The following is a 55,074-nucleotide window of genomic DNA, read 5'->3' on the forward strand; positions in this document are numbered from 1 at the left end:
AACTACATCCTCTCCCACCCGGAATAACGGAAGGAAGAATTCTTTGCCCTCCTTCTTCCTTCCGTTATGGAGGGCGCAAGGAGGCCACTCCTTGTTTACCTTGCCCCGCCAAATAAACAAGTAAAAAAACAATCACCTGTCCCCCCTCACACTCGACCGAAGTTTGACAATCCAGCGGGGGGCTTAGTTTATCTTACCTCCCTAACTACATCCTCTCCCACCCGGAATAACGGAAGGAAGAATTCTTTGCCCTCCTTCTTCCTTCCGTTATGGAGGGCGCTAGCTCTCCATGCCTTTTAGACCTTATCAAACCGACCCATAATAACACATCACAATCCAACTCACCCCCTCAATCACGACTGAAGCCTGACAATCCGGCGGGCGAGGCTTAGTTTATCTTACCTCCCAAACTTCACCTCTCTCTCCCGGAATAACGCAAGGAGGCAACAGCTTGTTCTATTTGCCTCCCGCCTACCTGTTCCTCTCAACCCACAAAAAAAAACGCACTCACTCCTAAAAGGGGAAAGTGCGGGCTTTTCATTCTGACAACTCTTTCCGATACTGACTCGGTGTTTTGCCTTCATACTCCTTAAAAATTTTAATAAAGTACTTTGACGTTTGATAGCCAACTTCCTCCGCAACATCAGCTATCGGCAATTTCGTTGAAAGTAAAAGATTTTTTGCATTTTGCAGCTTACGCCGTGTTACGTACTCGCTAAATGTCATATTCGTTTGATCCTTAAATAGCACACTAAAATAACTTGGATTCAAATGAACATACTCTGCTACCTCACGCATACTTAGCTTTTCTTTCGCATTCTCATTCACATAGTCCATCGCTTTTTTAATTGGCGATTCTGTTTGAAGGCTCCGTTTCTCCAAATCAATTAGCCGCTCATCGACGACTTTCTTAATAATTCCTTCATGTTCACGACTTTCTCCGACTTGTAAAGCTTGTTCAACTGCTTCAATTAGCTTAGATTTCATAACCGGTTTTAGCAGATAGTTTAATACACCAAACCGAATCGCTTCTTGCGCATAGTCAAATTCTGAATAAGCTGAGATCACAATTGCGACTGGTTTATGCCCTTCGTTTTCAATGAGTTTCAATAACTGTAATCCTGTCATCTCCGGCATCCGAATGTCTGTAATAAGCAATTGAATTTTTGCATCTCTTATGACTGCTAATGCTTCTTCTCCACTAGCTGCGGTGATGATCTCAAATCGACCGTCTGCCCAATTGTCTAACGTTTTCTTTAAGCCTTGTCTCGTTCGTGGCTCATCATCAACTACTAAGATCGTTTTCGCCCGCATCATTAACTCCCTCCCTCACTCGGTATTTCAAAAAAGACTCGGGTCCCTTTCCCTACTTCGCTTTCAATCGTAATTCCCTTGACCGTTTCCCCGTTATAAAATAACTCCAGCCTTTTATTTACATTGACCATCGCGATCCCATTGCCTTTTACCGATGGTATTCTGTCATTTTTAATTAACTTCATGACAGTCTCAATAGATGTCTTGTCCATTCCCGGTCCATCGTCGACAACTTCTACCAAAAGGGTTTCTGGGTTCTCAGACTGCCCGACACGAACAGATACTTCCCCTTGTCCATTTTTATTTCCAACTCCATGTAAAATTGCATTTTCCACGAGTGGCTGAATTAATAATTTGGGAATTTTCACTGCTTCATATTCAATCGGCACATTAATTTTCCATGTTAACCTGTCACCAAACCGTATTTTCATAATGTGCATATATCGTTCAATATGATCAACTTCCTCTTTTAAATAAACCCAGCCATCATCCATTGGATGGCTGATCGTATATCGAAACAGCTCGGACATTGCAATCACGTATTCAGCTAGCTCATCTTCCCCTTTCTCATCAAGGGACCAATAGAGCGCTTCTAATGTATTAAATAGAAAGTGTGGATTAATTTGAGCTTGCAACGCCTTTAACTCTGATTGGCTCCGAATAAGTTCCTTTTCATAGACGACTTCAATTAAATGATTCATCGTTGTCACCATATCATTATACGTCTCGTTTAATTCATTTAATTCAACGGTCGAATAGGTTTCAGGATTTGGTTTTAACGCACCTAACTTTCCATAATGCATGATCTTTGTTAGCTTTTGAATCGGCCTCGTTACTAAGTTGGACAATCCATAAGAAAAAAACAGGAAGATCAAAAATCCAATACCAGCAGAGTACATCAAGGTGGTTTGCAGAAAGACCACATCTTCAGTAACCGCAGCAATCGGCATTAAGATGAATGTTTGCCAGCCGGTTAACCGAGAATCCTCTTTTACTAACATGTATTCCGTCTCATCGATCATGACACTTTCCTGATCGTGGGTGACCATTCGTTCAATATCCCCTTGATAGGTAGAAGCGATCATCTTATCATGCTCATCGACTAAAATCATAAAGTCTTCTACTTCATCCGACTCTTGAAACTGAAAATAATCGGACCTGATTTGAACGACTAAATACCCACCTGGTGAAAACCAACGATCGATTAAATTCACTTGCCGTAAAGCTAAGAAGATATTAGGATTCAGACGGTCTCTTCCAATCCATACGAGTCTTCCTTTTGCCTCTTCCGCTTGCCTAATCGACTCTTCTTCAATCCTGCCAATTAAATTAGCTTCATTTAATGGAAAGACCCTTTGTCCATCATGTAAATACAATTCAAATAAATCAATGCCATTTGAATAGGCTTGATAGTTATTCACTATATTCATAAGAGCTTGTCTCTGATTAAACGTTGCCGGTTGCCCGAGTTCTTCTTCTAGTAATAATTGCTGCACAGAAGGGTCCGTTGCGACTTGATTCGTTAAGCGATCAATATGCTGATAAAGCTCGTCCATTCTACCACTCGCTTGAACGGCTGTTTGCTGAATTTGCCTTTCCGCATTGTTTTTGAGCAAAGTTGAAACGGCATTATAGGTCATCCCCCCAACTACGAATAGAACAATGGCCATAACAATAACAAAAACAAGTAATATTTGATTCCGTAATGTGCTCCACTTTCGTAACTTTTGTTTCATTGGTAGCAATCCTTTCTAGAGGCTGTTAAAAAAGACGTTTTTTCTTTTTCAACAACCTTTGAACACACTCTTCAAGAAGGTCGTTTCGGTCACACATAATAAAAAGTTCTCGCACATGATTATAGCATTATTGAAACGGTTTCCATATGAAGAGTCAAGGAATATGTACTTGGAAAACAACGCTTCTTCATACCAAAAAGACAGAGAACCAGTCTCTGCCTTATTATAATCAGTATCAAACTAATTCGGGGCGTACCAGGTACCTCACTCAAACAGTGAGCCTGCTTTTAGCAAAAATCCAGCTGCTGTCGCTCCTTCAATGATTCGTTCTTTATCATAGTACGTAGGCTTTCCAAGTCCGCCGTCCCCTAAAATAAATACTGTTACGATCTGATCGATTGGATGAACGAGCCAGTACTCTTTTACGCCATGGTGTGTTCATATAACTGATGCTTTCGGATATAGATGGGCTGCAGTCGCAGGCGAGAGGACCTCGATAACCAAGCTTCTGCAGATCACAAACAACACTGACATCAGGTTGAACGACTGTCTTAATCTCTTCATCTGATTCATCAGTACTTTCACCTAGCCGTACGTCACAAGGAGCAATATAGACGTCACAAGGTTGATCTTTTAAAAAGTTAGCAAATTACCTCCAAGCTCAAGTACCAAAAGTTGATGTTCACTAGAAGGAGCAGGTCATCGCATCAGTAGAAAGTCAGCTCTCCCGCTCTACCCGTTATAACTCTCAAACCGCTTAAACCTCCACACCGCCAACGCAAAAAACAACACTGACAAAGCAACAGTACACGACACAACCATCCAAACGTCCTTGCTCCAAACTCCTTCTAATAAAACCATCGAGGCCGCAGCGCGAAGATTCCCAGGACTCCATTCCATAAATCTTGGTAGCAACGATGTCAAAAGACTAATCGCTCCTAAAAAGAGGATGCTTGCTCCGGCAATGCCTCCATTATTTTTCACGACGGTCCCTGTAAAAATCGTCACGGCTACAACAAACACAATCCAAAGGCTATAGACAATGAAACTGCTGATTATAACAGTCCATGCCACATCCGAAAAAAGCAAATTCGTATAATACCATGTGAAGCCATAGCTTAAGAAAAAGGCGACAAGCAAAAGAACCAACTGAGCCACATACTTACTCCCGATATATTGTAGGGCGCTGATCGGCCTTACCATGACAAGAGTGAGCGATCCATTTTGTCGCTCTTGTGCAATGACGCTCATAACAGCGAGCACAAAGAGAAGGGTCCCAATCATTCCGAATTGAGACAGTGTCCCCATTAACACTTCCTCTCCCGATGGCGTCGGAATATCAATCGTTGCTCCATCTGGAATGTTGCCGGCCATTTCAAGAATTTGCGGCATATAATAACTCGTAAGCGGCTGGGAAATGCCAATGATGATTAGAACGATTGGCAACCAAATCCACTTGCCATTGCGAATGCTTTCAGTCATTTCCTTTTGAAGTAAGACGATAAATTGATTCATTGTTCCATCACCTTCATATATGCGTCTTCTAGTGAATCTTGCATCATCTCATAATGAACAACTGTGACGTCTTTGCTTATGAGTGTTGCAAGCAGCTCATTTGATTGAGACAAATCTTTCAAATACACGACGGCACTCGTTTGATCAAGATAGTCAATTGATTCGATAAAATCGATTTGATCAAGCGTTTGTTTAATTGCCTGTTCCGTGCGAAGCTTAATCGCTAAGGACGTAAACTCTTTTCTCAACGCCTCTAGCGTCCCATTCCATCTTAGATGTCCACCTTTTACCATCAAAATTTCATCACACACTTGTTCAGCATCATGCAAAATATGAGTGGAGAAAAGAATCGTCATATCTGTTTTTAATTTTTCAATGAGCTGCAACACATCCCGCCTTCCTGCTGGATCTAATGCTGAAACAGGTTCATCCAAAATAAGCAGCTCTGGCTCATGCAAAAGCGCCTGCGCAAGACCTAATCTTTGCTTCATTCCGCCGGAGAATCCGCCAATTTTTTTATTCTTTGCATCTTCTAAACTGACGAACGCTAACGTTTCTTCTACTCGCTTTGCTAAGCGTTGTTTCGGTACTTCCGATAACTTCCCAGCAAAAAACAAAAATTCTTTTGCCGTCATCCAATTAAAAAAAGACGGATGCTGCGGCAAAAAGCCGATCAATTTCCGGTAATCCTTGTTTTCATAGCCAGTGAATACAATGGAACCAGAACTAGGTGTAAGCAAGCCCGCTAGCATTAGTAACGTCGTTGTCTTGCCTGCCCCATTTGGTCCAAGCAATGCGATGCATTTTCCCCGCTCAATCGTAAACGATACACGAGTAACCCCCTTTTGTTCCTTGTATTGTTTTGATAAGTCTTTTATTTGTACAAGCATCTCTCTTCCCCCTTACTCGTTTTTCCGCCCAAAGACAAAGTACAAGATCGCCCCGAGCAAATTCACAAACAAAATAATTAGTAACCACACCCATTTCGGTCCGTTCGTTTCCTCTTGCTTAAACAAACTGACCAACGCCGCAATCGTCAAAATAGCTTGTAGCACTACAATTGGTGCAATTAATCCCCAGTTAATCTCTTGAAGTATCTCCATGCTCATCTCTCCTCTTTAGCTTATTCCTATAGGGACGAACTACAAAAAACAAATAAAACAAAGTCGGCAATGGAAACTGAATTAGCCCCCAAATCCCCCAAAACCAAGCGTAACTCCCTTTTTTCTTCGCATCGACAAACAACAATGTGCTTTGTACAAGCAATAGAACAACAACAAGTGGCAAGATCACGTACAGCTCAAAGTCGGTCATGCTACCTCATTCCCTTCCTTCTTCTCACGCTTAGCAAGCACATAACAAACGAGCGGAGCCACCACAATTGCACAAACTTGGATGACGATAAACATGTAAGGAGCTTGAAACACACTCGTCACAAATACACTTAAAATCAATACTGCTGTCAGCAAAAATAAGCCAAGCTCCTTATAAAAAGCTTTCTTCTTTTTCGCTTCAAAAAGGATGATTTGATCTTTGATTTCAATAAGAGAAGGAGTACGATCTCCAAGCTCATCTAGTTGTTCCCAATCTTGTTGTAGCTTTTGAATTACCCTTTCTTGATCCTCATGATTCACGATCTTTCCACTCCTTCCGTATTTCTTTTAACCCATTGTGTACACGCGATTTCACTGTTCCGGAACGAATCTCAAGCATCCTGCCAATTTCATCGTACGTATATCCATAATAATGACGCAGCAGCACCGGCACTCTGACATCTGCCTCTAACTGATTAAAATCAGCGAACACATCGCTCCAACTCATTCCTTTCGTATCTGCTTGCCAAGATAACTGGCGAGAAAGAGTGAGCTTCACTTGTTCGAGCCATCTTCGCTCACGCTTCTGTTTTCTTAAATGATCTATATACAGTCTTGATGCGATCGAAATCATCCACGTTGAAAACTTTCCATCTCCTTTAAACGATGCAAGATGGGTATAACATTTCAGCATTGTCTCCTGAGCAAGATCTCCACTTACGTCTTCATCTAACGTCAGCTTTAAGAGGTATTTATATAAAAAGGGATAATAGCGTTGAAAAAGGTGAGCGAACGCATCTTCATTGCCTGATCGTGCCTTTTGAATTAAACTTACGTCCTCCTCTTGTTCCATAACAAGCCCCTCTCTATTGGCGATCAACTATATGACGTCTGGCACAATCGAATCGTTCAAAAAAACTTAAATTTTTTAATCAAACGTTTATTTCATACCGCCATTAAGGATTTTCTGCGTATTAAATTCAGTTGTATTCTGATACGGATAATCTCAGAAGTCAATTGATCCATTTCTTTGTGTCCTAACGAAATAAACAACTTAAAACAAAAAAATTCCCCACTCAAACGTTGATCACGTTGCGGGGAGTTTCTTCTTATTGATGCTTCAATTGAGCGATATCACGTTTGTTTGTCTGGGTTTCTTGGAATAGGAGGTCAATGTCTGAGTTCATTTTATAAAAGGCGAGTTCAAGTTTGTCAAAGCGTTGATTCGTTTCTGTTCGAAGGGAAGTGAGGTCTTCCGTGTTTTTTGCGGTCATTGTAATTAGAGTTTGCAATAGTCTTTCATGCTGATCTAATCGAGATTCAACTTTATCTAGCCTTAATTCAACTTTGTCTAGTCTTGATTCCACATTATCTAATCTTAATTCAATTTTATCTAACCTGGCTTCCAACTTATCAAAGCGTCCCTCAATTTGTTCAAACTGCTTGTCCATTTTTTCGTTCATATTCTTTAGTAGAGTTAGAATTTCATTTTCCATTGAATTGCACACCTCCTTTTGATCATTTTATGTCGAATAGGAGAGAAAGTAAAGGTAAGCAAGCGAAAAAGAAAGAAGGTAGATTCTCCAAGGGCACATCAAAGGTTGCTACTTACCTTTGATGTGCCCTTTTAGCAATGAGCGTAGCCATTACCATTGATGTGAGAAGTGTCTTGTCTTACACCTTAAAGCCCACTATGAGTGTGGTTTCTCATAGCAGGCGCGCATCGTGCGGAGCCATTGCCGCTTCCTCGATGGACTTTTTCAGTTGCTTCGATTCTCCTTCAACCTCGGTTCACTTTCCTCTTTTTCCAAACCCCTTCAATTCATCGTTGTCACCTCGTTTTATTTAGAAGCGGTATCATAGTTATCTTCTTGTTCTTTAGTACAAAGCAGTGGGCTCCTTATCTAGCAACGGTCAAGGAAGCAACCTTCTTTGCTCCGTTTTCTTTTAGTACCGATGCGGCTAACCTGACGGACGTTCCAGTTGTATAAATATCATCAATAAGCACAATGTTCTTCTGGCTGACGTCTGCATCCTTTCGAATCGAAAATGGATTTTGGTGAAGCTGCTTTATTCGTTGTTTGCGATTTTTCTTGCTTTGCTTTTCTCCTGACGTTCGAAAGAGAATGGCCGGATCGTCCGCCCAGCCTTGCATGAGTAATCGGGATTGGTTAAATCCTCTCGCAATTAGCCGTTCTTGACTTAGCGGGAGTGCAACCGGAAGATATCCGCAGAATTCTCTTTCATACACTTCAGCTAACTTTTCAGCAAAAAAGAAAGCAATGACTGCGTCCCCACGGAATTTAAATGTCGCAAACCATTCCTTTAAAAAGGCGTTGTACTCATAAAGCGAAACATTCCGTTCAAGCACATGGACGATATCACTTCGCCGAGCCCAACGCAAACAGTCTGAACATTGATTTCCTTTTTTAAATGCAGGCGTTAAGGAATCGAGCGATCGTGAACAGCTCGAGCAACGATTGCCGTGAATCGGCGTCAGTTTTGACTCACACGGCGGACAAAGCTTAGTAGTTGATTCGAGCATTAGCAGTTTTCGCCAAATCGGCTGCTCATAAAATGTCGTATGACAGGCTAAACACCTCATTTAATCCCTCCTTCACTATTCATTGCTTCAATATGTTTTCGCGCTGCTCTCATCGCTTGTGAAATGCCATAATGGCAAAAGACAATATCTCCAGCGGGCGCCTCCACTTTTCGTCCAACTCGTCCAGCAATTTGCACAAGTGCCGCTTCTGTAAAAATATCCTGCTCTGCACCTAGTACTGCTACTTGAACATCGGCAAACGTTACTCCTCGCTCTAAGATCGTTGTCGTCACTAGCAACGGTATGTTTTGATCTCGAAAGGCTTGGACGGCTTGATGACGATTCGGATCATCGGCATGGACAGATGCATGGACGAAGGATTTTTCGGTTAATAAAGAGGACACTAGATGCAACGTGGAAATTGACGGGACAAAGAGGAGAATCGGCTTTTTCTTTTGTTGATGGGCTTTGATCCACGTCATAAGTACGTGCGGGAGTTTCATTTTTCGTAAAGCTTTTTGCCAATTGCCACACCATTGAAACCGTGGAACTGGTAGCGGAAACCCATGAAAGCGCCTCGAGATTTTCATGACTGTAAGATTTGGGGTTGTAAGGAGGCTTGAGGATGGAGTCGCACTTAAGTAAATCGTTGAGGCGCATTCTTTTTTGGCGTGGTGTACAGCGTATTGCAGGCTTTTATCATAGGAAAATGGAAAGGCATCGACTTCATCGATGACGACAAGATCAAAGGCTTTGTAAAAACGCATCGTTTGATGAGTTGTCGCTAGCACTAGTTGTGCGTTCGGCTGTTTGTCTTTGCTTCCCCCATATAAAGCGGAAATTGGGATGTTCGGGAACGATTGCATGAAGCGCGGGTACAATTCTTTCACGACATCTGTTCGTGGAGTAGCAATGAGGACGCGCTTGCCTTGCGAGAACGCCGCTTCTAACCCGTGAAAGAGCACCTCAGTTTTTCCCGCTCCACAAACCGCCCATACGAGTAACTCTTGTTGCTCGTGCGTTGCCTTAATGACAGCTTCTGACGCTTTTTTCTGTCCAGGAGAAAGGTCACCCCTCCACTGTAGCGTTTCTTGCCTAGAAGGAACCGTTACCTGAGGGGCTATCCAAAGATAAAGTTGCTGACAACTACTGACTTTCCCTAAAAGCAAACAATGACGACAGTAGGAGCAAGTTGTTTGACAGCGGGCGCAATGATGTTCGCTAAATAGCGTTTGATCATCATTTCCGCAACGCCGACACGTCCAACGCCTACCAATCATTTCTAGTCCAGGCTCAGCCTTTAGATAGCCATGCTTTAGTGCTTGTTTTATCAATTCATTTTGTAAGGGGATTTCTGAATGGAGCAATCGTTTTCCGTGAAGATGTTGCGCTACGTTTTGAATATGAGCAGAGTATTTCATTCGGGGCACCTCATTTCTTTGGAATGTACACCTGCCTTATGCAGGTCTTCTGCTTGAGCTAAACGACGCTAATAAAAAAAGAGCATGACAACGTTGCGTTGTTGTCATACTCTAAGATGTGTAAAGGATGTCTACTTTTTTTTCCAACAAATCGCTAGGCTTCCAGGGCCTAAATGCGTTCCGAGAACAGGACCTAAATGACTAATATCGACTGTGACGTCTTCAAATTGTCCTTGAATGGTAGCCGCTAATTTTTCAGCATCATCTAAACGATTCGCATGAATAACTGTCGCGTCAAACGTTCCACCTTGTTCAACGTCCGCTTCAAGCAAACCGAGAATTCGCGTCAATGCTTTTTTCTCCGTGCGCACTTTCTCAAAAGGAACAATTCGTCCCTCTTCAAAAATAAGGATCGGCTTAATTTTTAGCAAGCTTCCAACGACTAACTGTGCTGTATTCAAGCGCCCTCCACGGTGTAAATGACTTAAATCATCGACCATAATGTACGCTTTTGACGTTTTTTTCATCTCTTTGAGCTTTTCAAGAATGGCTACTGCATCAGCACATTCGTTCGCCATTTTTGCAGCTTCAACAGTATAATAGCCTTGAGGAGCTGAACTAATTTCTGTGTCAAATCCATATACGTCAATACCCCGAACCATATTAGCAGCCGCCATGGCAGCTTGATACGTGCCACTAATCTTACTAGATATATGAATGCTGACAACTTGCTTGTACCCTTTATTTGCAAGTTCTTCATAAAGAGTGACAAAATCACCAATTGCAGGCTGTGATGTTTTCGGAAGATCTTCTGTTGTCGTCATTTTTTCATAAAATTCCTCTGTCGTAAGATCTTTTTCTTCTTGAAAAGATTCCTCTCCAAACACAACATTGAGTGGCACCATCTCAATCGACAATTCCTTTCGAACGCTTTCGGGTAAATAGGCCGTACTATCCGTAACAACAGCAACACTTTTATTCATAATATATCCTCGCTTTTCTTATATGGAAAGTCTTTCTATCACTTTACATGGAAACAAACTTGCTTTCAACCCTCCATTGTTGCCGCTCTCAAAAATCACATACAAAAAAGAGAGAATTGCCGATGTAGCAACCTCTCTCTTCTTTGTTTATCTTACGATGACATATCCTTTTTTTATTGCTTCAACAACTGCTTGCGTCCGGTCATTTACACTCATTTTCTGTAAAATGTTACTTACATGGTTTTTCACCGTTTTTTCACTAATAAACAATGATTCACCGATCGCACGGTTGCTTTGTCCGTCTGTCATCAACTGTAGTACTTCACATTCACGACGAGTTAAAATATGCAACGGTTTGCGATATTCAACTTCTCTAAACCCAATCGACTCTTCATGAAGCTCATCTTCTGTTGCAAGACGACGATATTCATTAATAAGATTATGTGTTACTTTTGGATGAATATACGCCCCGCCCGATGCGACCACTTTGACCGCTTCGATTAAAGCAGATGCATCCATCTCTTTCAACAAGTAACCAGATGCTCCTGTTTTTAATACATGAGTAACATATGATTCATCATCATGAATCGATAAAATCAATACTTTTGCCTTCGGAAATGCGGTAACCAATTCCTTCGTTGCTTCTACCCCATTCATTTGCGGCATATTTATATCCATTAATATGACATCTGGACGGTAAATCTTAACAAGCTCGATCGCTTGAGAACCATCTTGTCCATCAGCAACAATTTCAAACTCTGGCTCCATCGCTAAAATGCGTTTTACACCTTCACGAAATAACTGATGGTCATCAATGATTACAATTTTAATTTTCTTATTTTGATCTTCACTCATCATTTTCACCTCTTTGCTGACACTTTTTCAAATTTGTTTACAAGATTGCTAGTTTGACTTAGCGTTTATCGGAACCCCAATGATAACTAGTGTACCTACATTTAGTTTCGATTGAATGTTGATTTCACCCTTTAGCATATGGACTCGTTCTTTCATCCCGATTAAACCAAATGAACCTTCTTTTTTTAAAGATGGATCAAACCCTTTTCCATCATCTTTAATTAACATTATAACCTTAGTTGGCTTGATTTCAATTTTCACTTGGATTTCGGTAGGGTCGGCATGCTTATAGGCATTTTGTACTGATTCTTGCACAAGCCTAAATAAAGCAATTTCTAACTGCTGTGGGAGACGTGTCTCTTTTCCAACGTGCCGAAACACTATTGATATCTGCGTACGTTCTTCAAACGTCTTTAAATATTTTGCTAGAGTCGGCATCAATCCGAGGTCATCAAGCGCCATCGGTCTCAAATCATAGATAATTCTTCTCACTTCCACAAGTGATGATTTTACCATTTTTCGCAAATCTTTGAACTCATTTAATGCTTGTTCAATTCCTTTTTCTTGATAAATTCGTTCAATTAGCTCAGAGCGAAGTAGGACATTTGCCATCATTTGCGCAGGTCCATCATGTATTTCTCTTGATAGCTTTTTTCGTTCTTCTTCTTGCGCCTCGATAATTTGCAATCCAAATGCTTGCTTTTCGCGTGCATCTTCTATGACATCCGTTACTTTTTTTATATCACTTGAAAGAAATTTATGAACAATTGACATTTGCCCTGCCAGTTGTTCAGAACGCATCACCGTGTCTTTTAAGTTCACTAAGCGTCTTTCAATCTGATCTCGTTTATCTCGCAATTGAATCTCTTCTTGCTTGAAAACAGCTAGTTGAATTTGATAATCATTGGCTTGCTCATAAGCAACTCGTACTTCGTCATTTGTGAATTTATCAAACTCTTTGCTTACTTCAACTAAGCGATTACGCGCAAAGCGTGCGTGCATTTGCGTCCGATCTGTTTTTTCAATAATTGTCGCTACTTTTAGACGAACTTCCACGAGTTCATTCTCCAAAGCTTGAAGCTCTTGTCGTGACTGCTCTCCAATTTCAAAGATTTGTTCACGGCTTTGCCCAACTGTACCCATTGTCTGATCAATAATTTCGTCAAAGATTTTGGTATCTCTCAAACCAATCACCAGCCTCTAGTGGAAAAATGAAGCGATCCATTTGCTATGTAAAATAAATTTCGCTATTCTTATTTTACATCATCTTCTACGAGAATAACGCAAAAATCTTTTCTAGCAAGCTTTTTTCTAGAAGTCTGGATCAGCTAGAATCTTTTTTTCCTCATTTGAGGCTCTTTTCGACAAATATATCGTACCATAGCATTATTACATATAGATTTCTCACATTTGTAAAACTATGAAAAAAGAAGGGAGAATCATCATGGCTCTTTCAACCTACCAAACCGTCAAAGATACCGGAGAACATGAAATCACCATACAAAAATCAAGATTTATCGCTCACTTTGATAGAGTCGAGACAGAAGAAGCTGCACAAGCGTTTATCGATAGAATAAAAAAGCAGCATTGGAACGCAACCCATAATTGCTCCGCCTATTTAATCGGTGAGCGCGACGAAATTCAAAAAGCAAACGATGACGGTGAACCAAGTGGAACAGCCGGAGTCCCAATGCTAGAAGTATTAAAGAAAAGAGGATTAAAGGACACCGTCGTCGTCATTACCCGCTACTTCGGTGGCATCAAGCTTGGCGCAGGCGGATTAATCCGTGCATATGGAGGAGCTGTTAGCGAAGGCCTAAATGAAATCGGCATCGTTAAGCGCACGCTTACCCAAGTAATCCATACCGAAATCGACTATCACTGGCTCGGGAAAGTCGAGCACGCCTTGCGCGAATCCCCTTACCAAATGAAGGGAACCGACTATCTTGAACAAGTCGATGTGCAAACATACGTTGAGATTGACAAAGTAGAAGAGTTTGAGGCATGGATAACAAATATTACGAATGGACAAGCCGAGATTAAGCGAGGCGAGGAAACGTATTTAGAGGTTGAGATTTAGTAGATAGGGAGAGAGGTTGATTAATGTTTTTAAGGAACCTTTTAACTACTGATTCTGATGGTTCACGGCTTTTTACAATCATCACATCACTCCTATTTACATGCTACCTACCTAAATACGATAAAATGAACAAAAATCCTCCTATTAAATCATGAAAGGATGACTGATATGATAAAAACGTTTCATTTAAAAACAACAGCAAGAGATCAAATGATTGAGATCACAGCACAGATTGAGGACTGGATTTCTGAGCAACAAATCGAGGATGGACTCGTTGTCGTTTCCTCCCTCCACACAACGGCCGGCATTACCATTAATGAGAACGCTGACCCAGATGTGAAAACCGACATGCTCAGGCGCTTCGATGAAGTGTACCCTTGGGACCATCCAAAAGATCTTCATATGGAAGGCAACACGGCCGCTCATATGAAAACGAGTACGGTTGGTCATGCGCAAACAGTCATTATTTCAGGTGGACAACTTGTTCTTGGAACATGGCAAGGCATTTATTTCTGTGAGTTTGACGGACCGAGACACAGAAAAGTTATTGCCAAAATAGTCGAAGCATAGGTTATGGGGTTAGCCCCCGCTGTCTCATCACCTAACTGCAGCGGGTCCTGACTTCTTTATACTCGCTATTACGATCTTCACCGCTCTTTTCAATTGCTTATGCGACATACTCGGTAACTTCGCATTCGTTAAAGCCAATTCGTGGCTAGCGGGAATGTGGGTAAACCCAGCTGGACATGTAATCGAATGTTTGTCTAGTCGTTCGGACTGACCCTCAAATAAAAGAGACAACGACGACAGCCACTGCCCCTTTCAACTCCTTCATAAACTCTTATTTCTCAATGACTCGTGGATCGAGCGCATCACGCAGGCCATCCCCGATAAAGTTGAAGCATAATACTGTGATCAATATGAGGAGACCTGGGAATGTCGGATACCACCAAGCGGTACGGAAAATCGTTACACTTTGCGAATCGGTTAACATGTTTCCCCACGATGCGTGAGGTGGCTGTACTCCTAGTCCAAAGAAGCTTAGTGCAGATTCAGCCAGGATAAAGGAACCAACTGCAAGAGTCGCTGCTACGATTACCGGACCTAAAGCATTCGGTAAAATTTGCGAGAATATAATCCGTGTGTTTGACATCCCGATCGTTCGTGAGGCAAGTACGAACTCACGCTTTTTCAGCGATAAAAATTCCCCGCGGACAACACGAGCTGTCCCTGTCCAACTTAGTAAAGCAAATACTAAGATGAGAATATTGATACTTGGCTCTAGAATCGCAACCAATGTAATTAATAAGAAAATGTTAGGAAAAGCAAGAATCACGTCAACGGCACGCATTAAGAATGCATCCACTAAACCGCCAAAGTAACCAGCAACGGCCCCAATTACAGCACCAATCGTTACAGCACCCAACATCGATGCGAAACCTACATACAATGAAACCTGTCCTCCGTATAGCATACGGCTAAATAAATCACGACCTAAATGATCTGTACCAAGCCAATGCTCTGCACTTGGCTCACCTAAACGATTCCGCAAATTTTGATAGGCCGGATCATGCGGCGCGATATATGGTGCTAATAAACAAGCAATCGTAATAACGGCTAACGTCACAAGGCCAAAAACGGCTAACTTATTTTGAAAAAACTTTGTAACAATAATGGATAAGAGGGATCGACGTTCGCCAAGAATTTGGTTATCTTTCACTTCGAGCCCTTGATTTTCTATATGTGGTTGTGTAGCCATGCTATCGTCCCTCCTTAATACTCAATTCGCGGATCAAGTACTGCATATAAAATGTCCGCAATCAAATTTCCAATTACTGTTAATACTGCACCAAACATTGTGATTGCCATAATCACGGGATAATCACGCTGGAATGTTGCATCAATAAACATCTTTCCAATTCCCGGCCAGTTAAAGACCGACTCAACAATCGCAGAACCACCAATCATCGTTGGAAGCATTAAACCAAACATCGTAATAACAGGGATAAGACCGTTACGAAGACCATGTTTGTACACAACGCGACGTTCACGGAAACCTTTTGCACGAGCTGTACGAATGTAATCCTGATTAATTACTTCAAGCATACTTGAACGAGTATAACGTGTAAGACCAGCCATATCGGCTGTTGCTAATACAAACGCAGGTAATATTAAGTGTTTTAGGCGGTCTATTAAACTAAAGTCCGCTCCAATCGTTGAAATACCACCAACTGGAGTCCAGCCTAATTGCACAGAGAATAGCATAATGAGCATAATACCGAGCCAAAAGTTAGGTGTGGCCAGTCCTAAGAAGGATCCAACTGTGACCCCATAATCGGTCATGGAATACTGCCTTGTTGCTGAGATAACCCCGAACGGAATCGCTACAATAGCGGCTAAGAAGAGTGATGATGCCATTAATAGGATGGTGTTCGGCAAACGATCTAAAATCATGTCAGTAACCGGCATTTTTCGCGTATAAGATGTACCAAAATCACCTTGAGCAACATTGCCCAACCAACGAACATATTGAACCGGAATCGGATCATTTAACCCTAAGCGCTCAATTTGTGCTTCACGCACTTCAGGAGAAATTTCTGGATCTAAGTTTAAAATAGCTGGTTTACCAGGCGCTGCGTACATAATCGCAAATGATAATACGGATATTCCAAATAAAATCGGGATCATCATAATGACCCTCTTAATGATGTAACTAATCATGATTACATTCCTCACAATCCCTCAAGATAATTTAGTAGAGTAGGAAGGGGAGGGATTCACCCCTTCCCCCCACTACTTGAAGGCTTATTCTGTTACATACCACTCGTTAACTTTGTACATGTTAACACGTGGGTGATGAGTGAAGCCTTCAACACGGTTGTTAAGTAAAATGTGTTGCTCTGGGTAGTATAGGTATGTGTAAGGTTGCTCTTCAGCAAGAATCTCATAGATCTCGCCAATGACAGCCGCACGCTCATCTTGGTCAACGATTTGCTTGTTACCAGCAGCTAACTCATCGACACGGTCATTACGGTATGAGATGTTGTTTAAACCAGCTTCAATTTCACGAGAATGCCAAATAGCTGTAGGATCTGGATCTAGCGCAAGAGCCCATGCAAGAACAACAGCGTCAAAGTCATAGTTAGGTGGGTTGATTTGATCTAAGAACGCACCCCACTCCATTTGACGAGGGTTCGCTTCTACACCGATTTCAGCAAGCATTTGTTGTACAATTACACCAATGTCACGACGAATGACGTTACCATCATTAGAAAGAATTTCAAAAGAGAATTTTTCTCCGTCTTTTTCTAAGATGCCATCAGCACCAGGCTCCCAACCAGCTTCTGCTAGTAACTCAAGAGCACCTTCTGGATCATAGTCAAATTCAGGAACATTATCTGGGAACGCCCAGCTAAGTGGAGATGCAGGAGCATGTGCTACTTCCCCGCGCCCGTCCATAATTTCATCAACGATTAATTGACGGTCAATAGCCATTGTTAATGCTTGACGAACACGTTCATCATCAAATGGAGCACGGTCATTATTCCAACCGATATAGTCATAACGTAAAGCTAAAACCGAAGAAACTCGACCATGGTCATATGTTTCAGCCGTTGCAATTTCGTTAGGTGGTAAGATCATCCAATCAATCTCACCTGTTTCAAACGCTAAAAGCTCAGCATTTGTGTCCGCAAAGATACGAAATGTTACTTTATCAAGGTTCGGACGACCTTCATAGTAATCATCAAATGCAACCAACTCGATGTATTGTCCATCTTGGTACTCAACAAATTCAAATGGACCCGCACCAATTGGGTTTTCACGGTTGTATTCCATATGATCTTCAAGATCAGCTACAGGAACATCTTCAAGAATATGCTTCGGAAGAATTCCATAACCAGAACGCGTGATGAAACTTGCATCGACTTCATTTAAAATGAACTTAACTGTGTACTCGTCTACGACTTCTACACTTTCAAGCTCAGTAAAGTCACCAGCACGCGGACCTGTGTAATCAGCGTTTTTGAAGATATCATATGTAAACTTAACATCTTCTGCTGTAAGTTCTTCCCCATCATGGAACAGAACGCCCTCTTTAAGTGTATAAGTATACTCTAAACCATCTTCAGAAATTTCAGGCAGATCAGCAATTCCTGGAATCATTTCAAGTTCTTCATCAGATTCTAATAGACTAGCATGAATCAATTCAATAACATCTGAAGAAGCTGTATCTTGAGAATATAGGTCATTAAATGTTACAGGCTCTCCAGAAGTACCTAAAATTACACTACCACCTTCAGCAGGACTAGCTGCTTCCCCGCCTTCTGTTGCATCATCTGTTGCTTCCGTTGGTTCTTCAGCTGGCTCATTATTGCCACCACAAGCTGCAAGCACGATCATAAGTGCCATTGCCATGCCTAGTAGCATTAATAACTTCTTGTTTACCATCATTTTTCCCCCTTAATCTTTTCGTTTTTAAATGGTTGTGAAAACAAGTAGATCCTCTTAAACTCCTCTCGCCAGGCAACACCTCCTTAACAGAATATAAAAGAATCTTCTAAAAATCTTCGGCAAGTCAAGAGATCTAGGTCATCCCTTATAGACTCTTTATTTACTAGAAGCAACTTCATCGTTATAAAGATGACAAGCGATATAACGATCTTTACGCACTTCTCTAAACTCAGGGATATCGACTTTACAATGGTCCATCGCCTTCGGACAACGGGTGTGGAACACGCAACCAGTTGGTGGGTTTGATGGATTCGGAATATCACCTTGCAAGAGAATACGGTCCCTCTTCTTCTCAGAAGGATGTGATTTAGGAACCGCCGATAACAGTGCTTGTGAGTAAGGATGAAGCGGTTCCGCATACAGATCTTTCTTACTTGACACTTCCATCATATTCCCTAGATACATAACCCCAATGCGATCAGAAATATGTTTCACAACCCCTAGGTCATGTGCAATAAACAAATACGTTAACCCAAACTCCTCTTGTAAATCTTTCATTAAGTTTAAAACTTGAGATTGAACTGACACATCAAGCGCTGATACAGGTTCATCACCTATAATTAATTTTGGATTTAACGCAAGCGCACGAGCAATTCCAATCCGCTGACGCTGTCCACCTGAAAATTCGTGCGGATACCGATTAGCATACGATGGATTTAATCCAACTTTATCCATTAATTTTTCAATATACTCTTGACGCTCTTTCCCTTTGTATAATCCGTGCACACTCAATGGTTCTCTTAAAATAGCTCCCACTGTTTTACGAGGGTTAAGTGATGAAAACGGATCTTGAAAAACCATTTGAATATCGCGGCGGTAAGGCAACAATTCACGTTCTTTTAAGGTTGAAATATCTTTGCCATCAAAGATGATCTCACCTTCTGTTGGCTCATATAAACGCATAATGGTGCGACCAGCCGAAGACTTTCCACAGCCAGATTCGCCAACTAGTCCAAATGTTTCCCCCTTTTTTATCGAAAAGGTGATACCATCTACTGCTTTCACATTCCCAACCGTACGTTGAAAGAACCCTTTTTTGATTGGAAAGTACTTTCTCAACCCTCTGATTTCAAGTAACACATCCTTATCAACCTTTGTTTCTTGATCCATCAGTTGTAGACTCATTCCTCGTTTCTCCCTTCCTCATGCAAAAAACATCTAACTTTACGTCCCGGCTCCACTTCGACTAATTCAGGCTGTTCTTTTGCACAGCGATCAAATGCAAGCGGACAACGTGTGACAAAACGACATCCTGTTGGAAAATTATCAGGAGTTGGGACGTTTCCGGCAATGGATGTTAATCGATCTTGTTCTACATCTAATTTTGGAACTGATTCCATTAATCCAACTGTGTATGGATGTAATGGCATATCGAATAACGGAACAATATCTGCTTCTTCTACTACTTGTCCTGCATACATAACTACAACTCGGTCTGCTAGTTCAGCAACAACCCCTAAATCATGTGTAATTAAAATAATGGAAGAATTAAATTTATCACTTAAGCCACGCATTAAATCAAGAATTTGAGCTTGTACCGTTACGTCAAGAGCTGTTGTCGGCTCATCAGCAATTAATAGCTTTGGATCATTACTCATCGCCATTGCAATCATGACACGCTGACGCATACCACCAGACAAACGGTGCGGATAATCAGCTAATATTTCATCTATTCTAGAAAAACCAACTAGTTCAAGCATCTCTTTCGCACGCGCATATGCTTGTTTTTTCGAGAGCTTCTTGTGGTAGATGAGAGTTTCCATCAGTTGATCACCAATTGTTAAGACGGGGTTTAACGATGTCATTGGTTCCTGAAAAATCATCCCGATATCGTTGCCACGTACTTTAAACATGCGATCTTGACCATGCTTTAACAAGTCGTCTCCATTAAAAAAAATTTCTCCCCCAACTATTTTTCCACCTGGTGAAGGCACAAGTTGCATGATTGATAGAGTCGTCATGCTTTTACCAGAACCTGACTCCCCTACGATCGCAATCGTTTCTCCTTCATTTACTTGAAACGACACATCATCTACAACAGGAAGCTCTTTTCCTTTTTTATAAAAATAAGTCTTTAAATTACGTACATCTAACAATGGCTGTGTCACGATCTTCACCTCATTCTACTTAGAAGACTTTTCCTTGCTACCAATTAGCAAGAAAGCGCTTCAATAATTAACCGACCTATCAAAGCATACGAAAATAGCAAATTATTATTTCAAGATTTCGAATATTTTCATTACTCGACGATATAGGAGAAAGAATCTTTATACTGTTTTAACTCAATGCTCACATCTACGGATATGATGCCATCCATCTTCGCAAGATCTTTGTTAACAAACTGAACAAGATCATCATTATTTTTAAAATAAGCTTGTAAAATTAAGTCGTGACGTCCCGAAAAGGCGCCTACGAATCTTACTTCTTGAAATTGATTTAAGGTTCTTGCAATTTCTTCCTGTTTCCCAAGCTTTGTTGAGATTCCGATAATTACTTGAACATCTAATCCAATTTTGTTCGGGTCCATATGTATGATAAATTCAAAGACTCCATCTTTTAACATGCGATTGATTCTCGTTCTGATCGTTCCCTCACTAACATCAAGCAGCTTGGCAATCTCTGTATAAGAACGTTTTCCATTTTCTTGCAAAAAACCTAAAATCGCCATATCCATTACATCTAATTTCCCCATTCTAACCACTCTCTTCTTTAAAACGAATTTCGCTAGAAAACCAGTTTAATGTTACGAATATAAATAATTTCACATACTTTTCTGCAAATTTCGTAAATTGGACTAACGTTATTATATGTGATAAATTTACCTGATGCAATATTCAATCTTTTTAAAATAATGATTTTTATGTGAGAATTTCTAACCACCTATAAACTTCATTGCTATTTCTTATGCTTTCCCAAAAGGAATCAGCGCGTTTTTTTCGAAATTTACAGTAAGAAGCAACTTTTCTTACGAATTTTCTTAAAACACATCAATTACCAATATCCAGGTTGCTATTAGCTTTAATTTCCTGCTATAACATATGCATCTATGCAAAATCATCTAAGTTCGTTTAAGTTATTGTTTCATAGTTTTTGAGAACAACTATGTCTGTCCATCATTTCCAGTAATCTTCTTATTTACTAATCTGCTGTTTTTCGTTACTATGAGGTATATGTTGAATTATGTCTAATCTTCATTTTTCATTCATAGAATTCATACAATCAAAAAAAAGAAAACACTTAATAGTAAAAAGTGAGGTATTGCGATGACGCAGAAACGAACAAGGCGCCATAAACGCAGAAAGAAAAAAGTAGTTCGATTTATTATGCTCTTTAGTATTGCTACTCTCCTCTGTGTTGGTGCTGTGGCAACTTATTTTATCTACCAATTATCAAATGTGACGGCGAATACCCAGTTAGAGCTTGACCGTGGGGAAAAATCAGAAAGACGCGAAGTCGCTGTCGATCCTAGCAAAGATAATATTTCCGTCTTAATTCTAGGAGTGGATGATCGAGATGGCGATTTACGAGGCCGTACCGATGCGATGCTGCTTGCTACGTTCAATAAAGAAGACAGATCGATTAAACTTCTCAATATTCCGAGAGATTCTTTAGTTGATATACCTGGACGAGCAAACCCAGATAAAATTAATCACGCCCACTCCTTCGGTGGATTAGACTTAACAGTAGAAACAGTTGAAAATTTATTTGAAATACCAGTCGATTATTATGTTACATTAAATTTCGTTGCATTTATTGAAATTATTGATGCTCTTGGTGGCGTGGAAGTCGAAGTACCATTTACATTTACTGAAATGGACAGTAATGATACAAAAGAAAGCATTACATTATATGAAGGTACGCAAACATTAAACGGCGAAGAAGCACTTGCCTTTTCGCGAATGCGCAAAAAAGATCCTCGTGGTGATTTAGGACGAGGAGAACGTCAACAAGAAGTCATTAAAGGGATTATTTCAAAAGGTGCTTCTATTTCATCAATTACTAGTTACGGTGACGTTATGCAAAGTGTTGAAGAACACATGGCAACAAATTTCAGCTTCGGAAACATTATTGCTCTTCACTCGTATGCAAGTGCTTTAAATGATGTCGAATCACTATCTCTTGTAGGAAATGACGCACGAATTAATGGCGTTTATTATTACGATCTAACAGATGAATCTGTAAATGAACTAAAAGACACATTCCAAACTCACCTTGGCTTACAGCAATAAAGTGAAACGATATACTCAGAAGAACTGAGTATATCGTTTTTTTGTTGCCTTTAAAAAAAATAACTAGGTTGTAGCAACCTAGTTATTTCTCATATTTTAAACGTCTCTTTGCATTCGTAAAACGTCTTATCAATTTGATCATTGGTCGATATTCTGAGCTAACTAATCCCACTCGCTCAACAAGAAATTGAATCGCAATAATCGTAATACATAGAATAATCATTGATATCCATAACGTCGCCATTGTTAGCATAACTGCTGCTAAACCGAAAAATGCCGTCATTGCATAAATAGCAAGAACTGTTTGTTTGTGAGACAAGCCTAATCGCAACAAGCAGTGATGCAAATGGGACTTATCTGGTGCCGATAAAGGTTGCTTATGAACTAAACGACGAACGATTGCAAACAATGTATCAGAAATCGGAATCGCTAAGATAATTACCGGGATTAATAGCGAAAACATCGTTACATTTTTAAATCCTAATAAGGAAATAACTGAAATCATATATCCTAAGAATAAAGCTCCTGTATCACCCATAAATATCTTTGCTGGATTAAAATTATGAACAAGAAAGCCTAACGTACTCCCTAATAAGACGACTCCAAGCGCTGCAACAAACACATCACCTTGTACAATTGCTAGTGATGAAATTGTGATCAAGACTATGCTAGAAACCCCTGCAGCTAAGCCGTCCAAGCCATCAATTAAATTTATCGCATTTGTTACCCCGACAATCCAAAGTAACGTTAATGGAATGCTAAACCATCCTAATTGCAATTGACCATCAAATGGCAAATTGATGAATTCCACTTTAACGCCACCGTAAATAACGACTCCTGCTGCTGCTAATTGCCCTAACAGCTTCCATTTTGCTGAAAGCTCCGTCATATCATCTAAAAACCCGGTCACAATAATGATAAATCCACCAATTAAGATCGGTAACATAAATGGACTTTCCGGTTGCAAAATGATAAGACCAATTAAAAACCCAATATATATTGCTAAACCACCTAGACGAGCCATCAACGTTTGATGCACTTTGCGATGATTCGGCTTGTCAGTAGCTCCAATTTTTATAGCAAAACGCCTTACTAGCGGTGTAATTAGCACCGTAACGATAAAACAAAGTACCAAAGCCAGAGCGAGCATAATGACCCTCCTTATTTCTTACCTTCTCCATTAACTGCGCTTTTATTTCTTTTTCGATTAAACAAGTTTCTTCTTTTTTATCCAATGGGGCTTTTAAAAAACATCCATAATGGATTGTACCACAAAGAACAGAATTCGAAATCAAAAATTTTATAAATTATACACATTGACACAATTTCACACAATTAAATTGTATCAATTTACCTATTATTACAATTTCCATTCGTTAACTATATGAAACTTGTATCATTTTGTTATAATGAAACTACTAAAATTGTAAAATGAGGTCGAAATTTGAACTAAAATTAAGTAATAATCTATTCCTTTTCTATTTAATAATGAAACTACTATAAAAAGTTAGGAGACTATAATGCAAAAATTACGATTACTTACGATTCTTATGATGTTACCTATTTTATCTTTAACAACTTTCACCTCTGCTTCTGCGAGCGCAGATGAAATTATGACAAATGTTGAAACATACCCAATTCTTGAAGGTGTTGAAATTCCTAAAGTTGAGTACGTTGATCCGAGTGAAACAGTGCAAGCCTCTTCTGCTAATAGCGGAGCTACATTTACTTTTACAGGTGATGGTTGGGGTCACCGTGTCGGGATGAGCCAATATGGTGCATTAGGTATGGCTAAGGAAGGCAAATCTTACGAACAAATTCTCAAGCATTATTATACAGGTATTAATTTACGGAAAGATGCAAACTCAAGCGTGAAAGTTATATTAAACCCCGAGCAAACATTTACATTAACTCCTAATGGGGATTTCAAGTTATTAAACGAAGATGATGGTCTAGAAGTTTCATTTAAAGACTCCATTGAGTTTAGTCAAGATAGCAACAAAGAAGCCGTTGCAAAGATAGATAATACAATATTAACTTCAACAAAAGGTTTCACATTAATCCCAAATAAACAGCAAGATAGCAACTATACAACTGTTTCTAAGGTTAGACATGGGTCTAGTAATGTAACAGCTGATTATCGTGGATCGTTTTATATCCAGCCAGACGACCAACGCTTAAGCCTTATTAATGAATTAGATATTGAAGATTACCTGAAAGGAGTTGTACCAAGTGAAATGCCGGCTTCTTGGGGTACCGAACATTTAGAAGCACTAAAAGCACAAGCTGTAGCTGCCCGCACTTACGCCAAAAGAATTGCTAATGGTCGCTACTTAGATGATGATGTCTCTAATCAGGTATACCGTGGTAAATCACTTGAACATGCTAATTCAAACAAAGCAGTAAAAGAAACACAAGGCGTAGTTGCCGTTCATAACAATCGTCTGATTGACGCTGTCTTCCATTCAAGTTCAGGCGGACACACTGAAAACAGCGAAAATGTCTGGGGTGGTACGTTCGATTATTTAAAAGCAGTAGATGATCGATATGATTCAAACACAAGCACTCATCATGGCTGGTCAGTAACAGTGGCAAACGAAACCATTGCTCATGCCGTGTTCGGTTCGAAGGACTATATGGTTAGCGATATTAAGATTACAAAACGAACGGACGCACTAAGTGTTCAAGAAGTAGTAGTCACAGCTAAGCACAAAACATCTGGAAAAGAAGTAAAAGAAACACTTCCAAAACCAATTGCATCAGGTCAACGACTTCCTGATCGACTACGTTCTCAAATGGGAGTGTCACTGAAAAGCATTAAATTTGATATCGAACGCAATGATATTTTTACTGACGTAACAAACACAACATCAGGTTATGATGAAATTATGTTCCTTTACGATCGTGGTGTGATCAGTGGTTTTTCTGACAATTCATTTAAACCAAATCAAACGATCGACAGAATTCAAACAGCTAGAATGCTTGATCGTGAGTTGAATTTATCTGTTCCTCCAAGTAGTTATCAATTAAAAGCAACGGACGTTCCGAAAGATCGTGATTATTATGAGTTATTCCGTAAGATGGAGTACCACGGAATTATGACTGGTAACAATGGAAAAATGAATCCAGGTGAGGATCTGAAGCGTGCCCAAATGGCTATTGTCTTGACTCGTGCGTTCAACTTAACGAAACCATCGAACACGAGTTACCAGTATGCTGATATTAATCGTTCTACGTATTCGGAAACGAGCTTAGATGCCATTGATACGATAGCTTATCATGGCATTACAACAGAGTATGGAAAAGACAAATCGTTCCGTCCGAATGAATCTACAAGCCGTGTGATGTTTTCACGTTTCATGACACGTGCGATTGATGAGTCATTTAGATAAATAGCTTTTGACAAAGTGAAAGAGAATATACTTGAAAAAGAAGAAGCTGCATGTGAGCTTCTTCTTTTTTTTATTATTTTTCTATTGTTATCCTCGCTTCACCAATTTTTTCAGAAGCTTCGTACGGACAGCTTCAAATTCAGGGAAACGTAAACTGTGTAATATGAAAGCAACGACAACGATCGTTACGACTAATGCAATCATTAACGTGACAATCGGCAGATCAATCGTGATCAATGATTTTACCCCTAGTTGAACAGCAATGATTGACGCAAAGAGAACAGCGAACTTCCAAATCGTTGTGAATGTATTCGGTCCAAATAGGTGTAACTTTAAGACAACCTTTGCTGCGATCAAAAGCATCAGCAAATTACTAATTGCACTAATGGATGTTGCAGCAGCAAGACCCCTAGCGCCAAAATGGTTGATTAATAATAGATTCAGACCAACATTAATTCCAAAGACCGAAATGACTCCTAGTGTCACAGGTAGAATGGATTTCTCCTTTGCGTAAAAAAAACGAGTGACATATAAATTGGCTGAATGAGCAAACATTGCAATCACTAATAGCTGAAAAAGTGGTGCAGCGAGTAGCGTCGAATCACGAGTGAAATTCCCATATTCAAACACAAATCGGAATATCTCTTCTGCGTAAAAATAGGCAAAGATTGTCGCTGGAATAATAATGATCGTCATCATTCGCAACCCTTTTGAATAAAGACTTTGAATGTCTCCCTCCTGATTTGCTGCTACTTTTTTCGCAAGCAACGGGTAAATAACGGTCGTCACAGCTGTCATTAATACACTTTGCGGTAGTTGAACAATTTTTGATGAGTAATTCAAAGCTGAAATCGCACCATCACTTAGTCCAGCTGCAAAAATTCGATGAATTAAAAAGTAAAACTGTAACGTTGCGCCACCTAATATAATTGGAAACGCTAAACGCCACATTTTCTTAAAATCATCATCTATTTTTAAGTTAATTTTAAAACGAACAAAATTCCCTTTTTTTAGCAGAATGACTAACATAATTGCCATCACGATCGCACTAATTACCGCACCATACGCATGTGCATATGGCCCAATGTACGAATAGCCAACAACAGCAATGATTACAAACGTGACATTCATTAAAAGAGTCGACGTTGTTGCGAGCGTAAATTTCCCGTTTACATTTAAAATGCCGGTAAACCACATCGATATGACGAGAAACAATGTTGCAGGTGCCATAATCTGAAACAAATCAGCCGTTAACGCGAGCTCTTCAGGTTGAAGTCCTCTAAATAACAAGCCAATGACCGCTTCAGAAAAGAACATTAACACGGCTGTAAAAATGAGTAATAAAAGTGAGAGCCATGTAAAAATAGAGCTTAAAAATGTCTCCCTTTTGAGAGGGTCATCCATTTTACTATAAATCGAAATAAAGGCGGTTGTAATCGCTCCTCCGATCACAACATAAAAGAAGTTTGGTAACGTATACGCCGCAACGACACTATCTGCTATATTTGATGTTCCAAACTGATAGCCAATGACGACTTCTCGTAAAAAACCGATAAACCGCGACCCTAAATTGATCACGGCTACCGCTCCGATAATTTTTAACAACGTATTGCCTTTCACTTATCCGTTCACTTCTTTCTCTCTACCGAATCTTGATTCAAATCGTTTGAATAAAATCATCGATAAGTTTGATCATTTGATCACGTCCACTTTTAAACGGGACTGGTTCGAAATCTTTTGCTTGTTCTAGCTTTTTTTCTAAGTCAGCAAGATCAACTACACTTAAAATATGACCCGCTTGGCTAAAAGTTTCAGAGATCTCAATTTGATGATCGTCATTATGTTCTCCGTATTTGGCCAGTCTTGCTGCGGCAATAACCGTTTTTCCTTTTTTCACCCCGGTAATAATGGAGCCTGTTCCTGCGTGCGTAATAATGAGCCTTGCTTTATCAAAGTAGTTCTCCATTTCAGAATAACTCATAAATGGGATAAGTGTCATCATCTCACTCTCATACGGGGTATGTCCAACTTGGACGACGACATCTTCAGTAATCACTCCTGTTTCCTGAAGGCGCTCAACCTTTTCTAACAAACGCGAAAACGGCAATTCATGTGTTCCAAGCACAACAAAAATCAATAGATAGACCCCCCATACACAGCTTTCGGGTACACTTTCTTCATTGACTCCCACTGAACAATGAATAAATCAGCAATGGGATAAACAAGGCGACCAGAAAGAGTTGGGGTCGTTGTTTTCGCAAAGCTTTCGATATAAATGACTTTTCGTCTAAATAGCTTCGCAATGTAACACATCGGAACCGAAGTATGTGCTCCTGTTGTCACAATCACATCTGGACGTTCCTTTAAAAAAATGAAAAACGATTTAATACAATTAAACGAAAATTTAAATAGATAACTAAACAAATAGTTCCGTGCCCCATACACTAAAAACGATACAGGATACTCCTTCGCCAATTCTTTCGTAATACTGGATTCTTCAGTGACAATGTGATAATCATATTGATCAAATAATGGTTTCAGCTGCAAAAGCTGGGTTAGATGACCACCAATCGAGGAGATGAACATTACTTTTTTCTGTTTATTTTTCTTCATCTTCCATCCCTCATTTCGTATAAATCTCAAGTACTTTTTCTGTTAGTATATCTTGATCATTCTCTATCGCTCTTCTTTTCCCCGCTTTAATTAACCTTTTGCAATACTCTTCATCTTCTAATACTTTCATCATTCCACTAGCTAAGGAATCCGCATTTTCTGGTTCGACTAATACACCATGATCATCTGCAAGCAACACTTGAAGCCCGCCAACTTTTGTCCCAACAACTGGAGTTCCACAAGCCATCGCCTCAACGGCAACAAGCCCAAAGCCTTCCATATAGGAAGGCAATACAAAGAGATCCGCAGCTGACATCCAGATGGCAACTTCGCTTTGTGGTACCGCTCGATGAATATGCACATCTTGTAATTGATGATTATCAATATACCCGATAATCTCTTTTTGAAACGCTTCTTGTTTTGGGTTCCCAACTAAGTAGAGAGAAAGGTTACCATGCTTTTCTTTTAACGTGTTATATGCCTCAAGGAGCTCTAAAATCCCTTTTTCTCTAATCAGGTTTCCTACAAAGACAATCGGGCGCTCCTCCTCTTTTATCCCAAGCACCTTTCTTGCCTCAGCCACATCATGTTGATGAAATGTTGCTAAGTTAACCCCCATATTAATAACGGACAGTTTATTAGACGGGATGTGATATTCCTGATGAATTTCTCGCTGTAAATCGTGACCAACCGTAATCACATGATCAGCTTCTTGTAAAATTTTTGTCGTCCAGTCCTTAATACGTGCATTCTTTTTCGCCATTCGGTTAATATCGCCACCATGAGCGGTTACGACCATTTTCGTCTTAAACCATTTTTTAAAAAGTAAAGCAAGCATCCCTGTTGGGAAAATATAATGAGCATGAACGACATCATACTTTCTCCCTCTTCCTAACAACGCTACACACGTTTGCATGGTCCACTTTGCATATTTTTTAATGACATTTGCTTTATTCATATCAGGGTCTGTCACTGCAATGACATCAACTTCTACCCCTTTTTCACGCAGAGCATTCACCTGGTTTTTGACAAAGATTCCAAACGTTGCACTTTTGTCTCCTGGGTACATATTGCTTAATACAAGAACACGCATTTGTTTATCCATTATGCTTCTCCTTCATATGCCAGTTCATCCCGATTCCTAAGAATAGCCAAAACCAAAGCGCTATTTGGTGATTTTCCCATGCGGTTGAAAGTAACCCCATTATGACAAAGGCGATTCCAAAGGTAACAACGAACAATCCAACCCATTTATAAATGAGAGCGTCTTTCTCTGCAAATAACGTCATTTCTTTTAATATTTTAAATAAAAAATAACCAAGTAAGATGACTCCAATTACACCATACTCAACAAGCACATATAACGCATTGTTATCAACCGTTCGCATCGTGCTTGGAAGCCCCTCATGCATAAACTGGTGAAAGGGTGAGTTAAACACAAATGCAGCGTTGCTTCCAAACATACCCGGTCCAACACCGGCAATTGGATTTAACATAAACACTTCAAGTCCACTTAAGATAATTAAGAATCGATAATTTTTCGTTAAGTCCAAAGTATATAAATTCCGCTGTGCAAATCCTTCTAAAAAGACAAGAGCAAGACCGTAGCCAACAACAAATAAAACGACTAAGCCAATCGCTACTTTTAACAGTACACGAAACGCTTTGTTCTTCCGGTTTAAAATTCCAATGATGGCAAAACAGCCGATAAGTGCTAAGAACGCTTGACGAGAAAATGTAAGGGCAATAGCAGTTAGTAGTACGGCCACGATTACTAAATATATCATTTTCGACCGACCTGATAGCTGCTGCCTATAAATAAATAGGTATAGCGTGACAAGTAGTAAAACAGCGACTAAAAAACCAGCTAGTGTATTACTAGAATCCATTAAACCAAAAGCGCGAACTTCTTCCCCTACTGCGATACTTCTTCTTTGCGACACGTCGCGAAGTGGCAATGGAATTAACAGGGCAATTTGAACAAACCCAATAATTGATTGGAAAAGAGCCAAACCAATAATTAAATGGAAAAGCTTTTTCACCCAACTAGCTGGAATATCTAATGTTAGCAAAATAAAAAACAATATGACATATTGAAACAATGCTCGCACTCCAAAAACCCCTTGAGTAAACGGAACATTGTTAATGAACATACTAAATAAAGCAAAACTCAAAAACAGAATCAAACTCCCGTTGATCGGGTTTTTTAATCGAGCGACTATATTTTCACGTCCTAATTGCGGATGGATAATGACAAGTAGTGCCATCGCAACTAGTAACATTTCTCCTGTATAGGAAATCGCCATTCGAACGATTCCAGGAAGTAGGTTTCCCCAAATTCGTGTAAACTGCAATTCAATCGATGTCCAAATAACAAGCAGTGTTGTTGCAACCAATAGAATCCGATTCGTTCTTTCTACTGGAAAATATCTCTCTATCATGAAATTCACACCATTCACTTTTTATCTATTTCTAATTGTTTCAAGCCCTTTAAGGCCTCTGCTTTTAACGTTTCTGAGACAATGTCAAAAGCATTTTGAACAGACTCCCAGCTTTCACTAATCGCCTGAAATACATCGACCATTGAGGAAGAACTCGGGTTTACGTTTTTAATCGGGATACCAAGAGAGGGCATTTCAATGACTTTCATAAAATCCTCTACTTTATGATGATAACCAATTCCAATAACCGGTGTTTTCGCAACAACGGATAAAATTAATGAGTGAAGTCTTGTCCCAATAATTAGATCTTGCTCTGCACTTAAGGCAACAATCTCGGTAGGATGCAAGTTATCCTCAATTAATTTCGCGTTCTCTTGATGATTCATTTTTGCTAAAATATCTTTTGTGACAGCAACATCCTCAGGGTATTTTGTAGAGAAAAAAGTAACCTCTACGCCCTTTTCTTCTATTAATTGATCAAGTTGAGTTGCCATTCCATCAACATAGGCCTGATATTTTGTTAAATCTGGTTTCGGCCAATATTGCTGGCTAAAATAAGGGACAGCTGTTACGCCTACTTTTTTAATCGACTGTGAGCGCGAATGAGTCTTCGGAGCAGGCACTGAAAAGGCCGGATCACCAATCACCGTTACTGGCGTCTTCACCCCTAGTGATTCGAGCAGCGCTTTTGAATCTTGGTCTCGAACCGACACAGACTGAGCCGCATTCGTTAAACGAGTAATAAAGAACTTCCCTAACGCCGTTGTAAGTGGACCTGCACCAACCCCATATACAACGACTTTACAACCCGCGCGCTTGCCTGCTAAACCAAGGGTGCTGTACAGTGGCGCATCGCGTTTATACATATCCATCAGCAAACCGCCGCCGCCGATAATGAGTAAATCAAGCTCCTTCATAACTTTATAACTAACTCCAATTGTTGTTAGCCCTGACTTTAAGATGCTCCCTTTTTTATGAATAAGAGGCATAGAGCGAATGTGATACCTCTCCTTTGTATTGTCAGGATTATTACTAAAAATAACAATGTTTTCTTTTTTTACCTGGAGATGTTCAGTTAGCTGATGCAAAATGCCCGTTAGGATTGCTTCGTCTCCATTGTTGTTATTGCCATAGTTTCCAATAATTCCTACTTTCATTTCATAATCCTACTTTCTCGTAAATCGTTTTTGAACTAGCTCACGTAAATATAATTCCATCTCTTCTTTTAAGTCTGCTCGATCAAGCGCAAATTCAATCGTCGTCTGAATAAATCCAAGCTTTGCTCCTACATCATATCGTGTTCCTTGAAACTCATAAGCAAGCATGTCTCGCTTCTTGCTTAATACTTGTAGTGCATCAGTTAATTGAATTTCTTGCCCTTTTCCAGGAGGCGTTTGTGCCAGTATGTCAAACACGTCAGGAGTTAAAATGTATCTACCCATGATCGCAATATTGGATGGGGCAACTTCTTTAGGTGGCTTTTCGACCAAATCCTTCACTTTGTAAACACCATTTCCAATTGAGTCACAGTCGACGATACCATAGCGTTCCACTTCGTCATCTGTTACTTCCTGAACGCCAATGATCGGATTTTCAAATGTCTCATACAGTTCCATCATTTGCTTAAGGCAGGGCGTACCTGTTGATTTTACAATATCATCACCCAACAAAACAGCAAATGGTTCATCGCCAATAAATTTACGAGCACAATAAACAGCATGCCCTAACCCTGAAGGCGTTTTTTGACGTATGTAATGAATATCAAGTAAGTCCGTACTTTTCTGCACAGACTTCAAAAGCTCTTCTTTTTCCTTGCGTATCAACTCTTCTTCTAATTCGACATTTCGATCAAAATGATCTTCAATCGCTCGTTTGCCTCGACCCGTCACGATTAAAATATCTTCAATTCCTGATTGAACAGCTTCTTCGACAATATATTGAATTGTTGGCTTATCAACAATCGGTAGCATTTCTTTTGGTTGTGCTTTCGTCGCCGGCAAAAACCGCGTTCCAAGACCAGCTGCAGGTATAATCGCCTTTTTCACCTTCAAACCGATAACCTCCCTTTCCTAATAACAGCTTAAACATAGCTACTCCATTATACAATACAGAACAACACAATGCAGATGATTTCTGTTTGACAAAGATGTAAAAAGAACAAAAACGGTCGATTTTTGACTGTTTTTGTTCTTTGAAGCAATGAGCGGAGCCGAGACACGTTTTTCAAATCTAACGATGAGTGCCTTCTCATCGTTAGATTGTATCATGGGGAGCCATTGCCCTCCCAAGAATAAACTTCCAAACGCCCTTGACCTTCTCTTGTTCTAATGCAATAACTTAGCGCCTACATGCTTTTAAATCACACGAAGAGTGCCCTTCTTTGACTAAGCCTAAATGAATGCGCTTGACTTGGCCCACTCTTAAAAAAGTCCGCTATGAGAATTCCTCATAGCGGACTTAACCGTGCTTATAACCATGAACAACATTCACTTATTTACTAGAATAATAGTCTTCAATCCCTTTGCGAATAGCTGTTGCTGCTCTGCTGTTATAATTAGACTGTTTCATTAAAGCTGCATCTTTGCTATTTGTCAAAAAGCCAAGTTCAATTAGAACTCCTGGCATATTTGTTTGAACCAATACTTTGAAATTCGCTTCTTTTACTCCACGGTCAGTTGTACCTAATTCTTGAACTAAACGCTTATTAATTTTCTCAGCAAGATCTTTGCTTTCACTTTTCGTTGCTGAAGACGCACTAATCCACGTTTCCGTTCCATTACCAGCTGTGCTTGCTGCTGCATTTGCATGAATCGAAACAAAAATATCTGCTTTAGCATCATTCGCAATTTTAGCACGCTGATCTAACTCGACAAACGTATCATTGTTTCGAGTTAATACAGGCTTAGCACCAGCACTTTGAAGCTGTTTATTTAACTCAAGCCCCACACCTAGCACGACATCCTTTTCTTGCAAGCCATTTGCTACAGCTCCAGGATCTTTCCCACCATGTCCAGGATCAATCGCGATAATTCGATCCCATAGTACAGAGTTCGGCGTATTGTTTGAATTATTTGATACTTTCTTTACGTATGAGGAACTCACATATCCCCAACCATTGACGTATTTAATTTTATACCACGAACCTTGAGTAGCATACACATCTACTTTTTGTCCGCCTTTCAAGTTACCAAGAACGGAAAAAGAAGTACCAGCACCCAATCGTACATTTAACGTACTTGAAACCGTTACTTCACCTTGGAATTGAACAGTTTCATTGCTTGGTTGTGATTGATTTAAACGGAAACTTGGATCAAGAGCACGTGCTACATACGTAGAAAACTCTGCACGTGTAATTGCTTTTCCCGGTTCATAACGCCCGCCTTTTTCGACAATGCCATTATGTTCCAGCGCAACAATCTCTTTTAGAGTCCAGTGCTGTGAACTGATATCTGTGAATGAACTTGATGCTCCTCCACTCAAATTAAAAGCGCGTGCAATAATAGCAGCCGCCTGTGCTTTATTCATCGTCTCAGCGGAGTAAAATTTCCCATCTTTACGACCAGTAAAAATGCCTTGTTGAACAGCACGCTCAATTTCTGCGGATGCCCAATGATTTAGGGATACATCAGGAAATGTGGGGTTACTAACCTTCAATCCATTTAAACCAAGTGCTCCAGTTATAATAACAGCACCATGAGCACGGGTAAGTGTATTATTAGGTCGAAATGTACCATCTGAATGACCTGTAATGACCCCTTTATCTTTTAATAAATGGATTTCTTTATGGCCCCAAGCACTGGAAGGAACATCAGGAAATTTGCTCTGCGCTGAAGCAACCTGTCCATTTCCAGCTAATAAGGACAAAAAGAGAATAAAAACAAAAGACAAAATACAACCTTTCCTCGACAATTCTAGACCTCCAATCTACAAATCATTTATCTGTTTATAGATTAACATGTAAAAATATATGAAACTAGCGATTTTAAGAATTTATCGAAATTAGGAATTTTTCCATGCATATTGTAAAAATTCCTCATATCGCCTCATTTTATCGAACAATTCCCCGTCATATTCATGCTAGACTGTTGGTACCTCGATATTCTTGTATCAAACTTCCTTCCACCCTTTAGGTTACGTTGCTCTTCACAGCAAGAATAATTTCCGCTAAAATAAGTTGACTGGATACATGATAAGGTGGTTACTGATAATGATAAATGTACGTACTTTTTTTCTTTTTGTATTATTGCTTGTTTTGTTATCTGCTTGTTCAACAATGAATATGGAAAGAAAGCTCGCAGAGGAACAACGAATCGACACAACTTTGTACGCTTACGATGATGAAGAGTTTCGTTACAGCGATCAAATTGTTCAAACATTAGCCAAACGCTTTCAATTAAAAGAGTTAACAACAACAAATGTAAATAGCATCATGAAAGATGAAATTGCGGCTGGGAATTATAATGAAGTGATTATTTACTTTCGCTATCTTCTTGATGAGAAGGAAAACGAAGCTGCTATGTATACAGAACGTTATTATGACGCTTTGCAAGCGCATATACAAAATACAAATGATCCTTCGCCACAACTTGTCGAAGCTGCTATTTTGCAAGCAAAACGACAGTTCGAGTTCGAACCTGATGATCAACGACATGTTGTGTATTACGCATCATTGTTAATCGATTCAAAATATGATGTCGAACAAGGTCTTGATTTATTATTCACACTTGAAGAGGACCTTTATCAAAGAGGAGAAGACCCTAATAAACAAACGCTACAAGCTCTAGCAAATGCTTACTATGTTAATGGAGACTATGAAGAAAGTGTTGAAAATTACTTGTTCCTAATTGCCTTAGAACCAGATGATTCATCGCTTTACTATACAGTAAGTTACGTATTAGAAGAAATGGGAGAAGTCGAAGAAGCTTCTAGATATTTAGAGAAAACGTATGCCCCAACGATTGATTTTCTAAATATGTACAGTACAGAAGCTTTTGGTCTTTACCGTAGCTACTTCAACTCAAAAAATTTAATTCAAAATTAAGAAAAAGGGTCTGACTGCTACCAAGAGGAGGGGTCAGACCTTTACCATTACTTTGTGATATTATAATGGATAGGACGCAATTTTAACGCATGGAACTTTTTTAAGTACGGGAGGATACAATACATTGAAATCATATATACTGCTACCGATTATTGGCGTTTTCGCTATTTGGCTAGCATCGTTCTTTATGCTCCAAGCAGACTCTGCTGACCGCTATCAAATCGAAGACGTTCAATTAAAAGAAGCGATTTATACGAAACTTCAAATAACTAGTGGCGAAGAACTCAATTCAAAACGATTAAAAGAGATAACGTCATTAAACCTTTCTAACGAAGGAATCACAGACGTAAGTGGCTTAGAACATTTCGCTAATCTAGAAACACTCGATTTATCGGGCAATCAGATTACAGACTTCGAGCCCCTTACGCATTTGAAACAATTAAAAGAATTGGATCTTAGCTTTAATCAAATTGAGAGCCTTGATCCACTTGAAAGAATGCCAACGATTGTGAAATTGAACATGGAGGGCAACCGGATTACCTCCATTCAACCATTGAAAAAAATGGCCAGCTTGCTTTCCTTGAATATGGCCGATAACCGTATTCGTACGATTTCAACCTTTTCATCTTTAGTTTATTTACAGGAGCTTACCCTTCGTGGGAACTATGTAAATGACATTTCAGCGCTTGCCGACCTACCTGATCTTAGGAGACTCGACGCTCGCTATAATTTCATAACAGACTTAACACCACTTGCTAACACGCCTTTATTAAGAGAAAGACTTCTTTTAGAAGGAAACCAACTTCAATCTGTTCAACCTATTGCTCATTACTATGATGCCATTTCAGAAACCGATCTTGGTGAGCTTCCATTTCTAATTGAACTTTCTGAACGAGGTGGGTTAAAAGACAATGCTGTTTCAATCGAGCTTTCATTTCCGGTTGAAACTGAAGCTGTCATTCATTATACAACAGACGCTTCAACACCTGATGAAAACTCACAAATCTATGAAGGCCCTCTTGAACTTACGGAGTCTACTGTCCTTAGTGCCGTTGCCATTTCTCCTACAGGAGAGCTTGGACCTGAAGTACGTGAAACCTATTTAATTAAGGAAACGCCAAACTTACCGATTATTTCATTAAGTACAGATCCAAGAAATTTATTTGATGATGAAATCGGCATTTATGTTCCTGGGGATCATTTCAATCCCGTCTTAGAACGTGCGACATCAGGGAACTACGCAATGACTGGCCACGATTGGGAAAGACCTGTGAAAGTAGAACATTTTAATGAATCCGGTGATCTTGTTCTTTCAACCAATGCTGGCATGAGAATACACGGCGGAGCCTCAAGAGCGTACGATCAAAAATCTCTACGTCTCTATGCTAGAAATGAGTACGGGAATAATACCTTTAATTACTCTTTCTTTGGTGAGGACAAACGCCACCTATACAAACGCTTGCTTTTACGCAACTCTGGGAATGATTACAACAGCACACTGTTTCGTGATGCGTATCTTCAATCGTTAGTGAAGGATGAAATCAATGTTGAAACACAAAATTACAAGCCCGTTGTTGTCTATATAAATGGAGAATATTGGGGAATACACAATATTCGCGAACGCTTTGACCAACATTATTTTGAACGAGAATTGGGAATCCACCAAGATGACCTAGACTTGCTTGAAAAAGATGGAGAAATTGATCAAGGTCGTAATGCGCACTGGAATTCGGTTACAGCGTATATTCGCGAACATGATTTGTCCGAGCAAGAACATTATGAGCAAGTAGCCGAGTGGATCGATCTTGATAATTTTATTGATTATAACATTACAGAAATATTCGTTCGAAATACGGACTGGCCTGGAAATAACCGTGTTTTTTATCGAAACCGAATAGAAAATGAACCTTGGAAGCACGTTTTATTTGACCTTGACTTTGGATTCGGACGTTTTGGAGGACCAGATGCATATCGTCACCACACATTGCAAATGGCAACAGAAGCTGGACAAGATTCGATGCCAAATCCCGATTGGTCTACCCTTGTCTTACGCTCTCTAATGGAAAATGAAGATTTTCAAACAGACTATATTAATCGTTCAGCCCATTTCCTTAATACGCTGTTTCACCCTTCTAGAAGTGTGCCAATGCTAGAAGAAATGGCTGCAGCGATTGAACCTGAAATGAATCACCATATTGACCGTTGGCAACACCCTAGTTCATATGAAGACTGGGTCACGCATCTAAATCGGATGAAACAATTTGCGATCGAGCGACCTGAGTTTATGTTTGCTCACTTAGCTGATTATTTTACTCTTAATGGGTACGGGGAAGTAGAATTAGATGAAGACTTGCAAAATGATCTAACTGTGAACGGCTATTCGTTAGCAAGAGACGATTTGCAAGCATTTCACACCTTCCGTTTTCTGACGGATGTTCCTTTAACATTTAGTCACACCGACACAATCGGACGAATCACATCTTCTAATGAAGAGATTGTCGACGTAGTGGATACTGATAAACTCCTTCTGCTAGCAGAAGGCGAAGCTACTGTTGAACTCTTCGATGAGGAGAATCGCTCACTTGGTACGATGACAATGATCGTCTCGCACTATGAGAAAGATCAGTTGACCGTTTCAGCAGGAGAACGAATCACACTAGCTGGGGAAGGCTGGCTAACGAGCGATGAAGAAGTCGTTAGTTTAGAAGGAAGCAGCGCAATAGCCCTTGTACCGGGAACATCTTTATTAACAAGAAAAGAAGGATCAGATATTATTGAACTAATTACGATTCAAGTCACGGACTGACGTAATTTGAGGAGGATTTTTGATGAATAGACAATCATGGACCGTCTTAATTGGCATAATTGTCTTACTTTTAGGTGGATGGGGCGGAGCATATATTTTCGCCTCTGATACTAGAGTTACCTTTGCAGATGAAAACTTTAAACAAGCTGTCATCGTATCTCTAGGTACAGAAAGACCACTGAAAGAGTACGACTTGCAACAAATTACGACGTTAAATTTACGTGGAAGGCATATTGAAAGCCTAGACGATTTACGGCATTTCCCGAACTTACAACAATTAAATGTTCGAGAAAATGCGATTCGAGATTTAGATCCAATAAAATATACTCCAAACATAGAACAATTGGACATTGAAGAGAATTTCATTCAAGACTTAACACCAGTAAGTACCTTAACGCAACTTCGAACATTGGATGCTGAAAACAACCAAATTGAATCGATTGAACCGTTAACAAATCTAACCGGGCTTGTCGATTTAAACTTGCGTAACAATCGTATTACGTCACTTGAACCATTAGCTAATTTAACATATTTAGAAACTCTTAATGTCCGCGACAATCAAATTGAGGATATTAGCACATTACAGCATTTATTTCGTTTGCAAGATCTAAACTTACGTAACAATTTAATTACTGATTTCAGTCCTTTGCAAGACTTACAAGATCTTACACAACGTGTGTATGTGCGTGGGAATCCTTATGATCGCGAGCCAACATTAAATCAGCTCTATAACCAAGTACGCGATGTTGATTTTGGTGACCCAGCTTTACAAGTTAACATGTCTGAAATAAGTGGCACCTATCGTTCTCCATTTGAACTAAGCTTAGAAAGCCAACGAGAAGGCGTCATTCGTTATACATTAGATGGCAGCGAGCCGACGCTTGCATCAGATGCCTATAGTTCTCCAATTGTCATTCAAGAAACAACTACTGTTCGAGCTAAATTATTTTTAGCCAATGGAGAAACGGGAGAAACAGCCACTCGTACATATCTAATGAACGAGTCGACATCCGGCACACTCCCAATTCTTGCTATATCTATTGACCCCGCTCACCTCTTTGATGAGAAGCGGGGCATATATGTTGCCGGTGAGCATTATGACCCTGCTGCACCAGTTCCGGAATTAACAGGAAATTATATGATGCGCGGATCAAATTGGGAACGCCCTATTCAAGTGAGCTACTTTGACCAAAATGGCGCGACTAGCCCTCTCTTCACACAGCCAGCTGGGATTCGAATGTATTGGGGCGATTCTTTAGAGACCGAGCGTAAATCGTTTCTACTTTATAGTCGAGGGGAATATGGACAGCATGTCTTTACTCCTTCTCCCCTGCTTAGCACGAATGATCAAAGTGACAAACGTCTAATCGTCAGTCACGGACAAAAAGGTGATTTGTCATTTATTCGACACTCACTGATTCACGAAGCTGCCAAGGATATAAATGTTATTTCTAAAGAATCAAAGCCTATTTCTCTCGTAGTGAATAATGAAAATTGGGGATTATACCATCTAACTGAGTATTATGATCACCATTACTTTGAGTTAACGTATCAAATTGACCCACGTCAGCTTGATTTGCTTGAAGGCAATGACAAAACTTCACATGGAACAAGGGGTTCCTACGACGAATTAGTAGCGTACGCTATGGATCACCCATTGCAACAAACTGATCATTTTAACTATGTCAGTTCACAAATAGACCTAGCTAGTTTTATTGATTTTTTTATTATCCAAACGTATTTCCAAAACAAAGACTTGTCACAATCAACCTATTGGCGTGATCGTGGCGGCGACAACAAATGGCGCTGGGCTATCAACCATGTTGAAATGGATTTAGAAAATCAACTCGTCGATTTTGAAGACTTTCTTCATTATCACGCAGAAAGTGAACTAGTTCAATTACTATTAGCTCTGCTTGAAAATCAAGAGTTTAAACAACAATTTATCGATCAGTATACGGAAAGACTTCAAACAACGCTCTCACCAGAAAACCTTTCCACTTTAGCTATACAATTGAAAGAGGACATTCAAGCTAATATCTCTTCTCTCATTCCCATCTCGGGGAACCCCTCTTCTGTCGCTGAGTGGGAAGAGGCCAATGAAGAACTTCTTTACTTTCTTGAAGAACGTGCGAGCGACATCCATGAGCAACTTCTAACTTTTTAACACAAAAAAATGCATCACTTCATATTTGAAGTCATGCATTTTTCTTTGTCCATTTGATTTTCTGCCATTATACATCATCTTCAACTCTAACCATAATCTACTACTATCCGAAAATATAGATAGTATACCAACCTTCCATCAGGAATGATAGAATGAGTGCATACATATTCTAGGAGGTATTTCTTTTGAATTTCAAACGATTTTGTTTGGCTTTCATACTAGCACTAACTGTTAGTATGTCACCCACTCACGCAACGTCCGATACTTTTAAAGACATCTCACAAAACCTTTGGGCAAAAGAAGAAATCAATTACCTATATCAAAATGACATCATTGGCGGATACCGCGATGGAACCTTTCGTTCAACGAACCCGATTACTCGTCTTCAAGCTGCTAGAATGATCGTAAAAGCATTAGATTTAAATACTAAAGGCAGGCCAGCACCAAACCTAAACGATATTGACAAAACATTTACTGATTATGACCTTGTAGCAACTGTCGTAGATGAAGGAATTATCAATGGTCGAAATGGGAATTTCATGCCTGGAGCTCCTTTAACACGAGGACAAATGGCTGCCATTCTCGTACGCGCATTTGACTTAAAAGGTACGTGGGATGGAGAATTTAACGATATTCACCAAACCTATACATTTTATGATGACATTCACGCACTAGCTGCTAATGGAATTACCACTGGTTTTTCTTCTGATCACACATTTAGACCAGGTCAAAATACAACACGAGCACACTTTTCTGTTTTTCTCACGAGAACATTACAGGGTGATCAAACAAGTAAGCAACCTGTTCAAGAAAAGCCAGATCAAGGAATAAGTGCAATTGAAGCAAAAGTGATTGAGTTAACAAATGATGAAAGAAGAAAAAAAGGATTACTTGTATTAAAAGCAGATAACTCTCTTGGCGTTGTTGCAAGAGAAAAATCCAACGATATGCAAACAAATAATTACTTTTCCCATACAAGTCCAACATACGGTTCACCATTTGATATGTTAAACGAGTTCAATGTATCTTATTACAAGGCTGGCGAAAATATCGCAAAGGGTCATCAGACGGCTGAACAAGTGGTTAAAGCTTGGATGAATAGTGAAGGTCACCGTGCAAATATTTTAAATAAAGACTTCACGCACATTGGCATTGGCTACAATCAAAACGGTCACTATTGGACACAAATGTTTATTCGAAAATAAAATTACGCTTTTACATTAATTGCAGTAAACAAAAGAGGAGATCTCATATATTTGAGATCTCCTCTTTCGTTAAACTAAAACGTCTGTGATGGCATAATAATCGACACTTTTAAATTGGCATTATGTTCTCTAATTGCGTCAATAATAGATTTATCCGATACCCCTTCTTTTGGTACGATCGTATAGGTTAACTGATACATTGTTCCTAAATTAGTTGTCTCTACTTGAAGCAGCTTATGTTGAGCTAAAAACGTTGCAAAAATCTCATCAAAGACTTGATCATAATGCATATTCTCTGGGATTGTCACTTTCAACGTTTTTGCTAGTTCATCCTTTGCTCCGTAATTCGTAGCGTAAAGAATATAAATAAGCAATGATAACGTAATCGCAAATAAAATGGCTAATGTGTAGAACCCAAGTCCACACGCAATCCCTGCAGCCATTCCAAAAAAGATAAACGCAATATCTTTCGGATCTGCCATCGCACTTCTAAAACGAATAATGGAAAACGCACCGACTAAACCGAAGGCAACTGCAATGTTGTTTCCAATAACAATCATAATAACAGAAACGACAACAGACATGATAATGATCGTTTGCACAAACGTTTGTGAATACTGACCGCTTTTATGCGTCTTTTTGTACACCCATGTAATTAATAAGCTTAGTAAAAAACTAAGCGCGATCGCAGCAAAAGCTTCCATAATTGCTGCACGTGTTGTAAAATCTGAGAAATACTGTAGTTCATTAAAAAACTGATTCATGATATTCTCCTCAAACTAAATTGTCACTTCTTCTTTTGTCCGCTGTAACAGGCTTGTCTTTTCTGTTAGATCTGAACTCGTACAGAACTTTGAAACACTGTCTTTCGGACATTCAAACTCACTTAACAACCGTGATAGCCATAATGGAACACTGTGCGTCACTTTCACTTCCATAATGACCAAACCTGGATCAACAAAATGTTTCCCCTCTGGTCCATTCTCTACACGCAAATCATCTTCTCGACACATTAGATTATAATCGAATGTGACTCTTAAGTCATCCTCATAAAGTCCATGAAATGCTTGACGATCATAACTAACAATCACGCGTGGTTTAAGATCATACAGAGATTTGAATGCGTCTACTTCTTTTAATGTTTGGGGATTCGTTAAATTATACTGATCCATATGACTTGTGTTGCCTGTATCTAAATAATGGTAGGCATCACGCAAAGTAATCATCGTTCGTCGTTTATTCACGACATTGTTATACTTTTGCTTGATCTCTAAGAAAGAAGCACCATCAAGTGTCGCATCATCATATACACGCAAACGTAATTTCTGCCTGAAACGCAGCTTGTTACGCGTTTCATAATAAATTTTCTTATCATCAGAGTCGAAGTATAAGCTTACGATATTATAACTGCCATTTTTTCCAAATTTATCGTAGCGCATTTTTTCTAATAAATAGGGAACAATTTGTAGGTAGACATGATATGGTATTAGATATTTAACTTCATATCGGCTAAATACTTCTAGTGCCATTACTCAACCACTCCCTTATCTTTAAAAAAATCGTAATAAAATCTTTACAAAAACTTAACGTAATAAGTAGTATAACATTTGCTGTTTTAAATTGTCATTAGTAACATGCTTTTTTCTAATCGTCCTACTTAGTATCTCTAAAAACACATTTCACCTTCATTAAAATTACATATTTGCTTACAGTAAATAATGGTTTTCATTTTAAAGAAACAAACTTTGCTATTTAGGATCATTTCTGAAAACTAAAAGACTATCAAGTGAATTCTAGATTCATAACGAAATTTTCTACATATTTAATCATATTATCTAAGGATTCAGTCTTCCAGAACGCTTAATCCAGGAATATTGATTATCAGAATTAAGAGCGAAAAGAGATAAATCGATATGGATCTACCTCTTCTTATTTGGTTATTGAGCAGCTCGTATTTGTTCAAAGTCAATTTGTTCGTTATGGTTATTTAACCGGATAATAACTGATTCATCGATGACACGATATTCATCTAGTACTTCGACTAAATAGCGGAATCGCGTTTGAAAACGATGAACATCAAACGTTTCTTTTTCAATCTGAGCAGTCATATCAATTCGTTCGATTTCAACGGTTTCCATAACAGCATTTAGATCTACCCCTTGAAGATCCGTTAAATTCATTTGTTCCAAATGCTGACGTACAAGCGGCTTGTATTTTTCATCAGAACCCCGAAAGGAAACTTCGTAAGCTGAAATACTAACTTCTTCGGATTCATCCACAGCCACTTCTTCGACTTCTACATCCTCTTCTAACAAATCAACTTCTTCTTCACCCTCTGTATAGACCATCTCTACATCCTTCATCAGAAATTCATTTTGAAATGGTTTAAATACGTTTAAGAGAGACGCTGGTTCTTCCAAAACTAAATCTTGTAACTGTTCACGAGGATTTGCTTCCCAGTCCGCCCCATCACGATCAGGCTTCGTTAACCACTCGTCGTCATCTACATATAAGAAAAAAAGGAGTGGATCTTTTAAATTTAACAATGTCATCTCGATCGTTCCATACATTTCTAATGGTGAAAATTGCACATCGACATCCATCGACGTTCTAAATGATTCTTGTTGAGCTCGTAACGTTTGTGTTCTTGATAAGGAAGCCGTTTCTAATTGTTCCATCTGTACAAGTCCATTATCATACACTTCTTTAGGCGACAATTCTTCGCCACAACCAGCTAAAACAAGCATAAGCGAAACAATCGCTACCGCTAATATCTTTCTATCCATTTCTATCTCTCCTACTATACACCGCGACACGTATGCTTTGGTTTGATCAATCACCTTTCTATTTTACATAACGAACTCCACCTAAAACAAGCTCTCATTAAAAAAAGAGGATCGGTCAACATTTTACAAAAATTCACACTTACATTTCGACAAAAATACACACTGTTACTTAACTGTAACATAAAAAACTAGCAAATTATGATAGACTATCAGAGTACATACCCGAAACTTGTTGAATTAAAACATATTTTCTTAAAAAATTGTAGGAGTGATCTTCTTGTATAGGAAAATTTTGTCGTCTTTCCTGGTATTCACATTGATTTTAGCCTTTTTCTCAAGCTATCAGGCAAGTGCGTCAACCGCAAATAAAGTCTTGTCAGTAGCGAAGTCCCAAATTGGAACTCCTTATGTTTGGGGAGGAACAACTCCAAGTGGGTTTGATTGTTCTGGATTTATGCGTTATGTCTATAATCAAGTTGGAATTAGTCTTCCACGTACAACTGCAGAACAATACCGTGTAGGTCAATCTGTTTCAAAATCTAACTTACAACCTGGTGATCTTGTCTTTTTTGAAACGTATCAACCAGGAGCTTCCCATTCTGGTGTATACGTAGGAAACAATCAATTTGTACATGCTTCTTCGTCCAATGGCGTGAGTACATCTTCCATTAATGATCCTTATTACTGGGGCCCGCGTTATCTTGGTGCTAAACGAGTGCTTGAGAATCAACAAGCGCCTACACCAAAACCGGAGTCAAAACCAGAACCGAAACCATTACCAGCAGGACAATACCATGACGTTTCTTCTAACTCTAGCTCACATGCTTTGATTAAAACTTTAGGAGAAGCTGGGATTATTAATGGCTATAGTGATTATACATTCAGACCTGATAATTCCATTACAAGAGCGCAAGTCGCTCAATTGCTTGCACGTGCATTAAATTTAAAGCCTACCAATTACTCTGGTAAATTTAATGATATAAATAAAAACACAAGTGGCTATGAAGAAATTCAAGCCGTCGTTGATGCGGGTCTATTTAAAGGTGATGCAGATGGAAACTTCCGTCCAGGAGATCCTTTTACAAGAGCTCACATTGCCGTTGTATTTGATCGAGCTTTTGATTTACCTGATGCTGTATCAGCAGCCAATTTTTCTGATATAAATTCATCTCTTGGTGCGTATGATTCCATTCAACGTCTAGCAGCAAGTGGAATTACAACTGGTCATAGTGATAATACGTATAGACCAAATAACGCAACGACAAGACTTCAACTAGCCATCTTCTTGTATCGTGCACTATATGAATAAGACGTATTTAAAGAATGATAGGTTTCAAAAGCCTATCATTCTTTTTATTTAGTATTTTTAACACTTCAAATTTCTTGTAAATTTAGTTATGATAGTAAACGTGCTAGATCACTCTATTGAAAGTGGTGAGTAAATGAAGGTAAAACATTCTCTTATTCTATTCTTAAGTTTCTTCCTATTATTAGGGATGGATCATAACGAAAATCAAGACGAATTTATCATAACATTTGACGAGGAAGTCGATGTCTCTCTCTTAGAAGAGTTAGGCTATGAAATAATTGAACAATTTGAGCTCTTTCCTGGTGTTGTCGTTCGGGCTCCGGAAACTGAGCAGGACCAATTATCTGCTCAATCTACAAGCGATTTTACGGTTGAGCCTAATATTCAAATGATATCCGTTGCATCTTATGGAAAAAATTGGGGAATTGACCATCTAACGATTCCAAAATCGTGGGAGTCGGGTTATTCAGGCAAAGGTGTGAAAGTTGCCGTCATTGATAGTGGCATCGCAACCAATCATAGTGCTCTTACTGTGGCTGGTGGTATTTCCATGCTAGACTATACGTCATCGTACAATGATGATTTTGGTCATGGTACTCATGCAGCTGGGATTATCGCATCAAGTTCGAAAGATGCTCCAGGTGTCGCTCAAGGAATTGAATTATATGCAGTCAAAACGCTTGATAAAAACGGGACTGGTCCATTAGATAAGACCATTCACGGGATTGAATGGGCCGTCAAACAAGGGGTAGACATTATTAACCTAAGTTTGGGATCTGATAGTCCTTCACCGGCCTTAAAAGCTGCTGTTGATCAAGCTCATGAACGTGGTGTGTTAATTGTTGGTGCAGCAGGGAACAAAAAGAACAACTATGATCGTCCAATGGATGTTCAGTATCCTGCACGCTATGGAAGTGTCATTGCTGTTTCAGCCATTGATCAAAATAATAACCTTGCTAGATTCTCAGCTTCTGGTCCTGCGATTGAATTAACGGCCCCAGGTGTACAAATCTACAGTACGTATCTTAACAACGGATTTCGCAATGATAGTGGGACGTCCATGTCAACTCCTTTTGTTACAGGCGTGCTCGCTCTTTATAAGGAGGCATTTCCAAGTGCTTCCAATCTCGAAATAAGAAGAATGGCTCAAACGAGTGCACTTGATTTAGGATCGAAGGGACGTGACCACTTGTATGGCTTTGGACTTGTTCAACCGCCAATTAAGCAGTCAACCGGGGAGAGTCCCGTCCATTCATTTATAGATGTGAATCCAAAGGCAGCTTTTGCTGAACATATTAACTACTTATTCTCCAGAGGCATTATTACTGGCTATGAAAACAATCAGTATTTTAAACCAGGTGACCAGGTCCGTCGTGGACAAGCTGTCGCAATGATTGGACGATCGTTAAATTGGAATTCGACACAAACTGATACCGATTATTCGGACGTGACTTCAGACTACTTTGCTTCTGGTTATATTGTCAGAGCAACAGATAGACTTATTCTTAGCGGCTTCTCTGATGGAACATTTCGTCCAAATACGCCGATCACAAGAGGACAAATGGCTAAGATTATCGGAAATGCCTATAATTTAGATTCTGAATTTGAAGAAGTCTTTCCTGATGTACACAAAGACACGACCGGATCAGAAGCGATTTCTCTCTTAGTGGAATTAGGAGTTGTCGGAGGATTTTCCGATGGAACGTTTGGACCTGGGAAACCGTTAACTAGAACTCAATTTGCTGCCATTATGGCACGATTATTGAATGAGGATCTACGGCTATAAACTGTAAAACGACAGGTGCCTGGCACCTGTCGTTCGTTTTATTTGTTCTTCTTTCTGATTTTTTCTAGCAATTCCTTCGCTTGTGCTTTCGCATTTTTTGTTTGTTCTTCTAACTTTGTAAACCGAGCAACTTCACCTTCATCACTAATCACTGCTTCAATGATATCGCCTTCGTTCACTCTCGGAAGTTGCTTGCTTTGTACATGCTTTATGATCGATTCGTCTTCTCTCAAGAGAAGACGGGCAATCCCGTCTTCCACACCATCAACAGTATAAATTGGCAAGTTACCGCCCTCCTAAATTGTAATCTCCTGACGCATATTTTCAAATGTCACATCTCCAATACCTTGAATGCTTTTCAGTTGCTCGATACTCGTAAAAGAGCCATTACTATTTCGGTAATCAATAATTCGGTCTGCAATTACAGGTCCAACCCCTGTTATTAATTGAAGTGTTTCCTTATCCGCTGTGTTAATATTGACCGGATACCCAGGTCCTTGGTCTGGTGCGGGCTCAACCTGCTCTGGTTCGGTTGGATCTGGTGCCGGTTCTACTGGTGGAATAATGCTTTGATGGCCTTCAGACACGGAAAAATTAGATCCATCTGATGTTACAATAATTGGTTCCCCAATGGTCTCATGTATGCCACTAACACCACTATTCACTAATCGATGTAACGCTTCTGTATGAGGATGTCCATAAGAATTGCCTACACCGTAACTAATAATTGCTTCTTTTGCTTTAACCCCATTTAAGAAAAAGTCATTAGAGCTCGTTCGTGACCCGTGATGACCAACGCGAAGTACATCTGCTACAACCGTAAAGTTCTCTACGATCCGGCGCTCCGCTTCCACTTCCCCATCTCCGGTAATCACATAAGCAAAATCACCATATCGCAAATGCAAGGATACGGAAGCATTATTTAAACTATCCCCAGCTTGTCCACTGTTTATAACACGTATAGTTAGCGCTGGATCTATTTCTATGTGCTCTCCAGTTTCAGCTTCATGAAAAGGAACATCGTTTTGATCGATGTACGAAAGATACTGCATATAGGTCTGTGAGTCATGAAGAGCACCACTATCCACAACCTGGCCTATTTCAAATTCCTCCATTACCTCTACAGCTCCACCAATGTGATCAGCATGTGGATGGGTAATAACCAATCGATCAATCGTATCAATTCCCGCTTTTTTTAAATAATCGACAACAGCTTGACCAGCTGTTCTCGTTCCTGCGTCAACTAACATCGTTTTGCCACTCGGAGTCGTAACAAGCGTTGAATCGCCTTGCCCTACATTTAAGTGATGAATCGTCAATTCTCCGTCATGTTCAGGTTCAGCCGGTTTAAAAGATTCATCAATTGTTCGAGCTAGAAATACGGAAAAATGAGCTCGTGTCGTTGGTTGGCTTGCCCGAAATGTATTATCGCTTGAAAACCCTGTTGTAATATTATTAGCCGCTAATGCTTGGATTTCATCATAAAAGGGATGATTGCTCAAAATATCACGAAAATCCCGATCCCATGTTCCTTCTAACTGAAAGGCACGCTTCAAAATAGCTGCCATCTGCCCACGTGTTAATGGGTCTCCTGGCATAAAGTGCCCATCACGACCTGTAATAATGCCTTCATCTGCCACGGCAGCTACAACGTCATATGCATGAAAATTTTCTGAAATATCTTCAAAATCTGGTGCCGGACGTCCCTCCAATTCTAATCCAAGAGCACCTACAAGCATTCTTGCAGCTTGTGTCCTTGTGACACTAATCCCTGGTTTAAATGATCCGTCACTAAAACCATTAATTATGTTTTGTTGATTCAAATACAGAATTTCTTCCCGTGCCCAGTGATTTGGACTTACATCAGAAAATTCGACTGCTTGCGTAGTCAGCTGTTGTTGAGGCGCTTGTTCTTGTTGACTCTCCACCTCATCCTTTGCTCCTTGAAAGCCACAGGATGATAAAATAAGAATGAAACTACTGATTAAACAACATACCCTTTTCAAATGATCCCTCCTACTCTTCACATGTTAATACTATTGTGTGAATTAGAGGGTATTTCATTCTTTTAAGCGTTAAATCCAATCATCGGAATAAAAGGCAAAAATATATTTATTTAAACAACTCGTTCTCTTTAATTAAAGAACTATTAAGAGACTCAAAATGCAAGAATTTTTTCCAAATTATATAAAAAATAAATCTACCAATTTTACCATTTCAAGATTATAATATTCTAGAATTTATTAAATTACCTCAGGAGGAATGTTATGTGAAAGGGTTGTTCTGGTCGTTATTGTTTGGGTTAAGTCTTGTATTATTACCTTCATTTAGTTACGCGTCTCCATCTGAAACGAATCTCAAAAATTACCTAGAAGAAATGGGAAGTGGTTGGACTCAATCAGATTTAGAGGAGTACCTTGATTTTTATGACCTCGTCCTTGAAGATTTCGAAGATATGGAAGAACTTAGAGATTTCTTAGGTCCAATTTTGACAGCTGAAAATTTATTCGATTTGCTTGAAAGTTATGACCTAACCTTGGAAGAAGCAACGAAACTTCTGATTGAAAACGGAGAATTAGAAGAAGGACAAACGATTTTGGATGTTTATATGTTTTTTGATGATCTTGATTTCGATCTTTTTTACTACAATCTAACTCCGATTACAGATGAAAATTTACAACAATTATTAGACATGTACGATTTAACGATAGAGGAGCTTCACGCGTTATTAGAAGAACATGGTGATTCTCTTGAATATTATGAGCATATTGAAGATCTTGAATGGTCGATTGAGTATTATCTTTATTATGATGAAGATATTGATTTTTCCGATGTAGATGACCTCTTTACTGAACTTGGCTTAACATCCGCAGAATTAGAGCGACTCTTTGATCACTTTCTTACGTTAAACTTCGAAGACGAAGCGTTTTTGGATAAGTTAGACGAGCTGTCATGGCGTATGATGGCGTTTGAAGACTTTGATGAAGCATCTGAAGTAACACCAGAGCAAATTGCTGAATTACTAGATATCTTTTCTCAGCTTCTCGATTTATTTGAGATGGATGTGAAATTCTATCTTGTCAAAGGTGATGAGAAAAAACCAATCACACTCTCCACCCTCATGACGATGACAAGTTCTGATGGCTATGACCTGCTCATTGAACTTTACAATAAGCAAGGCGAATTCTTAGCTGACCTACTTTTAAAAGCGGATATGTTTGGCTCTGATATTATTACCGAGACGGGAAAAGACATTAAGAAAGCTGAAGAAGTCATTGTTGAAAAAAAGACGACGAAAAAGCCAGTAGCATCAAAACCAGTAGCATCAAAACCAGTGACAAAAACACAAAAAGGCGCAAAGCTTCCAAAAACGGCTACTACTTATGTAGCAAACAGTGCAGCTGGACTAGCCGTAGCACTAGCAGGCTTTATCATCTACCGTCGATTTAAAGTAAAAGATGCGTAAGAAGCGCGGTGAAAAAAGAAGAACAAAGCACTACATTGTTCTTTCCTTATGTTGCGTGATGATTGTAGGCGGCCTTTTGTTTTCAAGTACGAACACGTTTAAATTTCTAAAAGGGTATTTGTTGTTTAAATCGGGTCAGAGTGCAACGGAAGTCGTTGTACCAGCTGATATTCCTTTAGAAGTCGACGATCCAATAATCGACGAAAAAGCAGAAGCACAATCTTCAGTAGCTTACCCACTCCAACCTCAAATTGGTGATTTAATGGGCGAACTTTACATCCCAAAGTTGGATGCAACGTTGCCGATCTATCACGGAACAAATGAAGATGAGTTGGAAAAGGGAGTCGGTCACTTTGCCGGAAGTGTCCTGCCTGGTGAGAATGATAATGCGGTTTTATCAGGACATCGCGATACCGTGTTTCGGAAATTAGGCGAAGTCGGCGAAAATGATGAGCTTATCGTGACAACCGCAGCTGGTGAATTTACGTATAAGGTCAAACGAGTTCGCATTGTTGACGAAGATGATCGCACGGTTATCGTTCCTAAACCGAAAGCAACGTTAACGGTTTCGACTTGTTATCCGTTTAACTTTGTTGGCGCGGCACCAGAGCGTTATGTTCTCGTTGCGGAGTTAAAGGGGCAGGATCGAAAAAAGGATTTATAAATGATTGATGTTATAAAGCGGGGTCTTTAAAAGATTGCCCGCTCAAACTCGAGGTCACTGAAAAAGGTTGCTCTTTACCTTTTTCAGTGACCTTTAAGCAATGAGCGTAGCCATTGCCGCTTCCTCGATGGACTTTTTAAGTTGCTTCAGAAATCGACCTTTGTCAGTGCCCTCTTCAAATTGGTGTCTTATTCACGCTCTCGCTCAAAGTACTGCCTTACTACCTCTTGTATCACCCTATCAAAATTAACAGACTCCCGTCTCTGCTCACCAGCCATAAAGTCTTGTCCACATCCTACCGTTGTTACTTCAAACCCTGAATAATACAAATCCGTTATCCCTTCGCCACTTTCTGGGTACTCGGAATAACCACCAGTTGGAAACAAATAAATACACTGGCGATCAATTTCAGTTCGGGTCCCAGTTTCATCGACATAATAGTATCGATCCGTTACAGAACCATACCTCATATCTTGCGTTGACGTCACGAAATAACCATGGTCATTAATCTTATGTACAAAATAATCATTTTCAACCTTAACAGGTCGTGTACCCGGAACATTATAAAAAACGAACACATCTCCTTCATATCCTTCAGGAATAAGATACACACCGTTTGTCTCATCGGTTCTAGTCATCATATAAATGGCTACACTGACAATCCCGCCAGCTACAACAACAGCTACAATCACTTTTATCAACCGAGACGCACTTGTGGCTTTGTCCATCATTATATAAACAACTAAAACAATGACAGCGAAAATAAGAATGGTTGGTGTAATGTAATACAACGCCCAAAAAAGAATCTCTGTAAATGAAAAAGAATACACTCCTGGTTCAGTTTTTGAACTTCGTATCGAACCGACTGTGGCAACGATGAGGGCTATAACTACCGACAGTGTTAAAGATCCAAGTAGAACTTTTATGAGTTTCATCGTTTCTTAACTTCCTCTCCTATATTGGAATATTAATAGATGATAGTGTTGCATATGCATTTTTCATTTACACATTCACATAGAAAAAAGTGGCTACAGGAGCCACTTTCGTAAACTGTTCGTTCATTAATTCTCTATCATCAATCATACCTATTGCTTCGTCAAAAGTCTATGAATCAATTTGCCCCAGCCGATAATTGACATCCACAATGGAACACTCAAAACCGTGCCCCAAAACATACCCACTAACACGTTGCCATCTCTCTCCATATCCTATTCCTCCTTTTTTATGGATTCTAGGCAAATGGACTGCTGTTTATACGCTATAGTATGTCTTGATTTCAGACTTGATGAACACTTTCAGAAAAAGAGTTGTCGTTTCTTTAATAATGCTTCATTTACATTTTATAGAATTTTAAACCAAATCTTGTGTATAATTCCTCCCTTTTGCAGCACACTACAAAAAAACGAAAGGAGCAAACCAATGAACACGTTATTTAGTAAGACTTGTAAGATTGTAGGCTTGTTTGACACAAAAGGCTACCTCTTTGAGAAAAGTCTGAAATGGATCACCTTTATCCAGAATAACAATTCGTTTTCGTCTTCTTGTCATTGGGTAGGTGCTGTCGTTTATTTAATCTAAGAAAGACGGCAGAGCTGTCTTTTTGAAGCAATGAGCGAATCGCTGCCTTATTTAAAGTTGAACGATAAGTGGGTTTCTTATCGTTCAACGCGCAGCGTATGGAGCCATTGCCATCCTAGAATGAGCTTTCATGCTTTTCTAGAAGCCACCCTAATCTATTAATAGAAAAAAAGTTCCTCCAGTAGGTTCAATACTAGAGGAACTTTCATTCGACATTATTCGGGAGGTGCCAGGCACTAAAAAATAGTCGAAATTACTTCTGCGAGTGTCATCTCACTTTCGACATCAAATGTCCCTGGACGTAGTTCATTAGCTAAACCGCGCTTTTCGACTTCATTATAAAACTCGATTGCACTATCAATAATATGAGCGCGCACAAGTGCTTCTCCGACATCGATGCTTGTCATTCCTGGAGATACAGTTAGCATCGTGCGGTAGATAATGATTTCTTCTCCCTCTTTTTCTTCTTTCACTTCTTTAGGCTCTTCTACTTCTTGAGCGGCTGCTTCTGCCTCTTCTATTGCTGCAAGTTGCATTTGCCACTCATCTTCTGTTTGGATGACATAACCTTCAGATGCTAGCATCGTTTTCATCTCTTCAACAGACAACTTTTCTTCGGCTTGTGTACTAGCTGTTTCAGTAGGGCCTAAAAAATAGACACCCCCACATACAGTGGCTGCTGCGATTAGTCCAATTGCAAAGCTACGGATCGAGTTAGCTTTCATTGGCAACTCGTCTCCTTTCACCCTTTTTCTCCATGTAAGGAGCAAGCAACAGTTTTACCTCATTCTCAGTTAGCTGTGTTTCTGCCGAAATTCCCTCGAATGAGTAACCACGTTTATGCAAATCGAGCACTTCACGCAACAAAAGTCTTTGCTTCGCTGAACCCGCTTTTTTTCCGTCTTCTGTTGATTGAACTTCCGCATCCAGTTCAAAGTTGCGCATTTGCTGTTGTAGTTCCTGCACTTCTTTCATAATGGAAATTGAAAACTCTTCCATTTCACGTTGCCCTGCTTTTGATTCTTGTCTAGTTTTATAAAACGACAAAATGAGCAACATCACTGCTGCACCAAACAAAATGGCTAACGCCCATTCCATCATATTGTGATCCTCCCTCGCTCGAATCTAGTTTTCTTGCAACTATTATTATAGCATTGATCGCAGCGAAAATCCGTTGAAAAATGTGTAAATACTACAAAAGTCGGGGGTGCTGGTACCTCCCGACAATTTAACGTTTTTCCGAAAGAAGTCTCCCTCTTCAAGCGTGTGAAGGGCAAAGCCCAACGGTAAGGGGGAGATGAATTTCGGTTGGGCGAT

Annotated in this window: 49 protein-coding genes; 12 read left to right on the plus strand and 37 right to left on the minus strand. The window is 39.6% G+C overall.

Translation table 11 applies throughout. The features are described 5' to 3' along the window. Positions 1–537: 537 nt before the first annotated feature. From SLH51_RS16885 to SLH51_RS16950, 14 genes are all read right to left on the minus strand, one after another. Entirely contained in the window at positions 538–1,314 is a 777-nt protein-coding gene (locus tag SLH51_RS16885) for a response regulator transcription factor (RefSeq protein WP_335962633.1), read from the minus strand. A 2-nt stretch (positions 1,315–1,316) separates the two neighbouring features. Next, complete coding sequence (locus tag SLH51_RS16890) at positions 1,317–3,050, minus strand: sensor histidine kinase (RefSeq protein ID WP_335962574.1); 1,734 nt, start codon at positions 3,048–3,050, stop codon at positions 1,317–1,319. Between the two features lie 732 nt (positions 3,051–3,782). Continuing rightward, positions 3,783–4,565 carry an ABC transporter permease gene (locus SLH51_RS16895; protein WP_335962576.1) on the minus strand — a complete coding sequence of 261 codons (783 nt, stop codon included), beginning with the start codon at positions 4,563–4,565 and terminating at the stop codon, positions 3,783–3,785. After that, the gene (locus SLH51_RS16900; RefSeq protein ID WP_335962578.1) at positions 4,562–5,455 is read right to left on the minus strand and encodes an ABC transporter ATP-binding protein; all 894 of its coding nucleotides are present in this window, start codon (positions 5,453–5,455) and stop codon (positions 4,562–4,564) included. The genes SLH51_RS16895 and SLH51_RS16900 overlap by 4 nt, the downstream gene beginning before the upstream one ends. Positions 5,456–5,467: 12 nt before the next feature. Beyond that, positions 5,468–5,668 (minus strand): PLD nuclease N-terminal domain-containing protein, encoded by a 201-nt coding sequence (locus tag SLH51_RS16905; protein ID WP_335962579.1) that lies wholly within the window; start codon positions 5,666–5,668, stop codon positions 5,468–5,470. Further along, positions 5,646–5,879, minus strand: coding sequence for a transcriptional regulator (locus SLH51_RS16910; protein ID WP_335962580.1), 234 nt, complete (start codon positions 5,877–5,879; stop codon positions 5,646–5,648). The genes SLH51_RS16905 and SLH51_RS16910 overlap by 23 nt, the downstream gene beginning before the upstream one ends. Beyond that, positions 5,876–6,199, minus strand: a complete 324-nt coding sequence (locus SLH51_RS16915) for a YxlC family protein (protein ID WP_335962581.1) — start codon at positions 6,197–6,199, stop codon at positions 5,876–5,878. Before SLH51_RS16915 ends, SLH51_RS16910 begins: the two co-directional genes overlap by 4 nt. Then, positions 6,189–6,731 carry an RNA polymerase sigma factor SigY gene (sigY, locus tag SLH51_RS16920; protein WP_335962583.1) on the minus strand — a complete coding sequence of 181 codons (543 nt, stop codon included), beginning with the start codon at positions 6,729–6,731 and terminating at the stop codon, positions 6,189–6,191. Before sigY ends, SLH51_RS16915 begins: the two co-directional genes overlap by 11 nt. Positions 6,732–6,987: 256 nt before the next feature. Next, positions 6,988–7,374 (minus strand): hypothetical protein, encoded by a 387-nt coding sequence (locus SLH51_RS16925; protein WP_335962584.1) that lies wholly within the window; start codon positions 7,372–7,374, stop codon positions 6,988–6,990. A 404-nt stretch (positions 7,375–7,778) separates the two neighbouring features. Continuing rightward, positions 7,779–8,483, minus strand: coding sequence for a ComF family protein (locus SLH51_RS16930; protein WP_335962586.1), 705 nt, complete (start codon positions 8,481–8,483; stop codon positions 7,779–7,781). After that, complete coding sequence (locus SLH51_RS16935) at positions 8,480–9,844, minus strand: ATP-dependent helicase ComFA (protein ID WP_335962588.1); 1,365 nt, start codon at positions 9,842–9,844, stop codon at positions 8,480–8,482. The genes SLH51_RS16930 and SLH51_RS16935 overlap by 4 nt, the downstream gene beginning before the upstream one ends. 131 nt (positions 9,845–9,975) lie before the next feature. Further along, entirely contained in the window at positions 9,976–10,827 is an 852-nt protein-coding gene (locus SLH51_RS16940; protein WP_335962589.1) for a DegV family protein, read from the minus strand. Positions 10,828–10,974: 147 nt separating this feature from the next. After that, positions 10,975–11,682, minus strand: a complete 708-nt coding sequence (locus SLH51_RS16945) for a response regulator transcription factor (protein ID WP_335962590.1) — start codon at positions 11,680–11,682, stop codon at positions 10,975–10,977. Between the two features lie 48 nt (positions 11,683–11,730). Beyond that, on the minus strand, positions 11,731–12,867 hold the full coding sequence (locus tag SLH51_RS16950) for a sensor histidine kinase (RefSeq protein ID WP_335962592.1): 1,137 nt from the start codon (positions 12,865–12,867) through the stop codon (positions 11,731–11,733). Positions 12,868–13,126: 259 nt separating this feature from the next. Here SLH51_RS16950 and SLH51_RS16955 point away from each other — a divergent pair, with 259 nt between their 5' ends. Together SLH51_RS16955 and SLH51_RS16960 are read left to right on the plus strand one after the other, a co-directional pair. Continuing rightward, positions 13,127–13,762, plus strand: coding sequence for a YigZ family protein (locus tag SLH51_RS16955; RefSeq protein ID WP_335962593.1), 636 nt, complete (start codon positions 13,127–13,129; stop codon positions 13,760–13,762). A gap of 168 nt (positions 13,763–13,930) precedes the next feature. Beyond that, the gene (locus tag SLH51_RS16960) at positions 13,931–14,332 is read left to right on the plus strand and encodes a secondary thiamine-phosphate synthase enzyme YjbQ (RefSeq protein ID WP_335962594.1); all 402 of its coding nucleotides are present in this window, start codon (positions 13,931–13,933) and stop codon (positions 14,330–14,332) included. A gap of 271 nt (positions 14,333–14,603) precedes the next feature. Here the strand turns inward: SLH51_RS16960 and opp4C are convergent, their stop codons facing one another. The 6 genes from opp4C to SLH51_RS16990 form a co-directional block, all read right to left on the minus strand. Further along, entirely contained in the window at positions 14,604–15,521 is a 918-nt protein-coding gene (gene opp4C, locus SLH51_RS16965; protein WP_335962595.1) for an oligopeptide ABC transporter permease, read from the minus strand. Positions 15,522–15,535: 14 nt separating this feature from the next. Further along, a complete protein-coding gene (locus tag SLH51_RS16970; protein ID WP_335962597.1) occupies positions 15,536–16,483 on the minus strand; it encodes an ABC transporter permease in 948 nt (315 codons plus the stop codon). 84 nt (positions 16,484–16,567) lie between these two features. Next, positions 16,568–18,214 (minus strand): peptide-binding protein, encoded by a 1,647-nt coding sequence (locus SLH51_RS16975; protein ID WP_335962598.1) that lies wholly within the window; start codon positions 18,212–18,214, stop codon positions 16,568–16,570. A gap of 156 nt (positions 18,215–18,370) precedes the next feature. Further along, complete coding sequence (locus SLH51_RS16980; protein WP_335962599.1) at positions 18,371–19,399, minus strand: ABC transporter ATP-binding protein; 1,029 nt, start codon at positions 19,397–19,399, stop codon at positions 18,371–18,373. Then, complete coding sequence (locus SLH51_RS16985) at positions 19,396–20,382, minus strand: ABC transporter ATP-binding protein (RefSeq protein ID WP_335962600.1); 987 nt, start codon at positions 20,380–20,382, stop codon at positions 19,396–19,398. Before SLH51_RS16985 ends, SLH51_RS16980 begins: the two co-directional genes overlap by 4 nt. Positions 20,383–20,513: 131 nt before the next feature. Further along, positions 20,514–20,966, minus strand: a complete 453-nt coding sequence (locus SLH51_RS16990) for an Lrp/AsnC family transcriptional regulator (protein ID WP_335962601.1) — start codon at positions 20,964–20,966, stop codon at positions 20,514–20,516. 571 nt (positions 20,967–21,537) lie between these two features. Between SLH51_RS16990 and SLH51_RS16995 the strand changes: the two genes are divergently transcribed. Next, positions 21,538–22,503: an LCP family glycopolymer transferase gene (locus SLH51_RS16995; RefSeq protein ID WP_335962602.1), complete on the plus strand. Its 966-nt coding sequence runs from the start codon at positions 21,538–21,540 to the stop codon at positions 22,501–22,503. An 82-nt stretch (positions 22,504–22,585) separates the two neighbouring features. Here the strand turns inward: SLH51_RS16995 and SLH51_RS17000 are convergent, their stop codons facing one another. Then, a complete protein-coding gene (locus SLH51_RS17000) occupies positions 22,586–23,653 on the minus strand; it encodes a glycosyltransferase family 4 protein (RefSeq protein ID WP_335962603.1) in 1,068 nt (355 codons plus the stop codon). 370 nt (positions 23,654–24,023) lie between these two features. Between SLH51_RS17000 and SLH51_RS17005 the strand changes: the two genes are divergently transcribed. Next, entirely contained in the window at positions 24,024–25,895 is a 1,872-nt protein-coding gene (locus SLH51_RS17005) for a SpoIID/LytB domain-containing protein (protein WP_335962604.1), read from the plus strand. An 87-nt stretch (positions 25,896–25,982) separates the two neighbouring features. Here SLH51_RS17005 and murJ read toward each other — a convergent pair whose 3' ends face one another. The 8 genes from murJ to SLH51_RS17045 all read right to left on the minus strand — a co-directional run bounded on the left by murJ (position 25,983) and on the right by SLH51_RS17045 (position 34,858). Beyond that, positions 25,983–27,515 carry a murein biosynthesis integral membrane protein MurJ gene (murJ, locus tag SLH51_RS17010; RefSeq protein ID WP_335962605.1) on the minus strand — a complete coding sequence of 511 codons (1,533 nt, stop codon included), beginning with the start codon at positions 27,513–27,515 and terminating at the stop codon, positions 25,983–25,985. Between the two features lie 37 nt (positions 27,516–27,552). Beyond that, positions 27,553–28,032, minus strand: coding sequence for a PssE/Cps14G family polysaccharide biosynthesis glycosyltransferase (gene pssE / locus SLH51_RS17015; RefSeq protein WP_335962607.1), 480 nt, complete (start codon positions 28,030–28,032; stop codon positions 27,553–27,555). Next, the gene (gene pssD, locus SLH51_RS17020; RefSeq protein ID WP_335962608.1) at positions 28,029–28,508 is read right to left on the minus strand and encodes a PssD/Cps14F family polysaccharide biosynthesis glycosyltransferase; all 480 of its coding nucleotides are present in this window, start codon (positions 28,506–28,508) and stop codon (positions 28,029–28,031) included. The genes pssE and pssD overlap by 4 nt, the downstream gene beginning before the upstream one ends. A gap of 10 nt (positions 28,509–28,518) precedes the next feature. Beyond that, a complete protein-coding gene (locus tag SLH51_RS17025; protein WP_335962609.1) occupies positions 28,519–29,613 on the minus strand; it encodes a glycosyltransferase in 1,095 nt (364 codons plus the stop codon). Continuing rightward, positions 29,606–30,949, minus strand: a complete 1,344-nt coding sequence (locus tag SLH51_RS17030; protein ID WP_335962610.1) for an O-antigen ligase family protein — start codon at positions 30,947–30,949, stop codon at positions 29,606–29,608. The genes SLH51_RS17025 and SLH51_RS17030 overlap by 8 nt, the downstream gene beginning before the upstream one ends. Before the next feature lie 14 nt (positions 30,950–30,963). Continuing rightward, a complete protein-coding gene (locus tag SLH51_RS17035; protein WP_335962611.1) occupies positions 30,964–32,106 on the minus strand; it encodes a polysaccharide pyruvyl transferase family protein in 1,143 nt (380 codons plus the stop codon). A 9-nt stretch (positions 32,107–32,115) separates the two neighbouring features. Further along, positions 32,116–33,000, minus strand: coding sequence for a UTP--glucose-1-phosphate uridylyltransferase GalU (gene galU / locus SLH51_RS17040; RefSeq protein WP_335962612.1), 885 nt, complete (start codon positions 32,998–33,000; stop codon positions 32,116–32,118). A gap of 439 nt (positions 33,001–33,439) precedes the next feature. Further along, positions 33,440–34,858 carry an N-acetylmuramoyl-L-alanine amidase gene (locus SLH51_RS17045; RefSeq protein WP_335962613.1) on the minus strand — a complete coding sequence of 473 codons (1,419 nt, stop codon included), beginning with the start codon at positions 34,856–34,858 and terminating at the stop codon, positions 33,440–33,442. A 298-nt stretch (positions 34,859–35,156) separates the two neighbouring features. On the opposite strand from SLH51_RS17045, the gene SLH51_RS17050 reads away from it, so the two are divergent. The 4 genes from SLH51_RS17050 to SLH51_RS17065 all read left to right on the plus strand — a co-directional run bounded on the left by SLH51_RS17050 (position 35,157) and on the right by SLH51_RS17065 (position 42,168). Then, the gene (locus SLH51_RS17050; protein ID WP_335962614.1) at positions 35,157–35,990 is read left to right on the plus strand and encodes a tetratricopeptide repeat protein; all 834 of its coding nucleotides are present in this window, start codon (positions 35,157–35,159) and stop codon (positions 35,988–35,990) included. A gap of 124 nt (positions 35,991–36,114) precedes the next feature. Then, complete coding sequence (locus tag SLH51_RS17055) at positions 36,115–38,796, plus strand: CotH kinase family protein (protein WP_335962615.1); 2,682 nt, start codon at positions 36,115–36,117, stop codon at positions 38,794–38,796. Between the two features lie 22 nt (positions 38,797–38,818). Beyond that, positions 38,819–40,963 (plus strand): leucine-rich repeat domain-containing protein, encoded by a 2,145-nt coding sequence (locus SLH51_RS17060; RefSeq protein WP_335962616.1) that lies wholly within the window; start codon positions 38,819–38,821, stop codon positions 40,961–40,963. A gap of 185 nt (positions 40,964–41,148) precedes the next feature. Next, complete coding sequence (locus SLH51_RS17065) at positions 41,149–42,168, plus strand: S-layer homology domain-containing protein (RefSeq protein WP_335962618.1); 1,020 nt, start codon at positions 41,149–41,151, stop codon at positions 42,166–42,168. A gap of 74 nt (positions 42,169–42,242) precedes the next feature. Here SLH51_RS17065 and SLH51_RS17070 read toward each other — a convergent pair whose 3' ends face one another. From SLH51_RS17070 to SLH51_RS17080, 3 genes are all read right to left on the minus strand, one after another. Beyond that, positions 42,243–42,932: a DUF4956 domain-containing protein gene (locus tag SLH51_RS17070; RefSeq protein WP_335962619.1), complete on the minus strand. Its 690-nt coding sequence runs from the start codon at positions 42,930–42,932 to the stop codon at positions 42,243–42,245. 15 nt (positions 42,933–42,947) lie between these two features. Continuing rightward, on the minus strand, positions 42,948–43,697 hold the full coding sequence (locus SLH51_RS17075) for a polyphosphate polymerase domain-containing protein (RefSeq protein ID WP_335962620.1): 750 nt from the start codon (positions 43,695–43,697) through the stop codon (positions 42,948–42,950). Between the two features lie 408 nt (positions 43,698–44,105). Beyond that, positions 44,106–44,954, minus strand: a complete 849-nt coding sequence (locus tag SLH51_RS17080) for a DUF6612 family protein (RefSeq protein ID WP_335962621.1) — start codon at positions 44,952–44,954, stop codon at positions 44,106–44,108. 277 nt (positions 44,955–45,231) lie between these two features. Here SLH51_RS17080 and SLH51_RS17085 point away from each other — a divergent pair, with 277 nt between their 5' ends. Both SLH51_RS17085 and SLH51_RS17090 read left to right on the plus strand, forming a co-directional pair. Next, positions 45,232–46,263 carry a C40 family peptidase gene (locus tag SLH51_RS17085; protein WP_335962622.1) on the plus strand — a complete coding sequence of 344 codons (1,032 nt, stop codon included), beginning with the start codon at positions 45,232–45,234 and terminating at the stop codon, positions 46,261–46,263. Positions 46,264–46,396: 133 nt separating this feature from the next. Then, positions 46,397–48,049: a S8 family peptidase gene (locus SLH51_RS17090; RefSeq protein WP_335962624.1), complete on the plus strand. Its 1,653-nt coding sequence runs from the start codon at positions 46,397–46,399 to the stop codon at positions 48,047–48,049. 38 nt (positions 48,050–48,087) lie between these two features. Here the strand turns inward: SLH51_RS17090 and SLH51_RS17095 are convergent, their stop codons facing one another. Together SLH51_RS17095 and SLH51_RS17100 are read right to left on the minus strand one after the other, a co-directional pair. Further along, complete coding sequence (locus SLH51_RS17095) at positions 48,088–48,333, minus strand: DUF3006 family protein (protein ID WP_335962625.1); 246 nt, start codon at positions 48,331–48,333, stop codon at positions 48,088–48,090. Between the two features lie 12 nt (positions 48,334–48,345). After that, complete coding sequence (locus SLH51_RS17100; RefSeq protein WP_335962626.1) at positions 48,346–50,055, minus strand: S-layer homology domain-containing protein; 1,710 nt, start codon at positions 50,053–50,055, stop codon at positions 48,346–48,348. A gap of 263 nt (positions 50,056–50,318) precedes the next feature. Between SLH51_RS17100 and SLH51_RS17105 the strand changes: the two genes are divergently transcribed. Together SLH51_RS17105 and SLH51_RS17110 are read left to right on the plus strand one after the other, a co-directional pair. After that, on the plus strand, positions 50,319–51,515 hold the full coding sequence (locus tag SLH51_RS17105; RefSeq protein WP_335962627.1) for a processed acidic surface protein: 1,197 nt from the start codon (positions 50,319–50,321) through the stop codon (positions 51,513–51,515). Next, a complete protein-coding gene (locus tag SLH51_RS17110; protein ID WP_335962628.1) occupies positions 51,508–52,179 on the plus strand; it encodes a class D sortase in 672 nt (223 codons plus the stop codon). Before SLH51_RS17105 ends, SLH51_RS17110 begins: the two co-directional genes overlap by 8 nt. A 188-nt stretch (positions 52,180–52,367) precedes the next feature. Here SLH51_RS17110 and SLH51_RS17115 read toward each other — a convergent pair whose 3' ends face one another. The 3 genes from SLH51_RS17115 to SLH51_RS17125 all read right to left on the minus strand — a co-directional run bounded on the left by SLH51_RS17115 (position 52,368) and on the right by SLH51_RS17125 (position 54,858). Next, positions 52,368–53,114 (minus strand): DUF6843 domain-containing protein, encoded by a 747-nt coding sequence (locus SLH51_RS17115; protein WP_335962630.1) that lies wholly within the window; start codon positions 53,112–53,114, stop codon positions 52,368–52,370. An 879-nt stretch (positions 53,115–53,993) separates the two neighbouring features. Then, the gene (locus SLH51_RS17120) at positions 53,994–54,503 is read right to left on the minus strand and encodes a hypothetical protein (protein ID WP_335962631.1); all 510 of its coding nucleotides are present in this window, start codon (positions 54,501–54,503) and stop codon (positions 53,994–53,996) included. Further along, the gene (locus tag SLH51_RS17125; RefSeq protein WP_335962632.1) at positions 54,472–54,858 is read right to left on the minus strand and encodes a hypothetical protein; all 387 of its coding nucleotides are present in this window, start codon (positions 54,856–54,858) and stop codon (positions 54,472–54,474) included. Before SLH51_RS17125 ends, SLH51_RS17120 begins: the two co-directional genes overlap by 32 nt. Positions 54,859–55,074: the final 216 nt, after the last annotated feature.

The sequence above is a fragment of the Halalkalibacter kiskunsagensis genome, from assembly GCF_037027555.1.
In the GTDB taxonomy this organism is placed as follows: domain Bacteria; phylum Bacillota; class Bacilli; order Bacillales; family Bacillaceae_D; genus Halalkalibacter; species Halalkalibacter kiskunsagensis.

Excerpts from the sequence above, each read along its gene's own strand:
- SLH51_RS16885 (WP_335962633.1), bottom strand. The coding sequence starts at position 1,314 with ATGCGGGCGAAAACGATCTTAGTAGTTGATGATGAGCCACGAACGAGA.
- SLH51_RS16890 (WP_335962574.1), bottom strand. The coding sequence starts at position 3,050 with ATGAAACAAAAGTTACGAAAGTGGAGCACATTACGGAATCAAATATTA.
- SLH51_RS16895 (WP_335962576.1), bottom strand. The coding sequence starts at position 4,565 with ATGAATCAATTTATCGTCTTACTTCAAAAGGAAATGACTGAAAGCATT.
- SLH51_RS16900 (WP_335962578.1), bottom strand. The coding sequence starts at position 5,455 with ATGCTTGTACAAATAAAAGACTTATCAAAACAATACAAGGAACAAAAG.
- SLH51_RS16905 (WP_335962579.1), bottom strand. The coding sequence starts at position 5,668 with ATGGAGATACTTCAAGAGATTAACTGGGGATTAATTGCACCAATTGTA.
- SLH51_RS16910 (WP_335962580.1), bottom strand. The coding sequence starts at position 5,879 with ATGACCGACTTTGAGCTGTACGTGATCTTGCCACTTGTTGTTGTTCTA.
- sigY (WP_335962583.1), bottom strand. The coding sequence starts at position 6,731 with ATGGAACAAGAGGAGGACGTAAGTTTAATTCAAAAGGCACGATCAGGC.
- SLH51_RS16925 (WP_335962584.1), bottom strand. The coding sequence starts at position 7,374 with ATGGAAAATGAAATTCTAACTCTACTAAAGAATATGAACGAAAAAATG.
- SLH51_RS16930 (WP_335962586.1), bottom strand. The coding sequence starts at position 8,483 with ATGAGGTGTTTAGCCTGTCATACGACATTTTATGAGCAGCCGATTTGG.
- SLH51_RS16935 (WP_335962588.1), bottom strand. The coding sequence starts at position 9,844 with ATGAAATACTCTGCTCATATTCAAAACGTAGCGCAACATCTTCACGGA.
- SLH51_RS16940 (WP_335962589.1), bottom strand. The coding sequence starts at position 10,827 with ATGAATAAAAGTGTTGCTGTTGTTACGGATAGTACGGCCTATTTACCC.
- SLH51_RS16945 (WP_335962590.1), bottom strand. The coding sequence starts at position 11,682 with ATGAGTGAAGATCAAAATAAGAAAATTAAAATTGTAATCATTGATGAC.
- SLH51_RS16955 (WP_335962593.1), top strand. The coding sequence starts at position 13,127 with ATGGCTCTTTCAACCTACCAAACCGTCAAAGATACCGGAGAACATGAA.
- SLH51_RS16960 (WP_335962594.1), top strand. The coding sequence starts at position 13,931 with ATGATAAAAACGTTTCATTTAAAAACAACAGCAAGAGATCAAATGATT.
- opp4C (WP_335962595.1), bottom strand. The coding sequence starts at position 15,521 with ATGGCTACACAACCACATATAGAAAATCAAGGGCTCGAAGTGAAAGAT.
- SLH51_RS16970 (WP_335962597.1), bottom strand. The coding sequence starts at position 16,483 with ATGATTAGTTACATCATTAAGAGGGTCATTATGATGATCCCGATTTTA.
- SLH51_RS16975 (WP_335962598.1), bottom strand. The coding sequence starts at position 18,214 with ATGATGGTAAACAAGAAGTTATTAATGCTACTAGGCATGGCAATGGCA.
- SLH51_RS16980 (WP_335962599.1), bottom strand. The coding sequence starts at position 19,399 with ATGAGTCTACAACTGATGGATCAAGAAACAAAGGTTGATAAGGATGTG.
- SLH51_RS16990 (WP_335962601.1), bottom strand. The coding sequence starts at position 20,966 with ATGGGGAAATTAGATGTAATGGATATGGCGATTTTAGGTTTTTTGCAA.
- SLH51_RS16995 (WP_335962602.1), top strand. The coding sequence starts at position 21,538 with ATGACGCAGAAACGAACAAGGCGCCATAAACGCAGAAAGAAAAAAGTA.
- SLH51_RS17000 (WP_335962603.1), bottom strand. The coding sequence starts at position 23,653 with ATGCTCGCTCTGGCTTTGGTACTTTGTTTTATCGTTACGGTGCTAATT.
- SLH51_RS17005 (WP_335962604.1), top strand. The coding sequence starts at position 24,024 with ATGCAAAAATTACGATTACTTACGATTCTTATGATGTTACCTATTTTA.
- pssD (WP_335962608.1), bottom strand. The coding sequence starts at position 28,508 with ATGAAGAAAAATAAACAGAAAAAAGTAATGTTCATCTCCTCGATTGGT.
- SLH51_RS17025 (WP_335962609.1), bottom strand. The coding sequence starts at position 29,613 with ATGGATAAACAAATGCGTGTTCTTGTATTAAGCAATATGTACCCAGGA.
- SLH51_RS17030 (WP_335962610.1), bottom strand. The coding sequence starts at position 30,949 with ATGATAGAGAGATATTTTCCAGTAGAAAGAACGAATCGGATTCTATTG.
- SLH51_RS17035 (WP_335962611.1), bottom strand. The coding sequence starts at position 32,106 with ATGAAAGTAGGAATTATTGGAAACTATGGCAATAACAACAATGGAGAC.
- SLH51_RS17050 (WP_335962614.1), top strand. The coding sequence starts at position 35,157 with ATGATAAATGTACGTACTTTTTTTCTTTTTGTATTATTGCTTGTTTTG.
- SLH51_RS17060 (WP_335962616.1), top strand. The coding sequence starts at position 38,819 with ATGAATAGACAATCATGGACCGTCTTAATTGGCATAATTGTCTTACTT.
- SLH51_RS17070 (WP_335962619.1), bottom strand. The coding sequence starts at position 42,932 with ATGAATCAGTTTTTTAATGAACTACAGTATTTCTCAGATTTTACAACA.
- SLH51_RS17075 (WP_335962620.1), bottom strand. The coding sequence starts at position 43,697 with ATGGCACTAGAAGTATTTAGCCGATATGAAGTTAAATATCTAATACCA.
- SLH51_RS17080 (WP_335962621.1), bottom strand. The coding sequence starts at position 44,954 with ATGGATAGAAAGATATTAGCGGTAGCGATTGTTTCGCTTATGCTTGTT.
- SLH51_RS17090 (WP_335962624.1), top strand. The coding sequence starts at position 46,397 with ATGAAGGTAAAACATTCTCTTATTCTATTCTTAAGTTTCTTCCTATTA.
- SLH51_RS17110 (WP_335962628.1), top strand. The coding sequence starts at position 51,508 with ATGCGTAAGAAGCGCGGTGAAAAAAGAAGAACAAAGCACTACATTGTT.
- SLH51_RS17115 (WP_335962630.1), bottom strand. The coding sequence starts at position 53,114 with ATGAAACTCATAAAAGTTCTACTTGGATCTTTAACACTGTCGGTAGTT.
- SLH51_RS17125 (WP_335962632.1), bottom strand. The coding sequence starts at position 54,858 with ATGATGGAATGGGCGTTAGCCATTTTGTTTGGTGCAGCAGTGATGTTG.